The sequence below is a fragment of the Paenibacillus sp. LS1 genome, assembly GCF_026013365.1.
In the GTDB taxonomy this organism is placed as follows: Bacteria; Bacillota; Bacilli; order Paenibacillales; family Paenibacillaceae; genus Paenibacillus.
On the sequence record NZ_JAPDOE010000009.1, the window covers coordinates 1 to 57671 of the forward strand.

Consider the following 57671-nt stretch of genomic DNA (forward strand, 5'->3'; position numbering starts at 1 on the left):
TAAAAGTATTGAACAAGAAAGTGACTTCAACCTGAAGTCACTTTTTTCGTTTCGTTGTAACATGAGTTTTACACAGGTCTTACAGACTTAATATTGATTCCCTACGTTGAAACTCATAGAATAGGGATAATATGTTGGAAGACTGTTCCAAGAGAAGAAAACGAGTGGGGCAGGATACGGGTATGGATATCACCTATGCTTTCACAGATGAACGTTTCAGGCGAGTTGTTTTGGATCGTTTTTGTAATCAGCGCGGGTTCATTCAGGACAGTGACATTCGAGAGGTTGAGACATTGCAACTTTCTAATCACAATATTAGCAATCTTGACGGAATCGAGTATTTCAGGGGTCTTCAAGAGATGGATTGTGCCTATAATCAATTGACCGGTCTGGATCTTACTCAGAATCACAAGCTGAGGATGTTACGTTGCAGAGAAAATCAGCTTCTTACACTGGACCTTAGTCCAAATAAAGAATTACAGGTGCTTGATTGCAGCTTTAATCGACTTCGTAAATTGGATCTTTCTCATAATTCCAAGCTTGTTACGTTGGAGTGCCACTGGAATATGTTGTCGGAGCTGGTTACAGAGTCCCTTGAGCGATTGGAGGAACTCAGTTGCAGTTATAACGCTCTTTTCTCGCTTGACCTTGAACACAATAAGCAACTGCAGCGACTCGATTGCGCCAACAATTACATGTTGGAACTTAATGTAACCGGTTGTCCAAATTTAATTGAACTTCGCTGTCACCACAACCATATCAAACAGTTGGATCTTCGTTCGAATTTGGTTTTGGAGAGTGTCCGTTGTTTTAACAATTACATTAGCGAGCTGGACATTCGACATAACGTGCAACTACGTGAGCTGTACTGTTCCGAGAACAAGTTGGCCGAGTTGGATTATAGTCTTAATCCCAAGCTGAAAAGATTGCAGTATGCCGACAATCTAATTTTTGAATCCAATCATGAAGTTCAGGGGATGGGTCTATTTCAGTATGATGGATCGATGTCCAACTATCAGACGCGCTTGCTGGTTCGGGGCAATGAGCTTGTAATCACTGCACAGGTTTCAACCAAGACAGAGATGGAAGCTTTATCCCCATACATGGAAGCGACGTGGAAACGGTGGGACATCCTTGGTGAGCAGGCGCTTAAAACCATTGCCGAGGCCCATCCGGACGAGGATATCAATGAATTGGTTTTGGCTGATGCCGAATTTCAGGGAGATCAATATTTCCGATTGGGTTATGATGCGGGGGATACACCTGCAGGCCGACTGTACATATACGCGGAGTTTGATGAGGATTTTCAAATGTTGGACACCTTGATCTATGAAACGTATTAAAGCCACGAGAACGTGGCTTTTTTGCTTTGTTATTTTTATGTTATTCAGCGTGCATTTTGTTGAAGCTAACATATTCGTTAATCGGTTTACGGTAACCGCGTGGACGCTGTTTGGCTTCCGACTTTTTGCCGATCGTAATCATCATGGCAGGTACATAATGGTCGGGAATATCCAAACTCCGTTGCAGTTCTTCCGAGTCAAAACCAATCATTGGACAGGTGTCCCAACCGCGATCCTGAGCGATCAACATCAATTGCATGGCAGACAGGCTGGCATTTCGAATCGCATCCTCACGTTGGAAGAATCTGCCGCGAGATTCGTAAAATTCAGTGACACTTTGGGATTCCTGCTCGTATTGGAACGGAGTGAGTGCGCCCAGGTTCAGCAAGCCTTCGTTAATGGTGCGGATATGATGGTGTGCGTTGACATCGCCCAAAACCACGATGACCGCAGAAGCTGTTTTTACCTTATATTGCTGGGAAGCTTCATAGACTTTCTCTATCTGTTCCTCATCTTTAAGCACAAGATAGTGCGTGTGTTGCAGGTTAAAGGCAGATGGTGCGAATTTGTTCAGGGCAAACATCTCTTGCAGTTCCGAATCCGAAATTTCAATTCCTTCTTCAAAAATAACGGCCGATCTACGATTTTTGACTAGATTCTCTAACTCACTCATGATGGTTTCCCTCGCTTATGTATGATTTATAAACTGACTATAACACACTTAGTTACTTTATGTAAGTATTATTTTAGAATAAGACAAGGTTTGCCTGCCATACGCTAAAATAAAACACTAGAGGTGATTCATGAGAACATTCATCACAAGGTATAAGGGAGGACATAACCCGAATGAATTTCGGGTATATGTGATCCAATCTTCAACCCTAAAACGTTTTGTGGTTATGGAAATTATTCTGGGCTCAATCGTTTACAACGTCGCACTTTACTTGTGCCATAATGCACTACTTGCTGGAGTGGGTTCTTGGGCCGGAACGGAAAGCATGAAGAGATTGCCGCTGGTTTTTAGAAGAATTGCAGGTACATGATGAGGTGTACAAAGAAGGATTGGAGCAGAAGAGGGCCAGTTTCGGCCCCATCTTTTGCTTCAGCTGAGCTTTAGACATGCTTCTTTTATCTGATGGGATAACTGACTAAACTTGGGTTTCAAACCTGCCTTATTTGGCACGTTCCAAATACTGCTCCAACGTAAGTTTCTGGTTGGTAATCTCACCAGCAATATATACCCCTACATAACGTACATGCCATGGCTCATAAGAATAGCCTGTCAATTTCTCCTGATCTTTGCCATAACGGATGATGAATCCGTACTTGTGGGCATTGGCTTTCAGCCATTTGCCTTCTTTGGTGTTGCCGAAGCTTTGTTGTAGATCATAACCGGCCGAAGCGCTGGAGATATCCATGGCTAGACCAGTCTGATGTTCGCTTTGTCCTGGACGAGCACTTGTTTTGTTGGCAACAGCTTCACCTTTGATACTGGCATTACGGTCAAAAATCGATTTTTGGGTCGCATAAGAGCGATAGCCAGATACCGCTTTGATATCAATGCCGTCTTTTTTGGCGGCAGCGAATAATTTTTCAATCGCGGTTGCAGCCACTTTACGCATTTGTTTCTTCGGACTGGAACCTGAGAAGCTAAAAGGAATATTAGGTACGACCAAATCTTGAGGTGCATAAGTCGAAGGCAGATTTCTTTTTTTATTGACAAGCACAACCGTACTGGACACATTGGTCACCGTTGCCACGTTTTTAATCGTTTTGATCGTACGACCAGGTGCATTATCATGCAGAAATTGAGTGAAGCTGGAGCTTGCCGCAGATGCGACGGGATTCAGACTTGGAGTAATAGGAAGTGTAGTAAAAGCAGAACCTGCTACAACAGAGCCTACGAGAATTGTAGATATGATGGATTTACGAGTAAAAGATTTCATGATGAGTGTTCCTCCTCGGATTATATGAATCTATATACCGAGTATACTAGAGGATTATATCCATAGGTTCTCCAATTGTTTCCGAGTTGTAAACAAAGTTTGTTAGAGTCTTCTTTTTGCAACTCTGATAGAGGCAAATAAGGAAAAGAACGTTAAAAAAATCCGTTGCATTAGATGCAGCGGCTTTTGATGTGAAGAGAGGCAATGCTAGATTAATTCCTGCTGGAGACTGTATTACAACATGCAGGCGTCAGATCCACTGGAGTTTCCTACAGTTACGGCGCGGGTATCGCGAACACGAACGTTACCGCTGAGGACACCGGAATCACTGCTCAATTTGAAAGAAGGATAATTTTCTTCCGTATCCAGCTTCATGTGTTGTTCAAGATTCAGCTGCTGCTTCGGATCAACATAGAACGGGACCAGATTGGTTTCAATCTGCGCGTCGAGAGTCGCAAGTTCGTCAACAATGATAATCGCGATAACTCCGTTACATCCGCAACCTTCCAGGTCATAGATTACTTTGAAATATCCGGGTTGGTCATTCAGGCTTTCGGTCAAGCGTTTTGCAGCCAGATCAGTAATTTGAATATACATATGGGAACACTCCTTTATAAATGAAAAAAGTGGTGAAAGGATAATTTATACTCTCAATGACTACCAATATTATACCACTATCGACATAAATCAACGCATTATTTTTTCATGAACAGATAGCTCTAGTGAAAATGATGGAAGCAACACCATTATCCGGAGCAGTGATTATACGAACACACTTTTGGGGAAATAGATGAGAATGAATGTTAGGGCGTGTCTGAGACACGCCCTAGATAAAGGGGCGAAGAGTGCGGATGATTCAGTTTGAAAATGTATCTAAACAATATCCTGATGGGACTACAGCCTTGCGTCAGGTTAATCTCAACATTAACAAAGGAGAGCTGTTCGTCATGATTGGTCCAAGTGGATGTGGCAAAACCACCATGCTCAAAATGATCAATCGCCTGATTGAACGAACAGATGGAACAGTACGCATCAATGAACGCCCAATCGATGAATACAACATTCACGAATTGCGATGGAATATCGGATATGTGCTGCAACAGATTGCATTGTTCCCGCATATGACCATTGCCGAAAATATCGCGGTTGTCCCGGAACTCCGAAAATGGAAGTCAGATCAAATCAAAGAGCGCGTACATACGCTACTGGACATGGTTGGATTGCACGGAGATACGTACAGTGAACGTAAACCTGCCGAGTTATCTGGAGGACAGCAACAGAGAATTGGTGTGTTGCGTGCACTCGCTGCTGACCCCGAGATAGTTTTGATGGATGAACCGTTCAGTGCACTCGATCCGATGAGCCGCGAGAAATTGCAGGACGATATTCTGGATATCCAGCGTCAGATGAAAAAAACAATTGTGTTTGTTACCCATGATATTCAGGAAGCGATGAAGCTGGGGGATCGCATCTGCATTATGAAGGATGGACAGGTTTTGCAGGTAGGCACTCCGGAAGAACTGATCCAGCATCCAGCGAATGATTTCGTACGCGAGTTTGTGGGGAGTCCAAGTTCCGATATGAGCGAACAGTCTGCATTTGATCTCGAATCCATCATGTCGCCGCTCTCACCTGGTCATGTGCCAAAATCAGCCAAAACTGCCGTTCCCGTATCCATTACGTTGACGGAGCTAGTTGAGATCATGGCTTCCCATGACCATCTACTGGTTGAACGTAACCGCCAGATTATTGGCGAGATCAGTCGGGCTGATCTGATGAAATATTGGTCTGGTCAGTTACAGGAGCGAGGTGATGGACATGAGTAGATTCACGGAGGTGTTCAGCGAGCGTAAAGGTCAGTTATTGTCTGCACTGCTTGAACATATTCAGATCTCATTTATCGCGTTGTTTTTTGCTGTTCTAATTGCTATTCCGCTTGGTATCTACTTGACACGAAAGCCAAGAGTTGCTGAACCGATTATCGGGGTTACGGCTGTATTGCAAACCATTCCTTCTCTGGCGCTTCTCGGATTGCTTATCCCGTTATTCGGCATAGGCACACTGCCTGCAATTATTGCACTGGTGGTGTATGCGCTGCTCCCGGTACTTCGCAACACGTACACAGGCATATCCGAAGTCGATCCTTCCATGGTCGAAGCGGCGAATGCGATGGGCATGAATAGTCGGCAACGGCTAATCAAAGTGGAGCTGCCGCTGGCGATGCCTGTCATTATGGCCGGAATTCGGACCGCGATGGTCCTGATTGTAGGAACGGCGACACTTGCTGCTTTGATCGGCGCAGGAGGCTTGGGTGCATTAATCTTACTGGGCATTGATCGGAATGATACGGCACTGATCATCCTAGGAGCTATTCCAGCCGCATTGTTGGCCATTTTGTTTGATGTGCTATTGCGTCAGTTCCAGCGCTTGTCATTCAAGAAAACTTTGGTTACCTTGGGTTCGCTTGCTCTGATCGCGATACTTGTGATCACCATTCCCTTTTTTGCGAGGGGAGGACAGAAGGATCTCGTCATTTCCGGGAAACTGGGGGCGGAACCCGAAATTCTGATTAATATGTACAAATTACTGATTGAAAAAGATACAGACCTGACCGTTGAACTAAAGCCCGGATTAGGCAAAACGCCATTCCTTTTCAATGCACTCAAGTCAGGGGATATTGATATCTATCCTGAATTCACAGGGACAGCCATCTCCGAATTCATGAAGGAAACGGCTGTGAGTACGGATCGAACAGAGGTTTACGAACAGGCTAGAGATGGAATGCTGAGTCAGTTCAACATGGTGCTTCTGAAACCTATGGATTACAACAACACGTACACTTTGGCTGTACCCCAGAGTATCGCAGATCACAATCTCAAAACGATTTCCGACCTCAAACCGGTGGAGCAGCAGATGAAGGCAGGATTCACACTTGAATTCTCGGATCGGGAAGACGGATACCTTGGCATTCAGAAGAAGTATGGGATTGAATTCCCGAACGTGGCAACCATGGAACCCAAGCTTCGCTATGGTGCTCTTCAGCGGGGCGATATTAATATCGTAGATGCCTACTCCACAGATAGTGAGTTGAGACAATATGAACTCGTTGTGCTGGAGGATGATCAGAAGTTATTCCCACCGTATCAAGGCGCGCCGATGCTTCGTAAAGAAACGGCAGATCAATATCCACAACTGGTTGAGGTGCTGAATCAGCTTGCTGGCAAAATTACCGATGACGATATGCGTCAGATGAACTATGACGTGAACGTAGAGGGAGCGAATCCCGAAAAGGTGGCAGCAGAGTACCTTAAACAGGCTGGATTGCTGTAACTTCAGGCATCACTGCAATAGATATACCAAAAGGATGAGGAGGAACAGTGATGACCCAAGAAACCTATGACTTAATTGCAATCGGAACAGGAAGCGCCGCAAGCTCTGTAATTACCCGCTGTGCTGAAGCTGGCTGGAAGATAGCTGTGATTGATGAACGTGAGTTCGGCGGAACCTGTGCACTGCGTGGCTGTGATCCCAAGAAAGTACTGGCCGGAGCCGCGGAGCTGATTGACTGGAATGAACGGATGCAAGGGAAAGGAATTCAAGGACAGGCGAGAATAGACTGGTCTGAATTGATGGCGTTTAAGCGCACTTTTACCGAGAGCATACCCAGAGCAAGCGAGGATAAATTCAAACAGGCCGGAATGGATACGTTTCATGGTAAAGCATCATTTGTCGATGAAGACCATATTCAAGTTGGAGAAGAAGTGCTTCATGGCAAACATATTCTGATTGCTACAGGTGCAAGACCTGCACCACTTCAGATTGAGGGTTCAGAGCATCTCCTATACAGTGATGACTTTCTGGATCTGGAACAACTGCCGGATCGATTAGTTCTGGTAGGCGGTGGCTACATTGCATTTGAGTTTGCTCATATTGCGGCCAGAGCCGGGACGGAAGTCCACATCCTGCATCGGAGTGAACAGCCACTGAAATCATTTGATGCGGAACTAGTGGAAGCTTTGTTGCAAAAATCGAAAGAGGTCGGCATTCATGTTCACTTGAACGCGGAGGTGAAATCCATACGGCAAGAGGGGAACGCCTATGTCGTTCATGGTACACGCAATGGTGCAGATCACCAGTGGCAGTGCGGACTTGTCGTGCACGGAGCCGGGCGCATTCCCAATGTGGATGGCTTGGAATTGGAGAATGGCAACGTCAGCTACAGCAAAAAGGGGATTACGGTGAACGAGTATTTGCAAAGTGAAAGCAATCCACGAGTGTATGCTGCTGGCGATGTGACCGACACAAAAGGACTGCCTTTGACCCCGCTAGCTGGACAGGAATCCCGCGCGGTATCGTTTAATTTGTTGGAGGGAAATCAACACAAACCAAATTATAAAGTCATGCCTTCCATTGTGTTTACTGTCCCCGCACTTGGATCTGTAGGCATGAGTACGGAACAAGCCCAGAAAGAAGGCTACGAGGTACAAGTCAATGATATGTCGAAATGGTATACTTACAAGCGAACGCATGAAAAAGTTGCCATGGCCAAAGTGGTGATCGATAAATCAACCGGCCGTATTCTGGGTGCGCATGTGCTCGGTAGCAAAACAGAAGAATTGATTAACCTTTTTGCAATGGCGATTCAATTCAATCTAACGACTGATCAGCTAAACACCATGAATTTTGCATATCCTACTGCTGCATCGGACTTGGGTTCTCTATTGTAGAAGTGATGATGTCCCCTCTTTGGGACGGAAGGAAGGATGAGAATAGCGATGTCATCGGATTTTATAGGGCTGCATGAAGGCAAGTGGACCACGGAACCTGTTGCTGCGCGGATGGATAGGGATCGTTTCGTCGTGGAAGCTCAGGAAGGTAGTGACTTCTGGGAAAAAACATTCTACGGGTTCTGTCATCGGAATGGACACGCCATGCTTGCACCATGGGATGGAACGGAAGCCATTCAAATATCTTTCGATCTGAGTTCATTTACCGAATTGTATGATCAGGCGGGATTAATGTTATGGTACGGGGAAGATCAATGGATCAAGGCTGGGGTTGAAGTCAATGATGGTGTCGCTCATGTTGGAGCCGTCGTGACGGATACGTATTCCGATTGGTCATTATCTCCGGTGCCAGAGTGGGGTGGACGAATTGTAACGATCAGAGCCTCCTACAGTAACGAGGCCGTTGTCATACGTGCTCGCACAGATGAGCATGCCTGGCGAACGATTCGAGTTGCGCGGTTTGCCTATCCGACGAACAAACAAGCCGGTCCGTTCCTATGTTCACCGAAGCGTGCAGGTTTCGAGGTAGCCTTTACGAAGTGGACATCCACGGCACCGGATGAAGACTTGCACACAGATCCGCCAATTACGGATTAAGACAAGTTAACAAGTTAAGATGTACTTTAAACAATGAAACTTGAACAAGTATATCTGGCTTAAAAAGCAAGGTAATACAAATAAGCAAGTCTTCCATTAATGGAGGACTTGCTTATTTTCGTGTTTACATTTTGGACCATGAAGAGTACTAGAGTACTCCAGGTACTCATTTCATAATTTACCGGGTACGCAAGTTTTTTTGCATGTACAACGAGAGTGCTTGCGAACTTTACTGAGTTTAACGTTTATTTACTCGTGTCCGTATCCACGGACTGGGACTCGTTCTCTTTTTCATCCTCATCATAATTGGACTTATTAAACTCCAGCATACGCTCCTCGTAATCGTCCAGGAACCATAGTGGGTCCATACTGTCTTCCTCACCGTTGTAATTGATCACGATCTCTTCGCCAGCTTTGATATCTGTATATGCGTAGAAGTCAAAGGTGTGGTTATCAAAATTGATATCATAAGTAGCGTTAGGTTCATAAGAGTGGTTGATCAGACTGCCGTAGCCGAGCAGAATGGCGGTATGATTCGCCCCATATTCGAACACGTAATCTTCCAGGATCGTTTTTTCGACATGCTCATGATCTTCATTCGGGTAAGGCACGACGGGTGCCTGATGGATAAGCGTTCCTTTGGCAATATCAACGGTAGCAAATACCCCACGGTTAAATTCACCACCATCACCTAACTTGGATTGTTTCACTTCAATCATAATCTTCACCTGATGCTCTTCGAAGAGCTCCGTTCTGTATAGTAGTAAATCATTAAGGCAAAATTTTAACCCATACTTTCATATAAGGCAAATTTCCGCCAAAAAGGTGGAATAATTTTTAATATGGCGTTGAGTTGTGCAGGATATAACGCTTATAATATACAAAGAATTAAGTCTATATAGAAAAGGTGTCATGAATGAGCATATTAAATGTAGAAAAATTAAGTCACGGTTTTGGTGACCGTGCTATCTTTAACGACGTTTCATTCCGCCTCTTGAAGGGCGAACATATTGGTCTGATCGGGGCCAATGGTGAAGGTAAATCCACCTTCATGAACATTATTACAGGCAAGCTTCAGCCGGATGAAGGCAAGGTAGAGTGGTCCAAACGGATGCGTGTTGGTTATCTGGACCAGCATGCTGTATTGAACAAAGGCCAATCGATCCGTGACGTACTTCGCGGCGCGTTCCAGTATTTGTTCGACATGGAACAGGAAATGAATGATATGTATGGCAAAATGGGCGATGTGACTCCAGAGGAGCTTGAACAACTTCTTGAAGACGTGGGTACGATTCAGGATACGCTGACGAACCAGGATTTTTACATGATCGACGCGAAAGTGGATGAAACCGCACGTGGTCTGGGTCTGACAGATATCGGTCTGGATAAAGACGTCAATGACCTGAGTGGTGGACAGCGTACCAAAGTACTGCTTGCCAAGCTGCTGCTTGAAAAACCGGATATTTTGCTCCTGGATGAGCCTACGAACTATCTGGATGAATTGCATATCGAATGGTTGAAACGTTATTTGCAGGAATATGAGAATGCTTTTATTCTGATCTCTCACGATATTCCGTTCCTAAACAGTGTTATCAACTTGATCTATCACATGGAGAACCAGAATCTAACTCGCTATGTGGGCGATTATGATCACTTCCAGGAAGTGCATGAGATGAGAAAACAGCAGCTGGAGTCGGCGTACAAGCGCCAACAACAAGAGATTGCTGACCTCAAGGATTTTGTAGCGCGTAACAAAGCAAGTGTAGCCACACGCAATATGGCGATGTCCAGACAGAAGAAGCTCGACAAGATGGATGTCATCGAGATCGCCAAGGAGAAACCGAAACCACAGTTCAACTTCCGTGATGCAAGAACATCCGGCAAGCTCATTTTCGAAACCAAAGGACTTGTCATTGGATACAACGAACCGTTGTCCAGACCACTGGATCTGCGTATGGAGCGGGGACAGAAGATTGCCCTCGTTGGTGCGAACGGAATCGGTAAAACAACCCTGATGCGCAGTATTTTGGGTGAAATACAAGCTCTGGAAGGAACTGTTCAACGCGGCGAACATCTGGAGATTGGTTACTTCCAGCAAGAGATGAAGGATGCCAACTACAATACGTGTATTGAAGAGATCTGGCAGGAGTTCCCTTCTTATACCCAATTCGAGGTGCGTGCTGCACTTGCGAAATGTGGTTTGACTACAAAACACATTGAGAGCAAGGTAGCTGTACTAAGTGGTGGGGAGAAAGCCAAAGTGCGTCTCTGTAAGCTGATCAACAATGAAACCAACCTGCTTGTACTCGATGAGCCGACGAACCATCTGGACGTTGATGCCAAGGAAGAGTTGAAACGTGCGCTCAAGGCTTACAAAGGCAGTATTCTTCTGATTTCCCACGAACCGGAATTCTATCGTGATGTCGTTACGGAGACTTGGAACTGTGAGTCGTGGACAACGAAAGTATTCTAAGTTATTACGAGCGAGCTTGCGAACAAGCTCGAAGGGTGAGAAAAGGCGCGAATTTTGCTTGCAAAACAGGCAGAACTCGCGTCTTTTTTGCATGGTTTTAACGAAAAATGTTTGAGTCGAATTCATAGTTGACAGCTTGAATAAGGCAATAATATAATTCAGGAAAGCGATTACATTTATATATTAGAAACCTGTTTCACTGCATAGGGGCAAAGGAAGATACGGTATTCCAATTGAGTATCATTGCACTTAGAAGGGAAGACGGGTCTTTTTTTGCGCTCAAATGAAACCGGTTTCATTAAAATAAGGAGGTGGCCTAGCTCGTTACTGACCGCTGCTGAGGACAGGCTGGACAACAACACTGCGCCTTCAAGAACCATGCTTTCATCTTCCAAGCCAAAGGAGAGAATGAACATTGGATAAACTCAGGAAACCCATGATATTCATGTTATCTGCAACACTTGCGCTATCCTCTGGACCGCTGCTGCTGCCGAGTAAGGCATTTGCCGATCTGAACCGTATACCCGCCACGTTGTTGCAGGACGATTTTTCGGATGGGGATTTCACGGCATCACCTGCCTGGAACGTTAGCTCAGGCAATTGGGAAGTGATCGCGGACCCGACAGATGGTTCCAACTCCACACTTTTCCAGAGCGATACCAATGAAGGCATCATCTCCACCGGAGACTCCATGTCGGACATGACCGTGTCCATGCGCTTTTTCACTGGAGCCGGTCAGGGGTATCCGGGAATATTGCCGCGGTTTCAGGATAAGAGCAACTTTTACTATTTTCAAATGCAAGTTCCTAACAATAAACTCGTTTTCTCGAAAAGGGTAAACGGGTCAGATACACCACTGAAAACGGTGGACTATGCATTTGCCAAAAATACGTGGTACACGCTCAAAGTGGTGCTGTCGGGTACCTCCATTCGCGGGTATATCGTCGAAAACGGCTCCGATCGGTTGGTATTTGGTCTGGTCGATCCTACATACGGTTCAGGTACCGTTGGCATTCGAAATAAGTGGCAGTCGATCCATGCAGATGACGTGACCATCGCCGAGCCGCCGCCGGGGAATGATATTCAGCTCTCTATTGCTGAGCAGACGGCTTCTTCGGTTTCACTGCAATGGTCTGAAATCGCGGGAGCATCAGCCTATCGCTTGTACCGTTCCTCTACGTCTGAAGGCGGTTATTCTCTGGTAACCAACACCGGAACTTTGGGACACACAGATGAAGGATTAAGCGGGGATACGGTGTATTATTACAGGCTTGCTTATGAATACGGAGGCCTAACCGAATCATTATGGACTGCTCCGCTGGAAGTTCGGACAACTGCGTCGGCACCACAGGCTCCTGGCGAATTAAAGGCCGAGGCACTTAATGCCACAAGCGTAAAGCTATCTTGGTCCGCTGTGGACAAGTCAACTGGTTATCGCGTGGTTCGGGCTGAATCTGGAAGTGACCAGTATGAGCAGGTATACGAAGGGAAGGGGCTTGTTTTCACAGATGAGGGGCTTGAGCCCGGTAACAGTTACAGCTATCGTGTAACAGCCTATAACGCAGCTGGGGAGTCAGCATTCACCGTTGCAGAAGCCACGACGTATTCCATTGACTCTCCTGCAGAGTTTGCTGCAACAGCTGTGACGGATACATCGATCTCTCTCGGATGGAATGTCCTACCTGGATCTGATGTAACGTATACAGTGTCCCGTGCAACTAGTGCAACGGGGACATATCAGCAGGTGTACAGTGGCAATGAAAGCACGTTTACCGATAGTGGTCTGACGATGGGTACAGGATATTTTTACATCCTCCAGGCGACCGTAGACGGCGTAACTTCTCCCGCATCCGCACCGTTGGGGGTTGCCACAGTTCGCACAAGCATTACTCCGGGGCAATTGTGGCCAGATCTGGACGGGAAGCCGATCGATGCGCATGGAGCTGGTTTTTTCTATGATGAACAGACAGAGACCTATTACTGGTATGGCGAATATCATAAGGGCGGCTGGCCAGCGGTTGGTGTGCGTGTGTATTCTTCCAAGGATCTGATGAACTGGACGGATGGAGGCATGGCTTTAACGACGCTCCAATCGATGGATGATTTTGACAATGACCCGTTGATCTCTGAATTGTATGCGGGGCGTGAGGACCGCGTGGATATCTGGGCAGATATTCGCAGAGGTCGGATTATTGAACGACCAAAAGTCATCTACAACGACAAAACGAAGAAATACGTAATGTGGGCTCATATGGACGGAGACAAGGACCCGTACAACAATAATGCGAACTACGGTAAAGCGCGAGCAGGTTACGCGATCAGCGACTCTCCGACAGGGCCTTTCGTGTATCAGAAAAGTTACCGAATGGACAGAACCCCCGAAGGAGAGAAAGATTACTTCCCAAGCGATGTGGGGATGGCTCGTGATATGACACTATTTAAGGATGATGACGGCACCGGTTATCTCATCTACTCCAGCGAAGAAAACCTGACGCTGTATATCTCCAAACTGACTGAAGACTACAGTGACGTAACAGGGTGGCATAAGGAAGGTCGAACGGATGACAAAGGCAATCCGGTACGCGATTCCACCTATCAGGCGCAATACGGCGTCGATTACGTGCGGGTGTTCCCGGGAGGGCAACGCGAAGCGCCAGCGATGTTCAAGTACCAGGGTAAATATTATATTTTGACTTCTGGAGCTTCTGGCTGGGCCCCTAATGAAAACAAAGTGACGGTGGCGGACAATATTTTCGGGCCTTGGTCAACGCAGACCAATCCGTTTGTACGTACGTTGCAAAGTGATCCCGATCCAGGCAAAGCATTTGGCACACAGACCACATCCGTCATTCCGGTCGATCCGGAAAAAGGAAAATTCATTTACGTGGGGGATACGTGGAATGGTGGCAATTTCTCAAATGACGCTGCAAAATACGTGTTCTTGCCAATTGAGTTTGGAATAGGCTCTGACATTGCGATCAAGTGGTATAACAGTTGGACACCTGATCTGCTGAATTCGATGGGTAAGGTCGATATCGCTGATCCGTTGCCAGAAGCCGTGGCGCTTGGCAAAGTACCATCCCTGCCAACCACATTGAATGTGCGCGACGGTGGTGAACTGGTATCAACGCCAGCGGTATGGACGATTGATAATCGGGCCATGACGGCAGACGATTTTGCCAAGCCAGGACCGCTTATGTTACAGGTAACGACACCTGAATATAACAACAAAAAGCAGGCGGTTCGTGTAAACGTCATTCCAGAGAATGCACTATATTTTGTGAATAGCGGAGGTTATGAAACGGCTGATTATAGTCTCATGGGTGCCTATATGAAAGGAACGCTTGCCAATCCGGGAACACCGGATCAGATGTACGCTCCGGCAGAAGGACGCAATTGGGGTTACGTTAGTGCTGATGCGTTGGCATCCGGTTCGAATGGCGGGGATATATTCTCGACCGTGCGTTATCTGAACGGTGGCAATGTCAGCAATTCTCCTAAAGGTACGGACTTAACCTATACATTTGATGTGCCGAACGGGACATACGATGTATACGCAGGATTCAACGATCCGTGGACCAATGCATCGCGGAGAGCAAATTTCCTTGTTAATGGCGCCAATACGGGTGCAGTTACTTTTACACCTGCCAGTGTGAGAGCGCACAAAGGCATTAGTGTGTCGGACAACAAGCTGGAACTGACCGTGCGCAACACGGCATCGCAGGACCCGATGATTAGTTGGATTATGATCGTTAAACCAGAATCGGCACCACCTGCCAATGACAGTGCTGGCCTCAATGCTGAGGCGTTTGATTCAACGAGCGCAACGCTTCATTGGGATGCACGTCTTGGCGCAGCAAGCTATAAGCTCTACCGCTCAGATCGTGAGCAAGGTGAGTATATAGTGGTCTATAACGGAAATTTGAGAGAATACAAGGACAGTGAGTTGAACCCCGGCACAGATTACTATTACAAAGTGGAAGCTTTTGATGCGTCTGGGCAATCCGTGAGTAGTTTATCTTCCGCATATCAGGTACTTACGGTCCAGCAGACCGCTGCCGATGTAGCTACAGGCATTACGGAACTGGAACAGCCTTCTACAGGTGCAAAAAAACTGAAGTTACCGGTAGTGCCGCAAGGTTTCACGGCGACGATCGCTTCCAGTTCGGTACCGTCTGTCATTCAAACCGATGGAACAATTGTCCCGCCATCAAAGGAAACAAGGGTACTACTTGCATTGGAAATAACTCGAACTTCTGACGACAGTAAAGCTCTGACTGTGCCATTGACGGTGAAGGTACCTGCGTCTGTTCCTTCCCCCGGAGGTAACCCTGGTTCGGGCGGTAGTACAGGTGGTAACCAAGGAAATGGTTCAGGTTCAGGCAGCAATGGTGGACAATCAGGAAATAGTAGCCCAAGTGCGGAGAATCCTGCATCACAACCTGAACCACAGAAAGACCGTAGTGTTCTGGAGTTGCAGGGGCAATCTGACCAGAAGGGTGTAGTGCAGTCCAAAGTGGATGCTTCCACCATCAAAGAGGCTTTCAAAGTTGCGCCTTCAACAGAAGCGGGTCAGCGCTTGGTCGAACTTCGTCTGAAGCCAGTCTCGGGAGCAACTGCATATGAAGTGTCTCTGCCAGCCTCTGCATTATTGGATCAAGGTGAAACACATGTGTTCAACATCGTTACTGATCTGGGGACATTAGTGCTTCCTGCGACGTTGTTAACGAAGGATGTGGTTGGTGATGGGACTGCATCCATCCGATTGGTCAGAACGGAGCTACCGAAAAGAGTAGCAGATCAGCTTGGCACGCAGTATGGGGTTCAACTTGAACTGCAACTGGAGGGCCAACCATGGCCATCGGGAAGCGAGTTGGTGCTGCGTCTGCCTTACCAATCATCGCCAAATGCTCAGCAGGATCGGATTGTAGCATTTGCCATTGGCGCGAACGGTGTGGTAACCCCGTTGCCACAAAGTCACTACGATTCCAATAGTGGGCAGATTGTATTTTCCGTAACGTCTCTTGCAGGAAATTATGCTGTTGTCTCTGTGGAGCAGACATTCGCAGATCTTGCAGAAGTGCAGTGGGCCAAGAAAGCGATGGAGGCTTTGGCTGTCCGAGGCGTGATTGATGCCGAGACAAGTGAAGACTCCACCCAGTTGCATCCAAAACAGGAGATGACCCGCGGCCAATACGTGCAGTGGCTGATGACAGCGCTGGGCTTAAATACAGCTTCCGGGAATGCGTTCTCTGATGTGAACGAAAAGGCTCCTTACTACGAAGCAGTTACAGCTGCACGTTCGCTCGGTATCACCGGCGGTACCGGTGACGGGCGCTTCTTGCCAGAGTCCACGATCACCCGTCAGGAAATGATGACGTTGACAGTAAGAGCTCTTGCAGCGGCTGGACTGGTTGACTCTGAGTCGGCTGCAACAGATAGTCTCACTCGTTTCCGTGATGCTTCCGAGATTCGCTCCTATGCCCGGGATAGCGTGGCATTACTTGTGAATTTGGGTATTGCCAACGGGTACAACGATAAAGTGAAACCTCTTGCCGAAGCGACCCGAGCCGAATCGGCTACGTTGCTATATGCGATGATGAGCAAACTCGTATGGAATAAGTGATGATACACCAGAATCGCAGCGTGTGAAAAAGAAGGCTTACTTTGACCTGAAACCCAGGTTGGAGTAAGTCTTTTGGCGTTACCCTAACAGAGATGGATTCGCACATATTGTTCCTTTATCAGCGAAACTGATAAATGTCATAAAATCATTGAAATTGACCCTAAACACCCGGTGTGTTAGGTTTTAGAGAGAAGAAATTTAATTAATGTGATCATTTTAGTCGGAATTAAAATCGAAGCAATGCGCGAGGTGGCAAATAGTGGAACTTCAAGTGACAAACAGCCCTTTTAATCAAGAACAAGTTGAACTGCTTAATCGTCTTATTCCTACGCTGACCGATGGACAACGGACTTGGTTGAGTGGATATATTGCAGCAATTCAGGCAAGCGCGACAATAACGGCTCCAGCTAACCTGGTACAGGCTGCACCAACTACAGGTATTGCGCCTGTCAGTGCTCCGCCAGTGTCCAGGGAAGTGACGGTGCTCTTCGGTTCACAAACCGGGAATTCCAGTGGCCTATCGAAGAAGCTGGCCAAGAAACTTGAAGAGCAAGGTCTTCAGGTAACGTTGTCTTCGATGGGAGATTTCAAACCGAACGGACTCAAGAAAATTGAAAATCTCCTTATCATCGTTAGTACCCACGGCGAGGGTGAACCGCCGGATAATGCGATTCCACTGCATGAATTCCTGAACAGCAAACGGGCTCCGAAGCTCGAAGGACTTCGTTACTCGGTGTTGGCTCTCGGAGATACCTCCTATGAGTTCTTTTGTCAGACAGGTAAGGATTTCGATAATCGATTGCAGGAGTTGGGTGGTACAGCTCTTGTACCGCGCGTGGACTGTGATGTTGATTTTGATGAAGCAGCTGCGGAGTGGATGAATGAAGTATTGGCATCATTAAGCAGCACATCAGCTGCTGCGGGCACAGTAACCACTGAGGCTGTTACAGCTGCGGTGAGCGGTGGGGAATCCGAATATGATCGCACGAATCCATTCAAGAGTGAGGTGCTGGAAAATCTCAATCTGAATGGCAGAGGTTCGGACCGTGAAACACGTCACATTGAGTTGTCCTTGGAAGGGTCTAACTTGGATTACGAGCCTGGTGACAGCCTTGGGGTATTTCCTGAGAATCACCCGCGTCTTGTGGATGAACTGATTGCAGCCATGGGATGGAATGCCGATGAGCGCGTGACTGTGAATAAAAACGGGGATCAGGCATCCGTACACGAAGCGTTGCTGCGTTATTTCGAGATTACAGCTGTAACGAAACCGGTCGTGGAACAACTGGCGAAGCTGAATCCGGGAAGCGGATTGACAGCGCTGCTCGCAGATGATTCCGAATTCCGTACAGTTATGCACAGCTGTGATCTGCTGGATCTGGTTCAGGATTATAATCTGAAAGGCATTCCTGCCGGAGAATTCGTAGCTGCTCTTCGCAAAATTCCGGCACGACTATACTCCATCGCGAGCAGCTCGAAGTCTTTCCCGGACGAAGTTCATCTTACGGTTCGTACGGTACGTTATGAGGCACGTGGCAGAGAGCGTTACGGTGTATGCTCGGTTCATCTGGCTGAGCGAATCGAAGCTGGCAATACCTTGCCTGTATATATACAGCATAACCCGAATTTCAAGCTCCCTGAGAACCCGGATACGCCAATCATCATGGTTGGCCCAGGTACAGGCGTAGCGCCATTCAGATCTTTCCTAGGTGAACGTGAGGAAACTGGCGCAGAAGGCAAAACATGGCTGTTCTACGGGGATCAGCATTTTGCTACCGACTTCCTGTACCAGACGGAATGGCAGCGCTGGCTCAAAGATGGTGTGCTCACGAAGATGGATGTAGCCTTCTCCCGTGATACCGAACAGAAAGTGTATGTACAACATCGCATGCTGGAACACAGCAAAGAGTTGTACCAGTGGCTCCAGGAAGGTGCAAGTGTATATATCTGTGGTGACGAGAAAAAAATGGCACATGATGTGCATGCTGCGCTTACCACGATTCTTGAACAAGAAGGCGGCTTATCGCCTGAGCAGGCATCGGAATATCTGACACGGTTGCAACAGGATAAACGTTATCAGCGGGACGTCTATTAATTACCGGCCCAGCCGGATTGCATTAACCCGCAGAGACGAGAGGAGAAAGCAGCATGGCTTATAATAACTTACTTAACCCACAGCGCACGAATAGCGATGTGGAAGATATAAAGATCAAAAGTGATTACTTGCGCGGAAGTCTGACCGAAACGTTGGCTGATCGTATCACGGGTGCGATTCCCGAGGATGACAACCGTCTGATGAAACACCACGGCAGCTACATGCAGGATGACCGTGACCTGCGTAATGAGCGTCACAAATCCAAGCTGGAGCCTGCATACCAATTCATGTTGCGTGTGCGCGCTTCCGGGGGCATTGTAACGCCAGAGCAATGGTTGATGATGGACAGTGTTGCACATAAATATGCAAACGAGACGATTCGTCTGACCACACGTCAGTCTTTTCAACTGCATGGCGTACTCAAGTGGGATCTCAAGAACACCATTCGCGAAGTGAACGATTCATTGCTAAGCACGCTGGCTGCATGTGGTGACGTGAACCGTAACGTGATGTGTAACCCGAATCCGAATCAGTCCGATGTTCATGCCGAAGTGTATGAATGGGCATGTCAGGTGAGCAATCATCTGGACCCTCGCACGCGGGCTTACCATGAGCTGTGGCTTGATGGAGAGAAAGTGATTGATTCCCAGGATTCCGACGAAGAGGTTGAACCGATCTATGGCAAAGTGTATTTGCCACGTAAGTTCAAAATCGGCATTGCTGTACCGCCATCCAATGATGTGGACGTCTTTTCACAGGATCTTGGCTTTATTGCTATTGTGGAGAACGGCAAGCTGCAAGGCTTCAACGTTTCCGTTGGCGGTGGCATGGGGATGTCTCATGGTGACTCCAAAACCTATCCTCAGGTTTCCAAAGTTATTGGGTTCTGTACACCGGAGCAAATGATTGATGTTGCGGAGAAAACAGTCATGATTCAGCGCGATCATGGTGATCGTGCGGTTCGTAAACATGCTCGTTTCAAATATACGCTGGATGACCGTGGTGTGGAGTGGTTTATCGAAGAGTTGACTATCCGTTTGGGTTGGAAACTGGATGTGGCACGTCCGTATCATTTTGAGACGAACGGAGATCGATATGGTTGGGTAAAAGGCAATAATGGCAGATGGCATTACACGCTGTTCATTCAGAATGGTCGTGTAAAGGATGTTGACGGCTATCCGCTCATGACGGGTCTGCGTGAAATTGCCAAAGTGCATACGGGTGATTTCCGTCTGACGGCGAACCAGAATCTGATTATCGGTAATATCAGCAGCCAGAAGAAGAAAAAGATTGAAGCACTCATTCAGCAGTACACCCTGACCGATGGTGCGCATTACTCTGCGCTGCGCAGAAGTTCGATGGCTTGTGTTGCACTTCCGACCTGTGGTCTGGCAATGGCTGAATCCGAACGTTACTTGCCATCTTTGATTGATAAACTGGAGCCAGTACTGGACGAAGCAGGGCTGAGAGACAAAGAGATTGTCATTCGTATGACGGGCTGCCCGAACGGATGCGCAAGACCGATGCTGGCGGAGATTTCGTTTATTGGTAAAGCACCAGGTAAATACAACATGTATCTCGGAGGCAGCTTCACCGGACATCGCTTGAACAAGCTGTACAAAGAAAACATTGGCGAAACCGAGATTCTGGACACGTTGACTCCAATGGTGAATCAATATGCCAAAGAGCGCAATGAAGGTGAACATTTCGGAGACTTTGTCATTCGTGCGGGATATGTTCCAGAAGTGCTGGATGGTCGACAATTTCATGCTTAAATGACCGGGTAAGATGAACTGAAGTTAAGACTGATCTATGGCGGAAGCATTCCTTACGGAGTGCTTTTTGTTTACTATATATGATGGGAATATAGATAACGGGAGTTGCTGCAGAAAGATTGATGAGAGGATAATCTGTGGCTAAACTTCAAACGGAGATGGATAATCACCGGCGTTATTCCCATTTTTTCGTGTGTATTAACTTGTTGAAGTACGCTCAACAAGATATAATGGCATAGTAAAAGCAGATTACATGTTGAAAGTGAGCGGAAACGATATGGGTCGTAAGTGGAATAATATCAAGGAAAAGAAAGCTTCAAAAGATGCAAACACGAGCCGGGTCTACGCTAAATTCGGCGTTGAGATCTATGTAGCTGCCAAGAAGGGCGAACCGGACCCGGAAGCGAACCGTGCACTGAAAGTCGTGCTGGAACGTGCCAAAACGTATAATGTACCCAAAGCCATTATTGATCGTGCGATGGAAAAAGCAAAAGGCAGCGGGGATGAGAACTATGAAGAGCTGCGTTATGAAGGCTTCGGACCGAATGGTGCGATGGTCATCGTTGATGCACTTACGAACAACGTAAATCGTACAGCGCCGGAAGTGCGCTCTGCGTTTAACAAAAATGCCGGCAACATGGGTGTCAGCGGTTCTGTTGCTTACATGTTTGATCCTACAGCGGTTATCGGTGTTGAAGGCAAAAATTCCGAGGAAGTACTGGAACTTCTGCTTGAAGCAGATGTGGATGTACGTGATATCGTGGACGAAGACGATGCTGTGATTGTATATGCAGAACCGGATCAATTCCACGCTGTACAAGAAGCATTCAAAGCTGCGGGTATTACTGAGTTCACAGTAGCCGAGCTGACGATGCTTGCGCAAAACCATATTGAACTTCCAGAGGATGCACAAGCTCAGTTCGAGAAACTGATCGATGCGCTTGAGGACCTTGAAGATGTTCAGCAGGTCTACCATAACGTAGAGTTCGTGTAAGAAAACAAAGCGATACATGGTTTGATTGCATAAAAAAGAGTGTCTGACCAATCTCTAGGATTGGACGGACACTCTTTTTTTGTTTGTTTACGAGTCAGACTGCAACGTTCCAGGGGACTGATCTGATTTTTCCGATTTATTTCCACCGAACTTGAATAATACAATTCCACCCACAATGACAAGTACACCGAGCAGTTGATTCCACGAAAAAGGAATTTGCTCCAGACCGAGCCACCCCATGGAATCAAACAATAGAGCAAAGCTGAGTTGGGATGTTAGCACGATTGAGATAGCATACGTTGGGCCAAGTAGTTTCATCCCTTGAACGAGACAGAATACTACACCAACGCCGATGGCTCCGCTGAGCCAGTACCAAGGTTGCATATGTTGAAAGCTGAATGTATTTTTGCCTTCGACTAGCAGAGAGATGAGGAATGAAGCAATAAATCCGGTGAAAAGCACCATCGTTGTGGTGGACCATGAACCGGTGCGTTCATTGACTTTGCTATTAAAAATCGTTTGCAGACTGACAAGTGCACCTGCCAGCAACGCAAGCGAAATTCCTGTAATTAACATGGTTGTTGAACTCCTTATTCATAAATATTGTGACCCGCTATCTCACGTAGACCCGCTCGATCCTTGATCATAATCAATCCTTGATGTCGTTCAATTAATTCGTCTGCACATAGCTTCTGGATGACCCGATTCAGATGTCTGTAACTGGTGCCGATCAGATTTGCAATGTCGGTCAGATTGAACGCGTCCAGCTCTTCATGAACGACATTGCCCGCTTCTTCTGTCGAGATGGAGAGCAGGTAGCTGACTAGACGAACCTCAACGGGATACATCAGGTTGAAATTGGAAAAGTTCGAGTCAATGTAGAATTTGTGTGAGATGATTTTCAGCAAAAATTTAAGCAAAGGTGCATAATCGCTGGCAAGCTCAGCGAGCCATTGATAATGAATGCGAAGCATCACCACAGGCGATACGGCCTGAACCGTGTTGACAATATCGCTTTCGCGGACATACTCTATGTCGCCAACGACTTCAAGCGGTGTTTTGAAACAAAGCACCAGCGTTTTATCCTGAGCAGAGGTGGTGAAAATCTTGATTTTACCCTCGACCAGTACGTACAAATATTCGGAAGCTTCCCCTTCACGACAGATCAGTTCACACTTCTCGAAGTAGCATAACCTCATATGTGGACGCAGGGGCTCGTGAAATACCGTTTCGAGTTGATATTGTTTCAGATAGTTCATTAATTGGTGCTCATTATGGATCTCTTCCACGCTGTTACTCACCCCCGACGATATTCTCGAAAAGCTACAGTTTCATAATGATAACGCCCGTGATCATCAAGGCAATGCCCAGAAATTGCGGCAGTTTCATCTTTTGTTTCACCACGCCAAACCATCCGTTACTATCCACCAGAAAAGTCAGGAACAGCTGCGCAATCAACAGGGCCGAGATCGTGAATGTAACCCCAATTTGCTGAATGGCCGTTACTTCGCTGAAAATAATGACGGCGCCAAAAGCACCTCCCGCCAGGTACATGGGTTTCACTTGTTTGAGTCCTTGAAGGTTGGTGTCACGAACGAACAACAGGATCAGCGCCGCTAATATGAAGCCTGTTAGTTGCGTAATCGTAGCGGCCTGCCATGTGCCCATATCCGTGCTAATCCGAGTATTGGCAACCCCTTGCAGCGTGATACACGCACCACCCAGTAATGCAAAAATAATTCCTCTCATATGTACTCTCCTTATTCAATCACTTCGACTTCTATTTAATGATAAACTCACCCCGAACGCCAAGGACAAATGTCCTGAGCTTTGAAGTCACAGGATTTAGAGTACTATAAAGAACTCGGTAAATCCAGATGGGACATGAAGAGATGCGTGGCATATATGCTTAGTACTCATTTTTCATCATAATCTAACGAACCTCAGTGACGTTAAATGGCTATATTGGGTAGAAATTGGCTATAAAACAGGGGAAATGGAGGAATAAGGTGGCTACGATTCGTTACTTCTGAAAATGGGCAAATATTCGCTAAATAAAGTGTGTCATGTTCGTTAGCTAGCCAAGAAACTAGCCAAGAAATGAAAAAAGAGTCTGCCGACTCGACCCCGGAGCGTAGAAAGTATGTAAAGCTCCGAGGTACGCTGGGCAATGAGATTAGAAACCAACAATCAGTTAGATACTCCCCGTACAAATTAAATCTAGTATTAAATCACAGTATACAAAGGCTTCTCGTCTACAAAACGAACACACAATCCAGGAAAACGTTCTGCCAACCTGTCTGCCAAAAGCTTCATCCCCGAAGCCTCGCTCTCGGCATGTCCCATCATAATCAGTGCCTTGGACTTGCCTTGTTGCACGGCATCACGGATATATTCCGGTGTCTCCCATTCGAATCCTTCTCCAGCGATGATGAGATCCAATTGCTCGTTCTGAATCAGCGGAATCGTCAAAGGGCCATTACCTCGAAAACCTACCAGTACCGCTGCACGTCTACAGACTATTTCCTCATTGCCTGCAACGCGTATATAATCGATCCCCAGGGAACTTTTCACATGGTGAGCAATAGCTTCAACAGTCTGTCCTTCCGGAAAAGAAAGGATGTCTGCTTCCGGTAGTCGTTGTTCCACATAAGAGGACCATCCCAATGCCTGAATCAATCCTTCAGTAATGCCATCCGGTTGAAAGCGGTGGATGATATCATGACATCGATAGATAGAAATGCCTGCATTGTCGATCAACTTTCTCTTGTCCACATAAACCGAATCATTTGCAAGCCCATCCGTATGACTGTGATGGTTATAAAACGGAGATTCATGTGCAATGATCAAGTTAGCACCGTGCTGTATGGCTTGTTCAATAACATAATGTGTGGGCATAAAAGCAATGATAATACCTGTGACCTTGCGATCAAGTGATCCCGTAATGAGCTGATCCACCGTGTTTTCCGGCAATTCAATGTTTTCTGTGAGATGAAGTACAATGTCTTGAACAGTAAGGTCCATAGGATGCATTCCTCCAATGACAGGATATAAAGGTAGTGTACCATTTTGACATCTGAAATCTACTGTCTTCCAGATTATAGGGGTCATTTTTACTGTTTGCGGTTAATACTAAAACATACAGTTTACAGTCAGTTATGATAACAACGGAGGAATGAATTAGATGTGTACCGATGTTGGATTCATATAGTTTTCTCTAACAAGAATAAGTATACTTACATAGAGTCTTTGTCTGCATTAATGGAGCTGATTGCGGCGCAAGTCGTTCTATTTTAAGGCACGATGAGATTCAAATGAGGATAAGCATGAATTTGCATATACAGAACAGATTGTGAAAGGGGATAACTACGATGACATCAACAAATATTATGGAACGTCTGAAGAGCGAGACAGCTCATTATCACAGACAAGTAGAACAGAACCCTTATGCGAAAGCCATTATGAATCAAACTGTGACTATAGAAGAATATAGAACATATTTAGAGAAATTTTATGGATTCCTGAAACCGCTGGAAGATCAGGCTGTACAGCAGCCTTTCTGGGGGAGTACGGGATTGGATATCGAGATTAGAGGCAAGGCTGGACTGTTGGAAAAAGATTTACGTAATCTGGGTGCCAGTGAAGAGGAAATCAGCCAACTTCCGCTCTGTGAAGAACTGCCGGATATTTCAACACCTGCGCGTTTGTTCGGATATCTGTATGTCATTGAAGGGTCCACGAACGGTGGACAGATTATGACCAAGCGTTTGTCGCAGTTTCTGCCGATTGAAGCTGATCGCGGTTTGGAATATTTCAATGCCTACGGTACAGAGACTAGAACAAGATGGAGTGAGTTTATGGGTTTGCTGCAGCAGTCCATCAGTACTCCAGAAGATCATGACAACATGGTGCACAGTGCATCAGAGACTTTCCGACTGCTGGATCAGTGGATTAATACGGACAAGTAACATCCCTTTTCATCAACCCAAACGCCTGATTTTTCACATTTAAAAGGTATCTATATAAGTTGAACTAATCATTTCAACTTATATAACCATCATGAGAGGGGATTTTCCTGGCCATGGCCGATCCGAAGTCCAAGAAAGAACAAAATTTGTTAAACCGAACATTGCTTCAACAAGGAACATACACGAATGATCCAATTGATCTGAATAACTGTGATAAAGAACCGATTCATATCCCCGGTTTTATTCAACCTCATGGTGTGCTTTTGGCCATCAATACCAGTCATACGCCAACCATTGTTCAGTGTAGCCAAAATACGGAGGACCATCTGGGTATTGCCTATGAGGACGTTTTGGGCATGCCTTTGGAAAATCTGATCGGAGAGGAAGCTGTACGCAAACTGTTGGGTAGTAGCTTCAATGCAGCTGTAACCTCTGATTTGCATTACATGGATCTGACCATTAACGTATCTGGTGAAGACCGGATATTCTCTTCTGTTCTTCATGAAAGTGAAGGTCTGCTTATTCTGGAGATCGAGCCTTTCTATGAAAAAGAAAACATGGAGACTACTGACTTTGAATGGATATCCCGATTCTTCGGTCGGATCAAAAGTACAGACAGTCGCGTGGAAGCAAGTCAGATTACGGCTGAACAGGTGAAGGAAATGCTCGGTTATGACCGAGTGATGATCTATGAGTTTGACGAGCAATGGAACGGTAAAGTTATTGCTGAAGCGCGTGAGCAGGAACTCGAACCCTTCCTGGGACACCACTATCCGGCTTCAGATATTCCAAAACAGGCTCGGGAATTGTATCTTCGCAACTGGCTGCGAACCATTGTGAATGTGAATTATAAACCCGTTGAGATTGTGCCTATGCTACAACCGCTCACAGGTAAACCGCTGAATTTGAGTCTTTCGGTCCTGCGTAGCGTGTCTCCTCTTCACATCGAATATTTGCATAATATGGGTGTAGGTGCGACGGTTACAATCTCGCTCATTCATAATAATCAACTGTGGGGACTCATTACCTGTCATCATTATTCGGCCAGATATGTTCCCCATCGTGTACGGAATTTGTGCAATTTTCTGGGGGCGTTCTTCTCGAATGAATTGTTCCAGCGTCAGCAGCTGGATAATTATCAATCGGAGATACTGTCACGTGAAGCCGCTTCACGGATTGCCAACATTTTTATCGGAAACACCAGTCCTGCCCGAGTTCTTGAGGAATTACAGGGAGAAGAAGAGACAGTATTGAATCTGATGGATGCTGCTGGAGCAGCAATCTGTTATCAGGACAAGCTGTTGTTATATGGTGAGACCCCGAACAGTGGACAGATTCGTGAACTGGCAGGTTGGCTTGCAGGAAAGGCTGAGGATTATAGTTATCATACGTCGAAACTGAGTTTAGAATATGAGACGTCCAAAGCTTATCAGGATAAGGCTTCTGGAGTTATTTATGTTGCCATTTCCCCTGGACAACATAACTATATGATCTGGTTCCGACCAGAGGTCGTTCAGGTTGTTGAATGGGCAGGTGATCCAGCCAAAGCGGTGCTTAAAACGGATGACGGCATGCGGTTGTCCCCTCGTAAATCATTTGAGAAATGGCGTGAAGTTGTAAAATCGACTTCTTATCCATGGACAATGAAAGAGCTGAGCGTATTACCTTTACTCAAAACCATTGTACGTCGGCAGACCGAGAATCAGTTGGTTCAGGCCGAAGAACAGGCCCTTCAGAATGCTCGCATTTTGCGACAAAATGAACAGCGTTATTTGCAGCTGATGGATTACTCGCCTGTGGCATTCTTTACTTTGACTGATGGTCAGATCATCTACTGTAACACGAAGGCTGCTGAGCTGCTTGGGTTCGAGAGTTCCAAAAACCTGACAGGTAAGGACTTCAGAGAATTTGTACCTGACAAAACAAGAGTCACGTTGCAACAGAATTTTGAAGAATTACAACACAATAACACAAGTTTGATTACCAGCCAGTCGTATTTTACCACAGCGGCAGGTACCTCATTGTTGCTTGAAATTACACTTGCTTCTGTTACGCATGCGGGCAAGCCATCTGTAATGGTACTACTACACAGTGGAGCGTCCCACCATGAACAGGACAATTACACCGAAACGACGAGCCAGCTGCAGAGTTATCTGACGACAGATCCGTTAACCGATATGCCGATTCAAGCGGTGTTCAGGTCGCAGCTTCAGGATGACTGGGATGACTGTTTACAGGAAAAATGCAGTCTGGGACTGCTCATTATAGATATTGATGATTTCCGCTCATATAATGCAGCTTATGGCCTCCAGGGAGGCGACCTGTGTCTGCAATGGATCGGTGAGGTGCTTACGGTTGTTAGCGAACAGCATAATGCTCTGATCTCACGCCTTCGCGGAGGTACATTTATGTTGAAATTGAAGAGCACAACCTCTGAGCATTCAGCGCAACTTGCGGAAGAGATTAGACAACATGTGTTGGCTCTGCAGATTCAAAGGGAATCATCAGGTCCAAGTGGCGTGGTAACGGTCAGTGTGGGGGGGGCAGTTCTGGTGCCTGATGAGCAATCCACTGTAGCTGATCTGATTGAAAATGCCAGTCAGGCGCTGGTCCAAGCCAAAAGTAAAGGAAAGAATCGGGCAATAGTCGTGTGAATACGCCTCTGCAACGTTCGTTTGGCAACCATATAATCATGTTTTGGAAAAGTGAAATAGACTTGTTGAAAAGAGGGCAGAGATGCCTTCTTTTTTTGATTCCAGGAATGTCTAAATTTCGTCACCGCAGACACAGGACAAGTGATATAATGATCCCTATGGATACACTTGTTCGTATTCTGTCTTGGAGGAGGGTGAGATAACGTTCTATGAAAGACAATTCAAGACAATTGGAATTTATGGAGATAGATCTGAGTGAAGAACCTGAAACAGCAGCGGTTCCGGTTCCTGATCGTTCAACCATTGTGCAGTCTGCACATAATACGATGCAGCATCGTGGAGGCATATTGTCCTCAGAGAAACGTTTTGTAGAGGAAGCAAAGCAGTGGGCGGAGATGGAGGGGGATGTATCCCCGTGGGTTCCCTTTATGAGTTACTGGCCAACGTATGGCGTGATGAACGAAGCCCAGCGCAAGTGGTATTTGTATTGGAGGAAGGAAGTTCGTCAGGGGTGTTACCCGGATACCGATCTATCCTATCTATTTGTTCATATCTACGAGCTGATTAACGGCATTGGCTGGCAGAATCCTCAGGATGGTTATGATCAATTAAAGCAGTTATGGGTGAACTACCGTGAACGGCTCCCTCAATTAAATATATATATGCAAGAATGGATGGTCGATTATGTGCTGGTCCATCAGATGGAGACGTCTTTATCCGAAGTCATGGACCTTTCAGGAGGATATTTGCCAGCAGAGATGCTGGATATGGAGCTGCAACGTATTTTACAGGATAAGGTATCGGATATCTCGCTGAATATGCTGCAAAGATACTATGATTACGATATTACACTTAGCAAGTTCTACAGAGATGGCGGCAAAGAGGTGATGGAGCAGTACATCCCGCGGGTCATGGCCTTGGTTGATTCGTACCTGGAACGTACGCCACAAGTTGGACTATTACCTGAGTTTGAACCCAACGATGAACGTACGGTGGAGCGCATCCTGTTTCGCAAAGCAGTCTATGATGATTCGATCTATGGAAGAGCGGTATCGTTCAGATATATGCCCATAGGTGAGCAGGCTGATTTTGTGCAGATGGTTACGCGGATTTACCGATGTACTGAAAATAAACTTCGTGAACTGCTCGGATTCAGAGGCCGATTGCGAGGGCAGACGCTTGAACCCGAACTTGCGAATCTGATTGAACGTTACCTGGACAAAGCATATGCGACCGAGCAGGCGGAGGCTGTGGAGCAACCGGTGATTCAGATTGATACGGAGAAATTGGCATCGTTACAGCAGGAAAGTGAGTATGTGCGTATGGCACTTACGATTGAGGAGGATCACCCTTCAGAAGTGAAGGATGATATCACTCCAACTGAAGGTTCCATGGAGCCGGCCCCATCCGTAGTAGAGATTGAAACAGGAGCGCCAGAAGAATTAATTAGGTTGCAGTGGGACGAGTCTGCTGAGGCGGATCTGGATGAAGAATGGCTGCTTTTTGTCAATGAACTATCCCCTCAGCAGGTGCAAGCGATTCACGCCCTTCTTGGTGAAAGCCCGGATATGGAACTGATGCATCTGGCTGAGAAATATGGCACGATGCCTACGCTTCTGCTGGATGAAATTAATGATGTAGCTATGGAAACGATCGGTGATCTTCTGATTGATGGTGATCGGATTGTTCCTGATTATATAGATGTGTTCGAACATGTGAAGAGGTGATACGCAGTGACAGAACTTAAAATACCAAAGCGGCTGACCACCGCACTTGTAAATTCATTGACAGCTGGTGTTGTCCCGCGAATTGGACTGGAGCAGATTGCCGTTGGCCGGAAACCGGAAGTTGAAGCTATTTTGCGGGATATGGACAATATCGCTGAGGGCGGCGCAGCTTTTAAACTCATTACGGGTCGTTACGGCAGCGGAAAAAGCTTTCTTTTGCAAATGATTCGTAACTATGCCATGGATCGCGATTTCGTTGTGGCAGATGCGGATCTGTCACCTGAGCGACGACTGGTGGGAACCAAAGGCCAGGGACTTGCGACATATCGCGAACTGATGACTCGTCTGTCTACACGCACACGCCCGGATGGGGGAGCGTTGGAGCCAATTTTGCAAAAATGGATCGCAGGGCTGCAACAATCCACGATGCAGAGTCAGAACCTGCGCCCGGATGATCCCGCTCTGCCGCTGGAAGTAGAGAAGCAGATCTATGCGGTGACGGGTGAGATGCAGAATCTGGTTCACGGCTTTGATTTTGCCAAGGTGTTAGCATCCTACTGGAACGGGTACAAGCTGGCTGATGATGATCGCAAACAGGCGGCACTTCGTTGGCTACGAGGAGAATTTTCAACCAAAACGGAAGCGAAAAAAGAACTGGCTGTTGGCGTCATTATCGACGATGACAACTGGTACGACTACTTCAAATTATGGTCTGAATTCACAGCGCGCATTGGTTACAAAGGATTGTTGTTGTTCATTGATGAAGCGGTGAATCTGTACAAAATTACAAACAGTGTCTCCCGTCAAAGCAACTATGAGAAATTGCTGACCATGTTCAATGATACGATGCAGGGCAAGGCAGAGCACCTCGGCATATTTGTAGGTGGTACGCCGCAATTTGTAGAGGATGAACGGCGCGGACTATACAGCTATGAAGCGCTTCGCTCCAGGCTTATTGATGGTCGTTATGCAACCAAAGCGTACGCGAATTATACAGGCCCAATCTTGAAACTGGCGATGTTATCGCATGAAGAGATTCTGATTCTACTCCAGAAGCTTCGGCAGATTCATGCCCTGCATTTTGGATACAGCGCGAGTCTGACGGATGAACAATTGGTTGATTTTATGCAAACGGCTGTGAACCGACTGGGTGCGGATGAATTGCTGACGACACGTGAAGTGGTCCGCGACTTTATGGATGTACTGCATACGCTCCACCAGAATCCCGAAGTGACTTATACTCAATTACTTGGTGAGCGGGCTGCCAAACCTCAGGAAACGGGTAAAGGGGCAGATCCTTCCGCAAATACGGATGATCTGGACGACTTTCTGGCGGAGTTTGAATTATGAGTGAGAATCCATTTTATCGGCTTGCGCCATTCGTTCAGGAATTTATATATAAAAAAAGATGGGAATCGCTTCGGCCTGCTCAGATTGAGGCCTGCAATATCTGCTTTCATACCCCGCATCATATGCTGATTGCGGCAGGCACAGCCTCCGGCAAGACGGAGGCGGCTTTTTTTCCTGCATTGACCGAGCTGCATGAACGGCCTTCCAAATCGGTTGGTATTTTGTACATTGGGCCTTTGAAAGCCCTGATTAATGACCAATTTGAACGTCTTAAGGATCTGCTATCCGAAGGCAACATTCCCGTTTGGCACTGGCATGGGGACGTTCCTCAGGCCGAGAAAACAAAACTGATGAAGAATCCGTCCGGTGTGCTTCAGATTACGCCAGAATCGCTGGAAGGTCTGCTCATGAATCGACCGAATGCGATCCCGGCGCTGTTTCATGATCTGCGGTACATCATCATCGATGAGGTACATGCCTTTATGGGAGCAGATCGGGGCATTCAAGTACTCAGCGAACTTGCCAGAATCGAGCGTATGGCTGGCTGTGCACCGCGAAGAGTGGGCTTATCCGCTACACTTAGTGACTATGATGCGGCCACATCTTGGCTTGCTGCGGGAACGCAGCAGGGGGTGGATGTGGTCTCTTCTCCAGGTGGTCGCAAGCTGCGACTGCGGGTAGAACATTTTTCTTTTCCAGATGCGCAGGACGAGGAGCAGGCGGAGCAGCTTCATAACGCACGTAAAGCGTACTACGACTTCATCTATGAGAGTACACATCGAAAAAAAGCGCTGATCTTCACCAACAGCCGTACCGATGCAGAAGTCACTATTCTTGAGATGCGGCGGGTCGCGGCTCGCAGGCAAGAGCGTGATGTGTTCCATGTGCACCATGGAAGTATCTCAGCCATGCTGAGGGAAGAGACGGAAGCTGCTCTACGCACCGGATCGGGACCCGCGGTTGCTGCGGCAACGGTCACGCTTGAACTGGGCATCGATCTGGGCGAGCTGGAACGTGTGGTTCAGCTCGGTGCACCGTATAGTGCGTCCAGCTTTGTACAACGTCTGGGACGTTCGGGGAGACGAGAAGATATGGCATCGGAGATGCTATTTGTATGTCCGGAGGAAGAGGATGAGGAAGCCCAATTGCCAGCACGTATGCCGTGGACGTTGATGCGTGCGATTGCTGTTATCGAACTATATGTAAAAACGAAGTGGGTCGAGCCGCTTGAAGCCCGCAAAATGCCCATAGGTGTGCTCTACCATCAGACGATGAGCATGTTGAAAAGCATGGGGGAGGCGGAGCCGAGAGATCTTGCAGAAGCCATCCTTTCGCTGGCTCCATTTGCGTTGATTAGACCTGATCAATATCAGGTATTTCTGAATTACCTTATCGATACAGATCATCTGCAATGGACAGAGGAGAGAACGTTGATCATCGGTCTGACTGGTGAGAAAATCGTGAATAATTATCGCTTCTACGCAGTGTTTAAGGACGATGAGGAACATAAGGTGCTGAACGGATCTGAAGAAATTGGATCGATTACAACCGTACCCCCTCCTGGCTATTGCTTCTCGCTGGCAGGCAAACTGTGGAAAGTGGAAGAGGTCGATCACAAACACAAGGCCGTGTATGTGAAGTCTGCGAAAGGTAAAGTAGATACGTTATGGCTTGGCGCGGGAGGAGATATTCATACGTCGGTGGTACAGAAAATGCGTGAAGTGTTGTCCGACTCGACCATCTATCCCTACCTGTCACCACAAGCCGTCAATCGACTTGAACGGGCACGCCGCCTCGCTCGAGAAAGCGGACTGTTGAAGCAAGTCGTCATTCCGGCAGGGGGAGATTCGATGTACGTTCTTCCTTGGGTTGGAAGTAAATCGTTCCGTACATTGGAGCGCTTGATGAAGCATAATCTGTCCAAGAAACTTGCCTTGCGTTCGGTTGTGCCCATGGAGCCATATTATTTTGTGGTGTCTGGCAAGGTCGATGAACGAACATTGTTAGCCGAGATCATGAGTGAGTGTCGGACGGCTGAAGACGCATCTGCGTTACTGGCTGAAGATGAAGCACCTTATCTGGGCAAGTATGATGAATTTGTGGCACCCCCTTTGATCCGTGAGGCTTTTGCCGTGGATGGACTGGATTTGGATGGATTGAAGGAAGGTTTACAGCAAACATTGGAGTGGGATTCCTCGAATACCAAACGGACATGACGTTTTTACGTAATAAATTTTTATACGGAATAGGGTTGACACCATCTCACCTCCCATGTAATATATGAAAAGTCGTCACACACGAATTACATCAAATTGCATATATCATTTCGTATAACCTTGCAGGCCGAAAGTGTACACAGGGCGAGGGTCTCTACGGGAAGCCTATACTTCCTAACTACGATGCCAAGGAATCAATGTATTCCTTGCTCGTAGTTAGGATTTTTTGCATTTAGATGGTGTCTGTGACCTTGGCATGAACCAAACATGCGGGCGTATTTTTCTTATCATCAGGAGGTTTATTCACAATGAAATATTATCTATCCGTTCTCGCGGGAGCGATGAGCTATGGCATATTATCCACGATTGTGGTTCTGGCGTACGGCGAAGGATATAAGCTTGGAGAGGTTGTGGGAACACAGCTGATTACGGGTTTTCTCTTATCCTGGATGCTGGCGCTGTACACACGGTTTAGAACCAAACGCAAGTCACAGGCAAACGGCAAAGCATCAGGAGCCGTGGCACAGGTATTCAAGCGGTTGACGTGGAAACAACGTCTGCTATTGATGGCTGCTGGAACACCGACGGTAATTACAGGGCTCGTGTACTATCAGTCTTTACGTTATATCCCGGCGTCACTTGCCATTATCCTGTTATTCCAATTCACATGGATTAGCGTATTGATTCAGGCGATAAGCAAACGTCAACGCCCAGATAAAGTCACGTTCCTGACGTTGATCATTTTGTTCGGCGGAACTTTGTTGGCAGCCGGTTTCCTGGAACAGGGACTGGGTGAGTTCAACGGTCTTGGTATTGCACTTGGATTAATGGCAGCTGTAAGTTATTCGCTGTTTGTATTGTTCAGCGGCAAAGCAGTTCCTTCAGCGCATCCAGCTTTCCGTAGTGCGTGGATGGTTACAGGCGGATTGATCCTGTTGTGCATTTTGTTCCCACCGACATTCCTCTTTAACGGATTGATCTGGAGTCAGTTGCTTGTATTTGGATTGCTGCTTGGATTCTTCGGGGCTTTCATTCCACCTGTATTGTTCGCTATCGGCGTTCCTCATATTGGTGGTGACATGGCCGGAATCCTGGGTGCTGTAGAGCTTCCAATTGCAGTTCTGTTATCCTCTATCGTGCTCCATGAGCATGTCAGCGGATTGCAATGGTTCGGGGTTATCATTGTGCTCATTGGTGTAGCCCTGCCAGAGTTGTACAAATTACGCATGAGACGAAGTCGCAGTCGCAGTAAACCGATCTATTCCTGATTCATTCGAATAGGAATATTGCGGAGCATGAACGGGAATACCCGTAGATAAGCCTGAGAAATCAGGCTTTTTTTAATGAAATATTCTAGATAAATTGAACTAAACATTTACACGAAACGGAGAGGACAGAAATAACCTGAAGAAGCGAAGCTAAAAGCTTTCTGAAAGAAAGCTGCATCGGAAGCATATACTGCGCCTTTATTCCCGGATTTTACCCTTTGAAAATGGAAATCAAAAAATCTGGGGATAACAGCGATCGGAAGGTTGTTCTGTCATCGGAGTGTCCAGTGTAAATATTCTTTAGTTCAATTTATATTGCTCAACACAATAGCCCAGAGGGGTCATTTTCATTGTCATGCGAATCAGGTATGCTTAAAGAATATATCCGTCTGGGGATTAATTATTGATGGGACATCGAATGAGGAGTGTTTATATGAAAAGCTGGTTTGGAAAAACATGGCCTTGGTTGACGCTGGGTCTGACCGTAGTAGTACTGCTTGGATCATTTTTGGTTTATTTTATGGGCAAAGACGTATCCCCCGGATCGGGAAGTGCGGTAACTGCACAAGCCGAGACAGCGGAGGATTTGAAGGGATATGAAGTCATTGATGTGGACGTGAGCAACGATGGCTTTGGACCAGACGTTATTGAGGTTAAAGCTGGCGTACCGACCAAAATCAACTTTATTCTGACCCGGTCGGTGACACATGTCAAATCGGTGGGATCACAAAAGCTTGGCATGGATTTATACATGCAAAAGGGCCCAAATTATTATACGGTCGATAAAGATCTACCGAAGGGTGAATACGAGATTCACTGCGGCATGTATATGATATACGCAACGATTAAGGTCGTATAAGCAGAAGGAGCAAGGTTTCGGGTCACCGAGCTTTGCTCCTTTTTTTGGTGCGTGATATCATGGGAAAGTGGGTAAAATCGATCAGGAGGTGGCGAAAATGAAAGCGCTATTTATTGGAGGGACAGGCACCATCAGTACGGCCATTACGGAGATGCTTGCACAGCAAGGCTGTGAACTTTATTTGATTAATCGCGGCAATCGGAACGATGAGTTGCCGGCAGAAGTCAACGTACTTCAAGCCGATATTAATGACGAGGCACGTGTAGCGGAACTGATTGCTGATCTGGAATTCGATGTTGTGGCAGACTTTATCGCCTTTGTACCGTCTCAATTGGAGAGAGATTACCGTTTGTTCAAGGATAAAACAAAGCAGTTTATTTTTATAAGTTCAGCATCGGCATATCAGACTCCTTTGGCTGATTACCGAATCACGGAAGGGACGCCATTATCGAATCCATACTGGGAGTATTCTCGCAACAAGATTGCGTGTGAAGACTATCTGACGAAACAATATCGAGAGCAAGGATTCCCCGTGACCATCGTGCGTCCGAGCCATACGTATGGCGACAAATCGGTACCTCTCGGTGTTCATGGTGCTCAAGGCAGTTGGCAGGTTCTCAAGCGTATCCGTGAAGGAAAACCCGTTATCATCCATGGAGATGGCACCTCACTGTGGACCATTACGCACAATACTGATTTTGCCAAAGGGTTTATCGGGCTGATGGGAAATATCCATGCCATTGGTGAATCGGTACATATCACCTCGGATGAATCCGTCACCTGGAATCAGATTCATGAGATTATAGCCGGCGTGTTGGGCGTTAAGCTTCATGCGGTACATGTACCCTCCGAGTTCTTGGCAGCATGCAGTGATCAGGATCTTCGCGGCGGATTGCTGGGTGACAAAGCCAATACCGTTGTGTTTGACAACAGTAAGTTGAAACGGCTTGTTCCGGAATTTGTAGCAACGACAAGGGCCGATCAGGGCATTCGAAGTACGATTGGGCACATTCTGGCGCATCCAGAATTACAGACTGAAGATCCGGAATTTGATGTGTGGTGTGACAGGGTCGTTGGCGCATTGGACGAGGCGTTACTGAAGATCAGAGATGAGAAATGAGAAGTAAGGCGTTCATGATCAACTGTTTACATTCATGAGCTGAATCGTTATAATCAAGAAAAAATGACACTTGTTAGGGGAGGCACCCCAACTTAGGACATCGTTCCTTTGTTGGGGTGCCTCCTTTTTTTGTGTGCCAAAAAGGAGAGTAGACGTTGAAGAAATCAGGAAAACGTGTGAAGAAACAAGCGGAACAGTTAACCAAAGTGGTATTGGCATTTGCGTTATTATCACCTCAAGCCCTTTTGCTTGAATGGGGCGCAACGACGGTAATGGCTGAAACGGTTGAAACGATTGGGGTTGTATCCGATACGTCCAGCATGAAGGCTGTACAGTCCTCCAAGGTGAAAGTAGAGATGAACAGTGATGGCAAATACAGAATTGTATTACTACCGAACACGAATGTATTTTACGGTGGTGATACAGGGAATGTATCTACGATTATCGACCACAATGGATCACCCGTGAACTTCAAAACATTGCCGCTTAATTATTACCGCATTAACAATAATGTGATTGAAATGTCCCGGCAAAAGGACAATGTCGAATATATTTTGCGTGTATCTATCGTCAATGCCACGTCACAGGGCGGTTACATGAAAGTGGAACTGGAAGCCATCAACCGCAGCGGATCGGCACTGAATTTAGGTGGAACATTTTATTGGGATACGATGGTGAATGGCAATGATGCTTCTCCGTTTGAAGTCATCGAGAATGGATGGCGCAATTATAGCGGCGGTGTTCAGGTCACGGCTTTTTATGCGAATACGTACAACGTTGTGAATGCAGATCGCATATACATGGGCCAGTACAGCAGTCCGGATAGCGCACAACTTACAGGGGGTTCTTCACCTTCGGCATTCACTCCAGGCCAGACCGTGACGGCGAGTGATACAGCTGCACAGTTCTGGTGGAATGCCAAGGCAACAGCGAACCAGGCTTCACGCAAATTTTCGACCATTGTGGGGATAGGCCCCAAAAATGTTCCGCCTTCATTTACACTAACTGCACCCTCTTCGGGTCAAACCTATTACAAAGGCGAGCAACTGCAGATATCCGGTACAACGCGAGACACGGATGTAGGCGACCTGTTGACCGTGAAATGGTCCATTGATGGTGGGTCCGAGAACATTCTGACCCAGATGACTGCAACGGGTTCGAATCAGTCTTTTAACACCAATTATACGTTGCCTGACACCCTGCCAGATGGCACGCACACATTGCAAGTATGGGTCATGGACGACAAAGGTGGGGTATCCTCGGCAGGAACCGTTAACTTTACGGCAAGGAGTTTTGTTGTGCCTGGAACGCCGACGTATACACTGGTTAACCCTAATAACTTGACGGTGAACTGGGATAAGAAGGCGAATGATGCATCCGTTACGTATGAACTGAAGAATATGACAACCAATCAGATCATGGATACAGGTGCGTCAAACAGTCGGCAGGTGACAGGGCTCACTCCGAATACGAGTTATTCTTTTGCTGTACGTGCCAAAAATTCAAGTGGTTCATTCACTGGGTACTCCAGTCCATCCACCAAATATACATTGGCCAATCCACCCGCTGCTGCGGCTGTGACACAATCAGGCAACTCTGTTACTGCGAGTTGGAATAATAATAGCAACCCTGCGGGCACCCATTACAAAACGGAAATACGCAGTCCAGCCGGGCAGGTCCTTGCATCAGGAACAACAACTTCCACACGTACAGAGTTTGCCCTGACCGGACTCGCGGACGGAAAATATGAAGTATTCGTGGCGGCCCTGAATGGCGAAGGGATACAGACCCCGTATATATCCGCTGGAGAGATGATTAAAGATACGACGGGTCCAACTGCTCCTTCCGTTACAGTCACTCCATCCATATGGACAAAGGAAGATGTTCTGGTCACGGTTGAAGAAGGAAAAGATGCTTTGAGCGGAACTCAGAAGACTGAAGTTAAAGTTGGTCCGGCAGGAGAATGGCGTGAATACAGTGCTCCGTTTACCGTAAGCAGCGAAGGCAACACAATTGTTATGGCACGCAGTATTGATGCGTTTGGTAATACAGGACAGGAAACGGCTGTGACAGCCAGGGTAGATCGGACGGCACCAACGCCACCTGTTATCTCGTTGAATCCGCCCGAATGGACAAAAGCGGCAGTAATTGTGACATTAACGGAAGGTACAGACGAAGCGAGTGGCATTGGTCTGACACAGTATAAGATTGGAAGCGAGGGAGAATGGATCGATTACAGGGCCCCTTTTACACTAAGCCAAGAAGGGATAACCGAGATTTATGCACGAAGTGTTGATCAGGCGGCCAATGTCAGTGCTTCCACTTCGGCAACAGCCAGAATCGATAAGACTGGGCCTGAGCAACCAACGATTACGTTAAGTGAAGAGGATTGGACGAATCAGGATGTAACTTTTGCAATAAACAGTGGTGAAGATGCAGGCAGTGGGCTTGCCAAGAGCCAATATCGACTTAACAAAGAAGGTCCCTGGATCGATTACACGGGCGAAGTAACGGTTACCGATGAGGGAGAAACGATCGTATATGCACGCTCACTTGACCGTGTAGGCAATGTAAGCACGCCTGCTCAGGCTACGGTTCGAATTGATACGACTGCTCCAACCGAGCCGGTAATTCGTTTGAGTTCTTCTGGATGGAGTAAAGAACATGTGCAATTCACGATCACTGGTAGTGTGGATGAACGAGCGATATCCTATGAATACAGCATGAATAATGCCCCGTATATGACAGGAAATACAGGTACAGTTAGTACAAACGGCGCTACCACCATTCAGGCGCGAGCAAGGGATGCCGTTGGTAATGTGAGCAAGGAAGTCAGTCGAATCGCCTATGTGGATCAGATGGCTCCAACGATTACATTGTTACCGAACGGACATGGCTGGACGGACACGGACATATCCACTACGATTCAGTATGCCGACGCCCACTCAGGAATTCAGGAACTGGAACGATTCTATCAGGTTACGAACAGTGCAGAACCACCGGAACATTGGCTTGAAGCTCGCTCTGACGAGCATAAAATATCCATTGAATCGGAAGGCATCTGGTACATCCATGCCAAGATCATAGACAGAGCCGGTAATACATATGAGACAACATCTTTACCTTACCAAATTCAACGAAAGCCCCAGCCGCCGAGTCATGTGAGAATGACTCAGATCGGTGAGACATCAGCTGAACTTGAAGTGGACTTACCTACGGGTGAAAAGTATACCGGTGGATATCAGTATGAGATAACGAATAAAACGACAGGACAGTCGTGGACACTGGACTACCCTAACCACAGTATGATCGATCACTCACTAAGCGGTGGTCAAGTCTATGAATATGAAGTTAGGGTGAGAAACCATACCGGAGTAAGTGATGCAGTAAGTGCTCAAGTATTAACTATCCCGGCAGCTCCCGGAACGTTGCAGGTTCGAAGAGTAGATTCCCAGCCGCATTTGGCCGAAATCCAATTTGATTCAGTACGGGGAGCAGATGCTTACCGCATCATCGCAGCGACTTCTGACGGAACTACCGTGTTTGATCAGACGGTATCTGATCCGAGTAGCCTTCCCTATGTCAGCAACCTCGTTCCAGGAACCATTCATCACATTTCGGTAACGGCAATGAATGAAAGTGGAGCAGGTGGTAGCAGTAGAACCGGATTCCTCACACTGCCGGCAATGCCCGGGGGATTTATAGCCGTTCAAATTCAGGAGCATGATATTTCATTAGAATGGGAGACAGTGACTTCTGCAACGTATTATGGTCTTTCACGTGATGGAGCAGCCATATATGAAGGAGAGCAGACGGAGTATCTGGAATCGGGTCTGGATAGCGGAACGGAGTACAGCTATAAGTTAATTGCAGGAAATGAGACAGGACCAGGGCCGTTGGCAGGTTTACCTTTGCTCAAGACGTTACCTGGACAGGTATCCGGCTTACAGATATCAGATGCTTCCACAGCGAGCCTTCGTCTGAATTGGGAAGCAGTACGAGGAGCCGATCGTTATGAGTTATGGTTGAATGGAGAGAAGTCGGGAACGGTTCCTGCCGGAACCCAAGAATGGGTCTTTGCGGGACTGAGTTCAGGAACATCTTATCAACTGGATGTACAAGCAGTGAACGGAAGTGGACAGGGGATACGCAGTTCGGTATCAGGATCAACACTACCGGAGAACCCGTGGGGACTTCGCGTTATTCAGGTAACTGAACAGGGAGCGATCTTGAGCTGGGAGCCTGTCGTTGGGGCAACGAAATATCGGGTGGTTATCGATGGACAGAGCCATGAGATATCAGATACACAACTCGCAGTTCACCATCTGTCAAGCAGTCGTGAATATACCTATGAAGTACAGGCAGGCAATGCTGCCGGGTACGGTGCATCCACCAGTAGTACAATTCTTACGCTACCTAGCAGGCCGGAAGGACTGAATGTCACATGGACAGGTGAAACAAGTATGGAATTTGCATGGCAAGCTGTAGAAACGGCGAATCTCTATATTGTGAAAATCAATGGCACAGAAGTGGACAGTACATCAGAACTTGCCTACACGGCTGAGGAATTGTTGCCAGGTACAGAGTACGTTTTGGAAGTTCAGGCTGTGAATGCTTCAGGATCAGGTGAACCAGCTCAGCTCATTCGATTGTCCAAACCGGTGTCGCCTGCCGAAGTACTCGTTGATCCAGGAGTTCATGGGGCAAAAGTTTCCTGGTCTGTCGTGGAGGGCGCGGCTGAATACGTGATTGAGAAGGGTGGCAAGGAGATCTATAGGGGAATGGAGAATGAAGCAACGATTACCGGTCTGAAGGATGGGACGTGGCATCATTATCAACTATGGGCGGTTAACAGACAGGGGACTCGTTCTGAAGCGAAGGATGTATCCTTGCTGACTATGCCTGAGAAACCTGTTGATGTTGCGATATATGATGTGGCAATAAACAGCCTTGGTCTGGATTTCAGCAACACAGGTGTTCAAGGGGCAGATCATTACGTCATTGAAAGGGATGGACGAGAAATCACTCAGATGGATTCGAGTAAGACCCTGTTCGTAGACAAGGACTTGTCGCCAGGAACAAAATACACTTACGTGATTCGGGCAGTTAATACGAGTGGAGCGGGGGCGCCGCTTACGTTCAGTATAATGACTCAAACGTTGCCATTGGTTGCAGAAAGTATCATGGTGAAAGCTGGAACACATGCGGTGGATCTGGCTTGGGATGTTGTAAAAGGAGCAGCTGCATATGAAATTCGCAATCCGGTAACGGGAGAGGTACAGAGCGTGTCTGAACCGTCTGTACATCTCAATAGTATGCTGGATGGCACAGCGTATGAATTCGAACTCGTTGCAATGAATGAAGATGGTCATCGGTCAGAGTCTATTCAGGTTCAAGTTTTAACGAAACCTATATCACCTCAGACGGCAGGTATAACACACATCACAGATCAGACAGCGGTACTGGACCTGACGGGAAGCTCCACACGGGGAGCAGATCAATTGATTATTATGCGGGATGGCGTTGAAGTTGCTAAGGTTCCAGCAGACCAAGCTTCATTTGAAGATCATGGACTGAGACCAGGAGATCATTACACATATACCATCAAAACCTCCAATGCTGCGGGGGAGAGTGATTCCGGTTTTGAAGTTTACTTGCGGACATTGCCTGCGACCATTAATGAACCTGTACATCCAAGCATGATCGGGGAAAAGGAGGGATTGATCTCCTGGCCAAAGGTACAGGGTGCGGAGGGTTATACCATACGTATTGGAGATCGGGATTTCAATACGATTGAAGATGGAGATATCACAGAGATGAGATTAACTCATCTGGAGAGTGCGACCCGATATGATCAGGTGCAGGTTATTCCTTATAATACGGCTGGTTCAGGAAGCCCCATGACTGTGACCGCTTTTTACACCCTGCCTCATGTGGATTTGCTGGAAATGAAGTTGTATCCGGAGACAGATCACGCCAAACTGGAATGGGACTTTCCTTATGTGAACGAAACATTCGTTGTATTGCTGGATGGTAATGAAGTATATAGAGGCAAACAAAAAGAGTTTATTGTTGATCAACTGGATGCAGGCAAACAGTACTCGATTGAAATCTACACGGAGAATGATCAGGGAGATGCATCGGAGAAGCTGGCGCACTCTGTCCTGACCAAGCCAGCAGCCCCTGTCAAAGTAGAGTATCTTTCAGCGAAAGACCGCATTCGTCTTCTATTGGAACAGAGTCGGGTTGTAGGTGCCGATCAGTTTATCATTGAGCGTGACGGTGTGGAGATTGCTCGTGTTCCAGTAGACGAACTGTTCTATGATGATGAGGGACTCGAACCAGGCGTGAACTATATTTATACGGTCAAGGCCATGAATGCCTCGGGCAGTAGTGACGGTGGTTACTATCTTTCTGCTGTGACCCTTCCTGGTAGCGTTACTTCTCCTCCTGTAGTAGAAGGTCGTTCAATGTATGGTGCAGATATTGTGTGGGAACTGATTCCTGGTGCTGCGGGTTATCGAGTTTATCGAAATGAAGAGCTTGTGGGATCGACAACGGAGACATCCATACATGTGTCTGATTTGAACAGTGCCGAGCATTATCCTGACTTCATCATCATTCCATTCAATGAGGCAGGTGAGGGTGAAGCACTTCAAGTACCGGAATTCGAGACGCTACCTTCCGAGGAACTGACAGTAGCAGCCGTAGCGCAAGGTACGAACACGATTAAGCTAACTTGGGAACTGGAATCCATGAATGAAGTGATTGTGATCACCCATAAAGATCGTGAAATTTACCGTGGCACGCAGCGAAGTTATGTCTGGACAGGACTGAATGCGGAGCAACATTATGAGGTGGACGTATGGACGGAAAATTCAGCGGGTGAAAGAAGTGAAAGCAAACGGGCAGCAGCCAGGACTTTTCCGTATCCAACATCCGCCTGGAGTGGTAGTGGTACAGCTTCAAATCCAGCAGATCCTTCAGTAAAAGCGGATGAGGTGAGTTCACAACCTGAACCCTCGGAGCAAACAGATGTACCTTTGAAAAAAAATATCAAATTTATCGATATCAGCCAGACATTCAATAAAGACCAGATCACCTGGCTGGCAGAACAGAATATCATTCAAGGTGTAAGCGAAACCCGCTTCGAGCCACGTCGTCCGATCACGCGTGCAGAGTTCACCGCACTAATCGTGCGTTTGATGGGTGTGGACACAACGGACAATGGACAGCATGGCTTTCAGGATGTAAATGACGAAGATTGGTTTGCTCCTGAGATCAAGGCAGCAGTTCATCATGAGATGGTTCAAGGTATGGGGAATGGAAAATTCGCTCCGCATGCGCTAGTGACACGTGAACAGGCATCCAAGATTATAGCGAACGTTGTCCGTAAAATCAGACCGGAAAGGGTGACTTCACCAAGAGCGTTTACCGACCAGACTGATGTATCCGATTGGGCCAAAGAAGAAGTAGAAGAGCTTGCAGGCTTGTACATGATTACAGGGTACGAGGACGGCAGCTTCCGCCCCATGCAGCACTTAAGCAGATCCGAAGCTGCAGCGCTGATCTTCCGCTTAAATAAGCTGATGCAAGTCATTACCGCTTGATTGGTTTTTAATGCTATAATGGTTGCCAATATGATAAAAAAGGGTAATGAACAATGGTGATGAATAATGAATAATAAATTTATCCGGATATATGAAGATATTGCAGATCGTATTCGGACTGGAGAGATTGAGGCAGGTACGCTACTTCAATCGGAACTGGATCTATCGGAAAGTTATCAAACGTCCCGAGAGACCATTCGCAAAGCGCTGAAAATGTTGTACGAAGAAGGTTATATTCAGAAGATTCAAGGCAAGGGCTCGATTGTACTGGACATTCGCAAGATCGATTTTCCCATCTCAGGTCTGGTTAGTTTCAAGGAATTAGCCAAAAAGATGGGGCATCGGGCTCAAACGTATGTGAAGGTTTTCGAGGAGCAACAAGTGGATCAGGCGTTGCACAAAAAAATTAACTTTGGTCTAAGTGAACAGGTCTGGGAGATCAGACGTGTGCGCAAAGTGGATGGAGAGCACGTCATTCTGGACAAAGATTACATCAGTCAGCGGCTTGTTCCTGGGCTCAGCAAAGAAATCTGTAATGATTCCATCTATCAGTACATTGAGCAAGAGCTGGGGCTTTCCATTTCGTTTGCCAAGAAAGAGATTTTGGTGGAAGAACCCACCGCTGAGGACAGGGAATTACTTGACCTTGAAGGTTTCCACAATGTGGTTGTGGTAAGGAGCCAAGTTTACCTGGAGGATGCCAGTCAATTTCAGTATACGGAGTCGAGGCATCGACCGGACAAGTTCAGATTTGTGGATTTTGCACGCCGTAGATAAGCTAATCAAGATCGATCAGAGAGTACCTTTCACTGCATTATTTGGGTGGATCGGTACTCTCTTTGGTTATGCGGGAAATCCGAAGATCGTCCATCAAGAACCGCTTAATGTCAATGTTCTTCCTTCATGCTGGAGCGTATGATCACAATATACACGAGGCCGAGGGGTGAATGAATTGAATCACATGACAGCGAAATCAAATGTTCGCATATGGGAAGAAACCAGAGATATTCCAACCTATGGTACAGGTAAACCGGACAAAAATCCGATGTTTCTTGAAAAGCGAATCTATCAGGGCAGTTCGGGTAAGGTGTACCCGCATCCTGTGATCGACAGCATTGAAGATGAGGCCAATATGAAGTCGTATCGATTAATTATTCTCGAAAATGAATACGTTCGTATCGAGATGATGCCCGAACTGGGCGGACGTATCTATCGTGCGCTAGATCGGACCAACGACTACGATTTTGTATATTATAACCGGGTCATTAAACCTGCACTTGTGGGTCTGGCAGGGCCATGGATTTCCGGAGGAATTGAATTCAACTGGCCACAGCATCATCGGCCCAACACGTATGGCCCAGTCGACTATACATTTGGCAGTAACGAAGATGGGAGCGCTACCGTGTGGGTGGGTGAGATTGATCGCATGTATGGGACTAAAATGACTGCGGGCTTCACATTACATCCTGGCAAAGCCTATCTTGAAATCCATGCCGAGGTATATAATCGCACCAACACACCTCAAACTTTTCTATGGTGGGCCAATCCAGCTGTAGCCGTCAATGATCACACGCAATCTGTGTTTCCACCTGATGTAACGGCTGTATTGGATCATGGTAAACGGGATGTATCCCGGTTTCCGATCGCAACCGGAACCTATTACAAGATGGACTATTCCGAAGGTGTGGATATCTCGCGATACAAAAACATACCGGTTCCAACATCCTACATGGCTTATAAGTCGGATTATAATTTCGTAGGCGGTTATGACCACGGAGTGCAGGCAGGTTTGTTGCATGTAGCCAATCACCATATCTCACCCGGAAAGAAACAATGGACCTGGGGGAACGGGGAATTCGGGCAAGCCTGGGATCGTCAGTTAACGGACGAGGATGGACCATATATTGAATTAATGACCGGGATCTATACCGATAATCAGCCTGATTTTACGTGGTTACAGCCCTATGAAGCGAAATCATTTTCGCAGTATTTTATGCCGTATAAAGGAATTGGCATGGTCAAAAATGCAACGATTGATGCTGCGGTTAATCTGGAAATGGACGAAACGACCGGAGCGGTAACCGTGATGGTATATGCGACGTCGGTTTTTGAACAAGTGACCGTTGAAGTGATAGGATCAACCACGGTATATCTCCATGAGAGATGTAATATCTCACCTATGGAACTATATAAATCTTCATTCCCGTGGAGCGGACAAGATGAATGGCATCAGTTGAAGTTAAGTGTTCGAACTGCGGAAGGAAGAGTACTTGTGACCTATCAGCCTGAAAGATCTGAGATTCAAGAAGTTCCAGATCCGGCCACACCACTCCCACTACCATCGGAGATTCGTACCAATGAACAACTGTATCTCGCGGGTCTTCATCTGGAGCAATATCGGCATGCCACGTATGAACCGGAACCTTATTATCTGGAAGGCCTGAAGCGTGATGCAACGGATATACGTCTAAACATTGCGTATGGTACATTGCTGCTGCGTAGAGGACTGTTTCAAGATGCGGAGAATCATTTCAGACAGGCCGTTCAATCGCTGACGTGGAAAAATACGAATCCGTATGATAGTGAAGCATTTTACCAACTCGGTCTGAGTTTGAAACTACAGGGGAAACAGGAAGAATCCTATGTAGCTCTCTATAAAGCCGTATGGTCTGCACAGTATCAGGATACGGGTTATTTCAAGCTTGCTCAGATCGATACGGGTCAACATCGGTACATCGAAGCGTTGGATCACATCGAACGTTCGCTGATTCGTAACACCAGAAACTACAAGGCTCGTCATCTGAAGGTGGCACTGCTGCGTAGATTGGGTCAAGATAAACAGGCGATCCAATTTGCGCGTGAGACATTGGCACTGGACCCGGTTGAATTTGGAGCTGCACATGAATTAGTCCTGATCTATAGCGGAGCGATTACACCTTCAGAGAGAGTACAAGCGGAGCAAACACGTGAGCATTTCCTTCGTCTGATGCGAGGAAACGTTCATAATTATCTGAATCTAGCCGCGGATTATGCCGAGAGTGGATTGTGGGAAGAAGCACTGACGGTACTCTCCTATGTTGAATCCGAAATTACACAGTCGTATCCCATGGTTGGTTATGCGCAGGCTTACTTGTATCGTCAGTTGGGGGATACGGAACAGGCCCGAGAATATCAAAAGCAGGGGAAAACTGCTCCAACCGATTATTGTTTTCCTAACACGCTATTTGAATTCCTGGTACTTCAGGATGTATTGGCAGTGGATTCGAATGATGCGCGTGCTCACTATTACCTGGGAAATTGGTTATATGATCATAAACGCTACGAAGAAGCGATCACTCATTGGGAAACTTCGCGTGAGGCGGATGCTGCATATTCGACTGTACATCGGAATCTGGGACTGGCTTATTATAACAAGCTGAATCGGCCCGATCTTGCACTGGTATCATTAGAGGAAGCTTTCCGGTTGGATTCACATGATGCCCGAATATTCTACGAGTTGGATCAATTGCGCAAGAAGATCGGGTATTCTTGTGAGCGTCGAATCAAAATGCTGGAACAACATATGGAGTTGGTTCATCACCGTGATGATCTGTATATCGAGTGGGTGACTCTATTAAATATGCAGGGTAGTCATCAGGAAGCATGGGATGCTCTTCAGGCACGGCGGTTTCATCCCTGGGAGGGTGGAGAAGGCAAAGTTACAGGACAATATGTTACTGCACTGACGGAACTGGCGAAGCAAAATCTGGAGAAACAACAACCTGAACTAGCATTTGAGCTGTTGCAGAAGGCTTTGGTTTACCCGGAGAACTTGGGTGAAGGTAAGCTAGAGGGAGCCGGAGACAATCCAGTTTACTTTTATCTGGGCTGTGTCTACCAGCAACTGAAGAATAATCAAGCTGCAGAGGAAAGTTTCCACAGAGCATCCATCGGTCTGAACGAACCGGCAAGCGCGATGTTCTATAATGATCAACCGCCTGAATCGATCTATTATCAGGGACTGGCCTGGCAGAAGCTTGGCAATACGAAGGAAGCAAACAGACGCTTTAACAAACTGATTGATTATGCCGAAAGACATATGCAAGATCATATCCGAATGGATTACTTTGCGGTCTCTCTGCCCGATTTCCTAGTGTTTGACGACGATCTAGATCAGCGAAATGAAGAACATTGCCGGTATATGCGGGCATTGGGTCTTCTGGGGCTGGGTCGGACGAGTGAAGCCAAACTTGAGTTGGAGCGGGTACTGGAGAAAAACCCGAATCATCAAGGGGCAATCGTCCATCGATAATTGATAATCTATTAGTCATCTGTATATACAAAATGAAATACTCATATGCACATGTGTGGAGCAACCGGAATGAGATTAATTATGAAGGACACGTTGCAGCAGCACATATTCATCATCAGATGTTAACCGACCATATTCACTATGGGCATAGCTGGATCATCATGCGCTTAGTCTGTCCATAACGCCAATTCGAAGAGGAACGATAGAGAGATATGTTAATCAGGCTTATGTAGAGCGCTTTGAGGGTATGGAGATTGGGAAATTCAATCAGATTCGAGTGATACCTCATTACCGGATTGGGTTGGTAATGGCGGGAGTTAGGAAGTCACTCAGTCGGAATGAAGAGATAAACGACAGTTAACGGGTGCTTATTCTACAGAAGGTTCTTTCTCCGAACGATTATGAGGAGAAAGAACCTTTTTTGCTGTGTGATGTAAAAACAAATGATTCCTAATCATGGTAAAAACATCTTGACTGGTAAGCGTTTTCATTTTATTATAACTTCATAACCTTATCGATAAAGTATATTTTAGTTTAATGACATAAATAAATAAGGTTATTATTGATTTTTCTAACTACCATAAAAACTTCGATTACCAACGATTTTAGTTAACTTATTGCCTGGAGCAGGGTTAATTGAAATAAAAAAAAAAATACAGGAGGTTCCAAACGAATGGTTAATCTGAAAAAGTGTACAATCTTCACGGTTATTGCTACTCTCATGTTCATGGTACTGGGGAGTGCAGCCCCCAAAGCATCTGCTGCCACAGGATTTTATGTAAGCGGTAACAAGTTATACGATTCCACAGGTAAAGCTTTTGTCATGAGAGGTGTTAATCACGGACATTCCTGGTTCAAAAATGATCTGAATACCGCTATCCCTGCAATCGCCAAAACAGGTGCCAATACGGTACGCATTGTTCTTTCAAATGGTAGCCTGTACACCAAAGATGATCTGAACGCTGTTAAAAATATTATTAATGTAGTTAACCAAAATAAAATGATTGCTGTACTCGAGGTTCATGACGCCACAGGGAAAGATGACTATAATTCGTTGGATGCGGCGGTGAACTACTGGATTAGCATTAAGGAAGCTTTGATTGGCAAAGAAGATCGGGTAATCGTCAACATCGCCAATGAATGGTATGGAACGTGGAATGGAAGCGCGTGGGCTGATGGCTACAAAAAAGCCATTCCGAAATTAAGAAACGCGGGAATCAAAAATACGCTAATTGTGGATGCAGCAGGATGGGGACAATTCCCCCAATCCATCGTCGATTATGGACAAAGTGTATTCGCAGCCGACTCACAGAAAAATACCGTGTTCTCCATTCATATGTATGAGTATGCTGGCAAAGATGCTGCAACCGTCAAAGCCAATATGGAGAATGTGCTGAACAAAGGATTGGCTCTGATCATTGGTGAGTTCGGGGGATACCACACAAATGGTGATGTGGATGAGTATGCCATTATGAGATATGGTCAGGAAAAAGGGGTAGGCTGGCTTGCCTGGTCCTGGTACGGAAATAGTTCCAATCTGAACTATCTGGACATGGCTACAGGTCCGAACGGAAGCTTAACCAGCTTTGGCAACACCGTAGTGAATGATACCTATGGTATTAAAAACACTTCCCAAAAAGCGGGGATTTTCTAATCCGCTGATGAAATAGGAACACTCTGACGTTCACGTCAGGGTGTTTTTTTAATAAAAGTGCTTAATCCATATTAATTTTTGAATTTTTCCGTTTATATTTAAAATCTTTTGTTTTCAAAACAAAACAAAGATGATAAACTCGGATTAGGAATAAAACAAACATTATCGGAGGGAAACGAATGGTACAGAGTTTATGGAATGCATCGCAGGCATCTGAGAAAACAACAGGACTGGAGCAATTGGTTTACCGATCCAACCTGATTGGAACCGATCGCAGTGTATGTAACATTTTCGGTGGAAATACGTCTACCAAAACGACAGTGAAGGATTTTCGTGGTCGTGATGTAGAAGTAATGTATGTGAAAGGCAGCGGATCCGATCTGGGTTCCATGGAAGCGAAGCATTTTACCGGACTTGGGCTAGAGGACATTCGACCATTAATTGAACGTGAATCCATGTCGGATGAAGAGATGGTTGAATATCTGGGACATTGCATGATTGATGCCAAGAACCCGCGTGCCTCCATCGAGACTCTTCTGCATGCGTTCCTTCCATATAAGCATGTGGATCATACGCACCCGGATGCGATTATCAGTCTGTGTTGTGCGCATAACGGTAAGGAATTGGCGAGGGAGATTTACGGTGATCGTTTTGTATGGGTACCATATGTACGTCCTGGGTTTACGTTATCTAAAATGATTGCTGAAAGCGTATTCTCGAATCCAAATGCGGAACTCGTACTGATGGAAAAACACGGGCTCGTGACTTGGGGAGAAACATCCGAAGAATGTTACGCTCAAACGATCAAGATTATTAATGAAGCGGAAGCATTCATCGAAGCACGGGTCGACGAAGGAAGCTTGTTCGGTGGTGTGAAGCACCCGGCACTAGCAGCAGATGTTCGTCGTCAGATCGTATCACACGTGATGCCAACGATTCGTGGAGCAGTATCGGATAGCAAAAAAATGATATTGTCCTTTGATGATCAGGAGGATGTGCTTGCTTTTGTGGGCGGAGCGGATTCTCCGCAATTGTCTCAGGTGGGTGCGGCTTGCCCGGATCATCTGGTACATACCAAAGTGGTACCTCTGTTTATTGATTGGACGCCAGATGCGGATGACATTGAGGGCTTAAAAGCGAAACTGGTGGAAGGCGTGGCAGCCTACAAAGAGCAATATCAGCAGTATTTTGAAAGCAACAAAAACGAAGGTGACGTCATGTTCGAAGCGGCTCCTCGCGTTATCCTGATTCCTGGTGTGGGCATGATCAACACAGGCAAGAGCTGGGCACTTTCCCAAGTAAGCGGTGCATTGTATCACAGAGCCATTGCCGTTATGCGTGGAGCCACTAGCCTGGGTCAATTCGTATCGCTCAGTGCAAACGAATCTTACAATGTGGAGTACTGGCCGCTGGAATTGTACAAATTATCTCTGGCTCCCGCAGAAACCGAATTCTCCCGCAAAGTGGCATTTATCACAGGTGGAGCAGGCGGGATCGGAAGTGAAACAGCACGTAGATTGGTATCTGAAGGCGCTCATGTCGTGCTCGCTGATCTCAACCTGGAGGGCGCACAGAAGGTAGCGCAGGAGATCAATGATCAGTACGGTGCGAATCGTGCCTATGCGCTGAAAATGGACGTAACCGATGAGGAAGCCGTTCAATCTGCGTATGCAGATGTTGCAGTGCAATATGGCGGAGTGGATATCATCGTGAACAATGCCGGATTGGCGACATCCAGCCCATTTGACGAAACGTCCCTGAAAGAATGGAACCTGAACATGAATGTACTGGGTACAGGGTATTTCCTTGTGGCTCGCGAAGCCTTCAAGCTGATGAAACAGCAGGGTATTGGTGGAAGCATGGTATTTATCGGGTCCAAAAACTCGGTGTATGCGGGTAAAAGTGCCTCTGCTTACAGCTCAGCGAAAGCGCTGGAAGCTCATCTCGCACGTTGTATTGCAGCAGAAGGCGGGGAGTATGGCATTCGTGTCAATACGATTCTTCCAGACGCAATTCTACAAGGGTCAGCGATCTGGAACGGTTCTTGGAGAAACGAACGTGCAGCGGCATACGGCATTGAACCAGATCAACTGGAAGAGTATTACCGCAAACGGACGACATTGCTCGTGAATATCTATCCAAGAGATATTGCGGAAGGGATCGCATTCTTTGCTTCTTCGAAATCCGAAAAAACAACCGGTTGCATGATGACCATTGATGGCGGTGTACCGGCAGCATTTACACGTTAAATAGGAGGGTTCTTGCGGATGGATAACCAAGTCAAGCAAACGTATGAAGCAGCCAAGGCATTGTATGCCCAGCACGGAATTGATACGGACGAGGTGCTGAACAAACTCGCGGATATCAAAGTATCCGTACACTGTTGGCAAGGCGATGATGTTAAAGGCTTTCTGAATAAAGATGGAGAGTTAACAGGTGGTATTTCCGTGACAGGTCAGTATCCGGGGGCTGCGACCACACCTGCTGAACTTCGCAACGATCTGGAGCAAGCTTTCGCTCTGATTCCCGGCAAACATAAGGTCAATCTGCATGCGATCTACACGGATACAGACGAGAAGGTTGAACTGGATCGGATTGAGCCGAAGCATTATGAGAACTGGGTGAAATGGGCCAAAGAACAAGGACTTGGTCTGGACTTTAACCCAACGTGTTTTTCCCATGAAAAATCAAGTGACGGGTTCACGCTCAGTCATCCGGACCCTGAGATTCGCAAGTTCTGGATTGATCACTGCAAGGCGTCTCGCCGGATTGGTGCTTACTTTGGTGAACAGCTTGGTCAGACCTGTGTAACCAATGTATGGGTACCGGACGGATTCAAGGATAACCCGGTTGACCGGTTAACACCACGCAAACGTCTCAAGGAATCGCTAGATGAAGTATTCAGCGAACCGCTTAACCCGGAGCACAACCTGGACGCGGTAGAGAGTAAGTTGTTTGGTCTCGGTTCGGAAGCATATGTGGTGGGTTCTCATGAATTCTATATGGGTTACGGTTTGCAAAATGATACGTTAATCTGCCTAGATGCAGGTCATTTTCATCCAACAGAGGTTATTTCCAATAAACTGTCGTCCCTATCTTTGTTTACTAGCGGCATTCTGCTTCACGTAAGCCGCCCGATGCGCTGGGACAGTGACCACGTCGTAATCATGGACGATGAGTTGCTGGAAATTGCCCGTGAACTGGTTCGACATGATCTTCTTGCGACCACACATATTGGACTGGATTTCTTTGATGCAAGCATTAACCGTGTAGCTGCTTGGGTCGTGGGTACACGTAATACGGTCAAAGCCCTTCTGCGTGCGATGCTGGAACCGGTGGATGCCTTGAAACAAGCCGAGTTGGACGGAGATTACACCCTGCGTCTAGCATTGACGGAAGAGTTCAAATCCTATCCGTTTGGCGCGATCTGGGACTACTATTGTGCTCAGCAAGGTGTTCCAGTTCGTGAACAATGGATCACGGATATCAAAACCTATGAACAAAACGTATTGTTACAGCGTGATAAAACATTGGTGTAACCGCTCTTATTTTTCGTATATGAATTAGTTATGAGTAAAGAATTGCATCATTCATCATTTCAAAAGTTATCCCTTATCAACCACTGCGGAATGAAATTTCATTTCCGCAGTGGTTTTTTTGGCATAATCACGCTGAAATGCATAAGTGAGGCGATTGTTTCCATACTAGGAATATAGATCCGAATCGCATACGTATGTCACGCAGAGGAGGTTAATAGAGTTGAATCTTGCCCACAACAAACTGTATATCGCTGCACTTGGCGGCGTGAATGAAATAGGGAAGAATATGTATTTCATCCAGTACCATCAGGACATCATCGTGATTGACTGTGGTTCGAAGTTTCCGGATGAGACCTTGCCGGGGATTGACCTGATCATTCCGGATGTAGCGTATCTGTTGGAGAATCTGGATAAAGTAAGGGGTCTTGTGGTTACCCATGGACATGAAGATCACATCGGTGGCATTCCCTATCTGTTAAAACAAATGAACATCCCGGTGTATGCATCCAGGCTCACGCGCGGGCTGATCGAACTTAAACTGAAAGAGCATGGACTGCTGCGTCAGGCGGACCTGCACACAATAGATGCTCATTCCAGCATTATGCTGGGAGGGATCGAAGTTTCCTTTTTCGCAACCAGTCATAGTATTCCAGATTGTTTGGGTATCTTTTTTAAGACTCAAGCAGGCAATGTTGTGCATACCGGAGATTTCAAATTTGATATGTCGCCTGTACATGGACCTTTCCCTGATCTGCACCGAATGGCCGAGATTGGCAAACAGGGTGTCCATATATTGCTCTCCGAGAGTACCAATGCAGAAAGACCCGGATTTACACCTTCCGAGCGTATTGTGGGAGACCACATTCTGGATGCCTTTATTCGTGCAAAACAAAAAGTATTTATCTCCACCTTTGCATCAAATGTCAGCAGGGTACAGCAGATTGTGAATGCAGCATTCGAGACCGGACGTAAACTGGCTCTGTTGGGCAGAAGTATGGTGAATGTGGTATCTGTAGCCAGTGAATTGGGGTATTTGCAAGTACCTGACGGACTGTTGATTGAAGCCATCGATTCAGATCAGTTTCCACCCGAACAAGTCGTTGTCTTATGTACCGGTAGCCAGGGAGAAGCGATGGCAGCATTGTCACGTTTGGCATCAGGAAAGCATCCTCACGTAAGAATTAATGCCGGGGATACGGTTATTATTGCTGCCGGAGCTATTCCGGGCAATGAGAGGAATCTTGCACATGTGATTGATAACCTGTATGTACTCGAAGCGCGTGTCATATATGGTTCCAGCGGTGCAGCCGGGATGCATGTATCCGGACACGGTAGTCAGGAAGAACTCAAATTGATGCTGACCCTGATGAAGCCGGATTATCTGATTCCGATCCACGGTGAGTTCCGTATGTTGTATCAACACAGACTGCTTGCCGAATCTGTAGGTATAGAGCGTGATCATGTGTTCATCGTGAATAATGGGGACATGGTCCAATACAAAGACGGAACTGCTTCTCTGGGTCCCAAAATTGCGTCGGGCAACAGCCTCGTAGACGGTCTGATCATGGGCGATGTCGGCAATATTGTACTACGTGATCGCAGGCAACTGTCATCCGATGGCATGCTGGTCATTGTGACTACACTGAGCAAAACGGAGAAACAGATGGTCACGTCACCCGAAATTATCTCCAGAGGTTTTGTGTTCGTCAAGGACTCGGAAGAATTCATGCATGAGATTCATGAGCTGGTTCTGAACCGGATGGGTGAGTTGACCGGGGCTGGTGTGAATCAGTGGAATGTGATCAAAAGGAAGCTGAAAGACGAGATCGGTCACTACATTTACGCTCAAACCAAAAGAAGACCTATGATACTGCCTATTATTATTGAAGTTTGAGACCGTAAGGAAGAGGGAGCGTTCTTGTGCCGGTGGTCTGAGCAAACGTGTATATTGAAATTTAACAGCCTGATGAATGTCGGATCATACTTCTGTATGAACGTCACATTATTATCGGGCTTTTGCAGTTTAATAGGAACCGTTCAAATTGTACATAGGTGTGCGATAAATTGAAATTGAATCAAATTCGCCATGGGTTTGCGATTCGAAGTATAATAAAAGGTAAACTAGCTTATAGAAATAAGAGGAGTCTTTATGAATAAAACGATTTCTGATATCGCTCAGATGGCAGGTGTGGCGAAGAGCACGGTCTCTCGCTTCCTGAATGGCGGATCTGTAAGTGAAGATACACGCCAGAAAATTGAGCGTATTATCAAACAATACAATTATGTTCCCAATACATTTGCACAGAGTCTGAAGGCTAAGAAGACCAGTATTATCGGTACGGTTGTGCCACGTCTTGATTCTTTTGCAACATCACAGACATTGATTGGAATTGATGAAGAACTGCGGAGTAATCAGTATCAGATGCTGATCGCGAATACAAGCCAGGATATGCAGCGCGAGATAGACGCCATCTATGATTTTGCAAGACAAAAGGTGTCGGGTATTATTCTGCTAGCTGCTGAAGTAACTGAAGCACATCTGAAAGCAGTTGAGGATATAGGTATTCCGGTGTTATTGGTGGGGCAGCAGCATGAGCAACTACATAGTCTGGTTCACAATGATGATCAGGCCGGTTATGAGATGGGCAAATATGTTGTAGGACAGGGTCACCGCAAGATTGTGTATATGGGTGTTAGCGAGAAGGATCAGGCAGTAGGTATCCATCGCAAACAGGGTTTTCAACGAGCAATCGCCGAATGTGGTGAATGCGAAGTGAAGTATTATGAGACGAGCTTCAAGATGTCAGAAGCCATCGTTACCGCTGAGGCTATACTGAAAGAGATCACACCAACGATCATTGTAGGGGCTACGGATAATATCGCACTGGGTGTGATGAAGATCGCATTTTCCAATAAAATTCGCATACCGCAAGAATTATCTGTTACCGGATTTGGCGGATATGATATTACGGAGATGATTCATCCCACGCTGACGACGGTGAAATATCACTATTTGCAGGCAGGCAAAGTAGCGGCGAATCACATTATACGACTGGTCAAAGGCGAATCGGTGGAAGAACGAACAACACTTGATGTAGAACTTATTCCTCGAGAAAGCGTTGACAAAATATAAAAACATCCTTTATGATAATTCCATCGAACCGGTTCCACTGTAAATATCCAATGTGGATATGCGAACACGGGCAGGCAGTAATGCCATATGGAATTATTTTTTTGTGTCTAACGGAACCGGTTCCTATATTTTGAATGGAGAACAGCTATGAAAATGACTAGAGAGCAACGCTACAGACGAATTGAGCAAGCGGAGCCTGGAGAGATTGCGAAGCTTGAAGCACGGATATCCGAGTGTCCATGGAGACAGAGTTATCACATTCAGCCGATAACAGGTCTGCTTAATGATCCTAACGGCTTTGCATATTATCAAGGCTATTATCATCTGTTCTATCAGTGGTTTCCACTTGGAACAGAACACGGCATGAAATACTGGTATCATACCCGCTCGAAGAATCTGGTGAACTGGGAAAATGTCGGCATTGGAATCGAACCGGGTGATCCATATGACTCGTACGGAGCTTATTCCGGAAGCGCGATTGAAAAAGACGGCAAGCTGCACTTGCTGTATACAGGCAATACGAGGGATGAGGCTTGGGTCAGACATCCGTATCAATGCTTGGCAGTCATGGATGAAAGCGGTTCAGTAAGCAAGCGGAATCATCCGGTCATCTCTTCGGTTCCACAGGGATACACGGAACACTTCA

Annotated in this window: 36 protein-coding genes (1 of these 36 running past the window's edge); 28 read left to right on the forward strand and 8 right to left on the reverse strand. The window is 46.6% G+C overall.

The genetic code is table 11. The features are described 5' to 3' along the window. Positions 1-164: 164 nt before the first annotated feature. Positions 165-1343 (forward strand): leucine-rich repeat domain-containing protein, encoded by a 1179-nt coding sequence (locus OM416_RS23970; RefSeq protein ID WP_264933741.1) that lies wholly within the window; start codon positions 165-167, stop codon positions 1341-1343. Positions 1344-1383: 40 nt separating this feature from the next. Here OM416_RS23970 and OM416_RS23975 read toward each other — a convergent pair whose 3' ends face one another. Further along, a complete protein-coding gene (locus OM416_RS23975; protein ID WP_076330914.1) occupies positions 1384-2016 on the reverse strand; it encodes a nitroreductase family protein in 633 nt (210 codons plus the stop codon). A 130-nt stretch (positions 2017-2146) separates the two neighbouring features. Here OM416_RS23975 and OM416_RS23980 point away from each other — a divergent pair, with 130 nt between their 5' ends. Continuing rightward, positions 2147-2386, forward strand: a complete 240-nt coding sequence (locus tag OM416_RS23980) for a hypothetical protein (RefSeq protein ID WP_264933743.1) — start codon at positions 2147-2149, stop codon at positions 2384-2386. 129 nt (positions 2387-2515) lie between these two features. On the opposite strand, the gene OM416_RS23985 is transcribed toward OM416_RS23980, so the two are convergent. Together OM416_RS23985 and OM416_RS23990 are read right to left on the reverse strand one after the other, a co-directional pair. After that, complete coding sequence (locus OM416_RS23985; RefSeq protein WP_264933745.1) at positions 2516-3289, reverse strand: D-alanyl-D-alanine carboxypeptidase family protein; 774 nt, start codon at positions 3287-3289, stop codon at positions 2516-2518. A 234-nt stretch (positions 3290-3523) separates the two neighbouring features. Then, positions 3524-3886 carry an iron-sulfur cluster biosynthesis family protein gene (locus tag OM416_RS23990; protein ID WP_062834125.1) on the reverse strand — a complete coding sequence of 121 codons (363 nt, stop codon included), beginning with the start codon at positions 3884-3886 and terminating at the stop codon, positions 3524-3526. Positions 3887-4140: 254 nt separating this feature from the next. On the opposite strand from OM416_RS23990, the gene OM416_RS23995 reads away from it, so the two are divergent. Genes OM416_RS23995 through OM416_RS24010 form a run of 4 tightly spaced genes read left to right on the forward strand, consistent with a single transcriptional unit; the run spans position 4141 to position 8673 of the window. Next, a complete protein-coding gene (locus OM416_RS23995; RefSeq protein WP_264933747.1) occupies positions 4141-5115 on the forward strand; it encodes an ABC transporter ATP-binding protein in 975 nt (324 codons plus the stop codon). Continuing rightward, entirely contained in the window at positions 5108-6619 is a 1512-nt protein-coding gene (gene opuFB, locus OM416_RS24000) for an osmoprotectant update ABC transporter permease/substrate-binding subunit OpuFB (RefSeq protein WP_264933749.1), read from the forward strand. Before OM416_RS23995 ends, opuFB begins: the two co-directional genes overlap by 8 nt. A 50-nt stretch (positions 6620-6669) precedes the next feature. Beyond that, a complete protein-coding gene (locus OM416_RS24005) occupies positions 6670-8016 on the forward strand; it encodes a dihydrolipoyl dehydrogenase family protein (RefSeq protein WP_264933751.1) in 1347 nt (448 codons plus the stop codon). 48 nt (positions 8017-8064) lie between these two features. Further along, positions 8065-8673 carry a DUF1349 domain-containing protein gene (locus tag OM416_RS24010; RefSeq protein ID WP_264933753.1) on the forward strand — a complete coding sequence of 203 codons (609 nt, stop codon included), beginning with the start codon at positions 8065-8067 and terminating at the stop codon, positions 8671-8673. Positions 8674-8918: 245 nt separating this feature from the next. Here OM416_RS24010 and OM416_RS24015 read toward each other — a convergent pair whose 3' ends face one another. Then, positions 8919-9392 (reverse strand): SET domain-containing protein, encoded by a 474-nt coding sequence (locus tag OM416_RS24015; protein ID WP_264933755.1) that lies wholly within the window; start codon positions 9390-9392, stop codon positions 8919-8921. A gap of 197 nt (positions 9393-9589) precedes the next feature. Here OM416_RS24015 and OM416_RS24020 point away from each other — a divergent pair, with 197 nt between their 5' ends. The 5 genes from OM416_RS24020 (at position 9590) to OM416_RS24040 (ending at position 21636) form a co-directional block, all read left to right on the forward strand. Further along, positions 9590-11146 (forward strand): ABC-F family ATP-binding cassette domain-containing protein, encoded by a 1557-nt coding sequence (locus tag OM416_RS24020; RefSeq protein ID WP_017688769.1) that lies wholly within the window; start codon positions 9590-9592, stop codon positions 11144-11146. Between the two features lie 415 nt (positions 11147-11561). After that, on the forward strand, positions 11562-16772 hold the full coding sequence (locus OM416_RS24025; RefSeq protein WP_264933759.1) for an S-layer homology domain-containing protein: 5211 nt from the start codon (positions 11562-11564) through the stop codon (positions 16770-16772). 259 nt (positions 16773-17031) lie between these two features. Further along, positions 17032-18867: an assimilatory sulfite reductase (NADPH) flavoprotein subunit gene (locus OM416_RS24030; protein WP_264933761.1), complete on the forward strand. Its 1836-nt coding sequence runs from the start codon at positions 17032-17034 to the stop codon at positions 18865-18867. Positions 18868-18920: 53 nt separating this feature from the next. Beyond that, positions 18921-20642 (forward strand): assimilatory sulfite reductase (NADPH) hemoprotein subunit, encoded by a 1722-nt coding sequence (cysI, locus tag OM416_RS24035; protein ID WP_264933763.1) that lies wholly within the window; start codon positions 18921-18923, stop codon positions 20640-20642. Between the two features lie 277 nt (positions 20643-20919). Continuing rightward, positions 20920-21636, forward strand: a complete 717-nt coding sequence (locus tag OM416_RS24040) for a YebC/PmpR family DNA-binding transcriptional regulator (protein WP_264934035.1) — start codon at positions 20920-20922, stop codon at positions 21634-21636. Between the two features lie 87 nt (positions 21637-21723). Here OM416_RS24040 and OM416_RS24045 read toward each other — a convergent pair whose 3' ends face one another. From OM416_RS24045 to OM416_RS24060, 4 genes are all read right to left on the reverse strand, one after another. Continuing rightward, a complete protein-coding gene (locus tag OM416_RS24045; RefSeq protein WP_264933765.1) occupies positions 21724-22212 on the reverse strand; it encodes a DMT family transporter in 489 nt (162 codons plus the stop codon). A 14-nt stretch (positions 22213-22226) separates the two neighbouring features. Then, positions 22227-22925, reverse strand: coding sequence for a Crp/Fnr family transcriptional regulator (locus tag OM416_RS24050; protein WP_264933767.1), 699 nt, complete (start codon positions 22923-22925; stop codon positions 22227-22229). Between the two features lie 34 nt (positions 22926-22959). Next, a complete protein-coding gene (locus OM416_RS24055) occupies positions 22960-23385 on the reverse strand; it encodes a DMT family transporter (RefSeq protein WP_062834136.1) in 426 nt (141 codons plus the stop codon). Positions 23386-23862: 477 nt separating this feature from the next. Continuing rightward, positions 23863-24660 (reverse strand): Nif3-like dinuclear metal center hexameric protein, encoded by a 798-nt coding sequence (locus OM416_RS24060; RefSeq protein WP_264933769.1) that lies wholly within the window; start codon positions 24658-24660, stop codon positions 23863-23865. Between the two features lie 347 nt (positions 24661-25007). On the opposite strand from OM416_RS24060, the gene OM416_RS24065 reads away from it, so the two are divergent. The 17 genes from OM416_RS24065 to OM416_RS24145 form a co-directional block, all read left to right on the forward strand. Next, positions 25008-25604, forward strand: a complete 597-nt coding sequence (locus OM416_RS24065; RefSeq protein WP_062834138.1) for a biliverdin-producing heme oxygenase — start codon at positions 25008-25010, stop codon at positions 25602-25604. A 113-nt stretch (positions 25605-25717) separates the two neighbouring features. Continuing rightward, positions 25718-28258, forward strand: coding sequence for a diguanylate cyclase domain-containing protein (locus tag OM416_RS24070; protein WP_264933772.1), 2541 nt, complete (start codon positions 25718-25720; stop codon positions 28256-28258). 209 nt (positions 28259-28467) lie between these two features. Next, positions 28468-29985, forward strand: a complete 1518-nt coding sequence (locus OM416_RS24075; RefSeq protein WP_264933774.1) for a TerB N-terminal domain-containing protein — start codon at positions 28468-28470, stop codon at positions 29983-29985. A gap of 6 nt (positions 29986-29991) precedes the next feature. Further along, the gene (locus tag OM416_RS24080; RefSeq protein ID WP_264933776.1) at positions 29992-31335 is read left to right on the forward strand and encodes an ATP-binding protein; all 1344 of its coding nucleotides are present in this window, start codon (positions 29992-29994) and stop codon (positions 31333-31335) included. Continuing rightward, positions 31332-33551, forward strand: a complete 2220-nt coding sequence (locus OM416_RS24085; RefSeq protein WP_264933778.1) for a DEAD/DEAH box helicase — start codon at positions 31332-31334, stop codon at positions 33549-33551. Before OM416_RS24080 ends, OM416_RS24085 begins: the two co-directional genes overlap by 4 nt. A 308-nt stretch (positions 33552-33859) precedes the next feature. Continuing rightward, complete coding sequence (locus OM416_RS24090; protein ID WP_264933780.1) at positions 33860-34819, forward strand: EamA family transporter; 960 nt, start codon at positions 33860-33862, stop codon at positions 34817-34819. 433 nt (positions 34820-35252) lie between these two features. After that, positions 35253-35678, forward strand: coding sequence for a cupredoxin domain-containing protein (locus OM416_RS24095; RefSeq protein ID WP_074094860.1), 426 nt, complete (start codon positions 35253-35255; stop codon positions 35676-35678). A gap of 97 nt (positions 35679-35775) precedes the next feature. Further along, positions 35776-36798: an SDR family oxidoreductase gene (locus OM416_RS24100; RefSeq protein WP_264933784.1), complete on the forward strand. Its 1023-nt coding sequence runs from the start codon at positions 35776-35778 to the stop codon at positions 36796-36798. 155 nt (positions 36799-36953) lie between these two features. After that, positions 36954-44408: a fibronectin type III domain-containing protein gene (locus OM416_RS24105; protein WP_264933786.1), complete on the forward strand. Its 7455-nt coding sequence runs from the start codon at positions 36954-36956 to the stop codon at positions 44406-44408. 66 nt (positions 44409-44474) lie between these two features. Then, entirely contained in the window at positions 44475-45185 is a 711-nt protein-coding gene (gene treR / locus OM416_RS24110) for a trehalose operon repressor (protein ID WP_264933788.1), read from the forward strand. Between the two features lie 184 nt (positions 45186-45369). Next, a complete protein-coding gene (locus OM416_RS24115; protein WP_264934037.1) occupies positions 45370-48699 on the forward strand; it encodes a DUF5107 domain-containing protein in 3330 nt (1109 codons plus the stop codon). A 721-nt stretch (positions 48700-49420) separates the two neighbouring features. Further along, positions 49421-50353, forward strand: coding sequence for a glycoside hydrolase family 5 protein (locus tag OM416_RS24120; protein WP_413775825.1), 933 nt, complete (start codon positions 49421-49423; stop codon positions 50351-50353). Between the two features lie 179 nt (positions 50354-50532). Continuing rightward, positions 50533-52602 carry a bifunctional aldolase/short-chain dehydrogenase gene (locus OM416_RS24125; protein ID WP_264933792.1) on the forward strand — a complete coding sequence of 690 codons (2070 nt, stop codon included), beginning with the start codon at positions 50533-50535 and terminating at the stop codon, positions 52600-52602. Between the two features lie 18 nt (positions 52603-52620). Then, positions 52621-53892 carry an L-rhamnose isomerase gene (rhaA, locus tag OM416_RS24130; RefSeq protein ID WP_264933795.1) on the forward strand — a complete coding sequence of 424 codons (1272 nt, stop codon included), beginning with the start codon at positions 52621-52623 and terminating at the stop codon, positions 53890-53892. Between the two features lie 220 nt (positions 53893-54112). Next, positions 54113-55786 (forward strand): ribonuclease J, encoded by a 1674-nt coding sequence (locus OM416_RS24135; RefSeq protein WP_264933797.1) that lies wholly within the window; start codon positions 54113-54115, stop codon positions 55784-55786. Positions 55787-56041: 255 nt separating this feature from the next. Then, positions 56042-57025, forward strand: coding sequence for a LacI family DNA-binding transcriptional regulator (locus OM416_RS24140; protein ID WP_264933799.1), 984 nt, complete (start codon positions 56042-56044; stop codon positions 57023-57025). A 147-nt stretch (positions 57026-57172) separates the two neighbouring features. Then, positions 57173-57671: the 5' portion of a glycoside hydrolase family 32 protein gene (locus tag OM416_RS24145; protein WP_264933801.1), read on the forward strand. 977 nt of this gene lie beyond the right edge of the window; 499 of the gene's 1476 nt are visible here — the first part of the coding sequence; its start codon is at positions 57173-57175; the stop codon falls past the right edge of the window.

Coding starts and splice junctions, on each gene's coding strand:
- OM416_RS24140 (WP_264933799.1), top strand. CDS start 56,042: ATGAATAAAACGATTTCTGATATCGCTCAGATGGCAGGTGTGGCGAAG.
- OM416_RS24120 (WP_413775825.1), top strand. CDS start 49,421: ATGTTCATGGTACTGGGGAGTGCAGCCCCCAAAGCATCTGCTGCCACA.
- OM416_RS24060 (WP_264933769.1), bottom strand. CDS start 24,660: ATGGACCTTACTGTTCAAGACATTGTACTTCATCTCACAGAAAACATT.
- OM416_RS24015 (WP_264933755.1), bottom strand. CDS start 9,392: ATGATTGAAGTGAAACAATCCAAGTTAGGTGATGGTGGTGAATTTAAC.
- OM416_RS24095 (WP_074094860.1), top strand. CDS start 35,253: ATGAAAAGCTGGTTTGGAAAAACATGGCCTTGGTTGACGCTGGGTCTG.
- treR (WP_264933788.1), top strand. CDS start 44,475: ATGAATAATAAATTTATCCGGATATATGAAGATATTGCAGATCGTATT.
- rhaA (WP_264933795.1), top strand. CDS start 52,621: ATGGATAACCAAGTCAAGCAAACGTATGAAGCAGCCAAGGCATTGTAT.
- OM416_RS24075 (WP_264933774.1), top strand. CDS start 28,468: ATGAAAGACAATTCAAGACAATTGGAATTTATGGAGATAGATCTGAGT.
- cysI (WP_264933763.1), top strand. CDS start 18,921: ATGGCTTATAATAACTTACTTAACCCACAGCGCACGAATAGCGATGTG.
- OM416_RS24100 (WP_264933784.1), top strand. CDS start 35,776: ATGAAAGCGCTATTTATTGGAGGGACAGGCACCATCAGTACGGCCATT.
- OM416_RS24125 (WP_264933792.1), top strand. CDS start 50,533: ATGGTACAGAGTTTATGGAATGCATCGCAGGCATCTGAGAAAACAACA.
- opuFB (WP_264933749.1), top strand. CDS start 5,108: ATGAGTAGATTCACGGAGGTGTTCAGCGAGCGTAAAGGTCAGTTATTG.
- OM416_RS23980 (WP_264933743.1), top strand. CDS start 2,147: ATGAGAACATTCATCACAAGGTATAAGGGAGGACATAACCCGAATGAA.
- OM416_RS23995 (WP_264933747.1), top strand. CDS start 4,141: ATGATTCAGTTTGAAAATGTATCTAAACAATATCCTGATGGGACTACA.
- OM416_RS24115 (WP_264934037.1), top strand. CDS start 45,370: ATGACAGCGAAATCAAATGTTCGCATATGGGAAGAAACCAGAGATATT.
- OM416_RS24020 (WP_017688769.1), top strand. CDS start 9,590: ATGAGCATATTAAATGTAGAAAAATTAAGTCACGGTTTTGGTGACCGT.
- OM416_RS24085 (WP_264933778.1), top strand. CDS start 31,332: ATGAGTGAGAATCCATTTTATCGGCTTGCGCCATTCGTTCAGGAATTT.
- OM416_RS24040 (WP_264934035.1), top strand. CDS start 20,920: ATGGGTCGTAAGTGGAATAATATCAAGGAAAAGAAAGCTTCAAAAGAT.
- OM416_RS24055 (WP_062834136.1), bottom strand. CDS start 23,385: ATGAGAGGAATTATTTTTGCATTACTGGGTGGTGCGTGTATCACGCTG.
- OM416_RS24045 (WP_264933765.1), bottom strand. CDS start 22,212: ATGTTAATTACAGGAATTTCGCTTGCGTTGCTGGCAGGTGCACTTGTC.
- OM416_RS24065 (WP_062834138.1), top strand. CDS start 25,008: ATGACATCAACAAATATTATGGAACGTCTGAAGAGCGAGACAGCTCAT.
- OM416_RS24010 (WP_264933753.1), top strand. CDS start 8,065: ATGTCATCGGATTTTATAGGGCTGCATGAAGGCAAGTGGACCACGGAA.
- OM416_RS23985 (WP_264933745.1), bottom strand. CDS start 3,289: ATGAAATCTTTTACTCGTAAATCCATCATATCTACAATTCTCGTAGGC.
- OM416_RS24005 (WP_264933751.1), top strand. CDS start 6,670: ATGACCCAAGAAACCTATGACTTAATTGCAATCGGAACAGGAAGCGCC.
- OM416_RS24090 (WP_264933780.1), top strand. CDS start 33,860: ATGAAATATTATCTATCCGTTCTCGCGGGAGCGATGAGCTATGGCATA.
- OM416_RS23990 (WP_062834125.1), bottom strand. CDS start 3,886: ATGTATATTCAAATTACTGATCTGGCTGCAAAACGCTTGACCGAAAGC.
- OM416_RS24070 (WP_264933772.1), top strand. CDS start 25,718: ATGGCCGATCCGAAGTCCAAGAAAGAACAAAATTTGTTAAACCGAACA.
- OM416_RS23975 (WP_076330914.1), bottom strand. CDS start 2,016: ATGAGTGAGTTAGAGAATCTAGTCAAAAATCGTAGATCGGCCGTTATT.